General features: G+C 68.7%; 49 protein-coding genes and 1 pseudogene (2 of these 50 running past the window's edge). 25 read left to right on the top strand and 25 right to left on the bottom strand.

Annotated elements, in window-relative coordinates; genetic code table 11:
- On the bottom strand, window positions 1-16 hold the beginning of the coding sequence (locus tag FG323_RS02230) for a hypothetical protein (protein WP_141452800.1). Its footprint begins 272 nt before the window's first position; the window shows 16 of its 288 coding nt (coding positions 1-16); it begins with the start codon at window positions 14-16; its stop codon lies beyond the left edge, outside the window.
- A gap of 233 nt (window positions 17-249) precedes the next feature.
- On the opposite strand from FG323_RS02230, the gene FG323_RS02225 reads away from it, so the two are divergent.
- Genes FG323_RS02225 through FG323_RS02215 form a run of 3 tightly spaced genes read left to right on the top strand, consistent with a single transcriptional unit; the run spans window position 250 to window position 2341 of the window.
- On the top strand, window positions 250-1434 hold the full coding sequence (locus FG323_RS02225; protein ID WP_181444056.1) for a BON domain-containing protein: 1185 nt from the start codon (window positions 250-252) through the stop codon (window positions 1432-1434).
- 60 nt (window positions 1435-1494) lie between these two features.
- Window positions 1495-2046 (top strand): hypothetical protein, encoded by a 552-nt coding sequence (locus tag FG323_RS02220; RefSeq protein WP_141452798.1) that lies wholly within the window; start codon window positions 1495-1497, stop codon window positions 2044-2046.
- Between the two features lie 58 nt (window positions 2047-2104).
- Window positions 2105-2341, top strand: a complete 237-nt coding sequence (locus FG323_RS02215; RefSeq protein WP_141452797.1) for a hypothetical protein — start codon at window positions 2105-2107, stop codon at window positions 2339-2341.
- 28 nt (window positions 2342-2369) lie between these two features.
- On the opposite strand, the gene FG323_RS02210 is transcribed toward FG323_RS02215, so the two are convergent.
- The gene (locus FG323_RS02210; RefSeq protein ID WP_141452796.1) at window positions 2370-3413 is read right to left on the bottom strand and encodes an SDR family oxidoreductase; all 1044 of its coding nucleotides are present in this window, start codon (window positions 3411-3413) and stop codon (window positions 2370-2372) included.
- 257 nt (window positions 3414-3670) lie between these two features.
- Between FG323_RS02210 and FG323_RS02205 the strand changes: the two genes are divergently transcribed.
- From FG323_RS02205 to FG323_RS02190, 4 genes are all read left to right on the top strand, one after another.
- Window positions 3671-4048 carry a hypothetical protein gene (locus tag FG323_RS02205; protein ID WP_141452795.1) on the top strand — a complete coding sequence of 126 codons (378 nt, stop codon included), beginning with the start codon at window positions 3671-3673 and terminating at the stop codon, window positions 4046-4048.
- A gap of 30 nt (window positions 4049-4078) precedes the next feature.
- Window positions 4079-4738, top strand: a complete 660-nt coding sequence (locus FG323_RS02200; RefSeq protein WP_141452794.1) for a UdgX family uracil-DNA binding protein — start codon at window positions 4079-4081, stop codon at window positions 4736-4738.
- Window positions 4739-4784: 46 nt separating this feature from the next.
- Window positions 4785-4985 (top strand): hypothetical protein, encoded by a 201-nt coding sequence (locus FG323_RS02195; protein ID WP_141452793.1) that lies wholly within the window; start codon window positions 4785-4787, stop codon window positions 4983-4985.
- A 96-nt stretch (window positions 4986-5081) separates the two neighbouring features.
- Window positions 5082-5261: a hypothetical protein gene (locus tag FG323_RS02190; RefSeq protein WP_141452792.1), complete on the top strand. Its 180-nt coding sequence runs from the start codon at window positions 5082-5084 to the stop codon at window positions 5259-5261.
- A gap of 2 nt (window positions 5262-5263) precedes the next feature.
- Here FG323_RS02190 and FG323_RS02185 read toward each other — a convergent pair whose 3' ends face one another.
- The 4 genes from FG323_RS02185 to FG323_RS02170 all read right to left on the bottom strand — a co-directional run bounded on the left by FG323_RS02185 (window position 5264) and on the right by FG323_RS02170 (window position 10765).
- Window positions 5264-5830, bottom strand: coding sequence for a GIY-YIG nuclease family protein (locus FG323_RS02185; protein ID WP_141452791.1), 567 nt, complete (start codon window positions 5828-5830; stop codon window positions 5264-5266).
- Window positions 5831-5837: 7 nt separating this feature from the next.
- Window positions 5838-7520, bottom strand: a complete 1683-nt coding sequence (locus tag FG323_RS02180; RefSeq protein ID WP_255469974.1) for an AarF/UbiB family protein — start codon at window positions 7518-7520, stop codon at window positions 5838-5840.
- A 109-nt stretch (window positions 7521-7629) separates the two neighbouring features.
- The gene (locus FG323_RS02175) at window positions 7630-10431 is read right to left on the bottom strand and encodes a PAS domain S-box protein (RefSeq protein ID WP_141452789.1); all 2802 of its coding nucleotides are present in this window, start codon (window positions 10429-10431) and stop codon (window positions 7630-7632) included.
- Between the two features lie 91 nt (window positions 10432-10522).
- Window positions 10523-10765 carry a hypothetical protein gene (locus tag FG323_RS02170; RefSeq protein WP_141452788.1) on the bottom strand — a complete coding sequence of 81 codons (243 nt, stop codon included), beginning with the start codon at window positions 10763-10765 and terminating at the stop codon, window positions 10523-10525.
- Between the two features lie 158 nt (window positions 10766-10923).
- Between FG323_RS02170 and FG323_RS02165 the strand changes: the two genes are divergently transcribed.
- Window positions 10924-11073, top strand: a complete 150-nt coding sequence (locus FG323_RS02165) for a DUF3149 domain-containing protein (protein WP_141452787.1) — start codon at window positions 10924-10926, stop codon at window positions 11071-11073.
- Between the two features lie 93 nt (window positions 11074-11166).
- On the opposite strand, the gene FG323_RS02160 is transcribed toward FG323_RS02165, so the two are convergent.
- The 8 genes from FG323_RS02160 to glp form a co-directional block, all read right to left on the bottom strand.
- On the bottom strand, window positions 11167-11766 hold the full coding sequence (locus FG323_RS02160; RefSeq protein ID WP_141452786.1) for a NapC/NirT family cytochrome c: 600 nt from the start codon (window positions 11764-11766) through the stop codon (window positions 11167-11169).
- Between the two features lie 3 nt (window positions 11767-11769).
- The gene (locus FG323_RS02155; RefSeq protein ID WP_141452785.1) at window positions 11770-12354 is read right to left on the bottom strand and encodes a nitrate reductase cytochrome c-type subunit; all 585 of its coding nucleotides are present in this window, start codon (window positions 12352-12354) and stop codon (window positions 11770-11772) included.
- Between the two features lie 10 nt (window positions 12355-12364).
- Window positions 12365-14857: a periplasmic nitrate reductase subunit alpha gene (gene napA / locus FG323_RS02150; protein ID WP_141452784.1), complete on the bottom strand. Its 2493-nt coding sequence runs from the start codon at window positions 14855-14857 to the stop codon at window positions 12365-12367.
- Window positions 14854-15168, bottom strand: coding sequence for a chaperone NapD (locus FG323_RS02145; protein ID WP_141452783.1), 315 nt, complete (start codon window positions 15166-15168; stop codon window positions 14854-14856). Before FG323_RS02145 ends, napA begins: the two co-directional genes overlap by 4 nt.
- Window positions 15165-15704, bottom strand: a complete 540-nt coding sequence (locus FG323_RS02140; RefSeq protein WP_141452782.1) for a ferredoxin-type protein NapF — start codon at window positions 15702-15704, stop codon at window positions 15165-15167. Before FG323_RS02140 ends, FG323_RS02145 begins: the two co-directional genes overlap by 4 nt.
- Before the next feature lie 3 nt (window positions 15705-15707).
- Window positions 15708-15872: a periplasmic nitrate reductase, NapE protein gene (gene napE / locus FG323_RS02135; protein ID WP_141452781.1), complete on the bottom strand. Its 165-nt coding sequence runs from the start codon at window positions 15870-15872 to the stop codon at window positions 15708-15710.
- 131 nt (window positions 15873-16003) lie between these two features.
- A complete protein-coding gene (locus FG323_RS02130) occupies window positions 16004-16564 on the bottom strand; it encodes a molybdenum cofactor guanylyltransferase (RefSeq protein ID WP_141452780.1) in 561 nt (186 codons plus the stop codon).
- A gap of 9 nt (window positions 16565-16573) precedes the next feature.
- Window positions 16574-17848 (bottom strand): gephyrin-like molybdotransferase Glp, encoded by a 1275-nt coding sequence (gene glp / locus FG323_RS02125; protein ID WP_181444055.1) that lies wholly within the window; start codon window positions 17846-17848, stop codon window positions 16574-16576.
- Window positions 17849-18030: 182 nt separating this feature from the next.
- Between glp and hemN the strand changes: the two genes are divergently transcribed.
- The 3 genes from hemN to FG323_RS02110 all read left to right on the top strand — a co-directional run bounded on the left by hemN (window position 18031) and on the right by FG323_RS02110 (window position 22596).
- The gene (hemN, locus tag FG323_RS02120; protein WP_141452778.1) at window positions 18031-19431 is read left to right on the top strand and encodes an oxygen-independent coproporphyrinogen III oxidase; all 1401 of its coding nucleotides are present in this window, start codon (window positions 18031-18033) and stop codon (window positions 19429-19431) included.
- A gap of 19 nt (window positions 19432-19450) precedes the next feature.
- Entirely contained in the window at window positions 19451-20206 is a 756-nt protein-coding gene (locus FG323_RS02115) for a helix-turn-helix domain-containing protein (protein ID WP_141452777.1), read from the top strand.
- Window positions 20207-20322: 116 nt separating this feature from the next.
- On the top strand, window positions 20323-22596 hold the full coding sequence (locus FG323_RS02110; RefSeq protein ID WP_141452776.1) for a nitric-oxide reductase large subunit: 2274 nt from the start codon (window positions 20323-20325) through the stop codon (window positions 22594-22596).
- Between the two features lie 108 nt (window positions 22597-22704).
- On the opposite strand, the gene FG323_RS02105 is transcribed toward FG323_RS02110, so the two are convergent.
- Window positions 22705-22959 carry a hypothetical protein gene (locus FG323_RS02105; RefSeq protein ID WP_141452775.1) on the bottom strand — a complete coding sequence of 85 codons (255 nt, stop codon included), beginning with the start codon at window positions 22957-22959 and terminating at the stop codon, window positions 22705-22707.
- Window positions 22960-23384: 425 nt separating this feature from the next.
- On the opposite strand from FG323_RS02105, the gene FG323_RS02100 reads away from it, so the two are divergent.
- From FG323_RS02100 to FG323_RS02070, 8 genes are all read left to right on the top strand, one after another.
- Window positions 23385-24629, top strand: coding sequence for an NnrS family protein (locus FG323_RS02100; RefSeq protein WP_141452774.1), 1245 nt, complete (start codon window positions 23385-23387; stop codon window positions 24627-24629).
- A 4-nt stretch (window positions 24630-24633) separates the two neighbouring features.
- Complete coding sequence (locus FG323_RS02095) at window positions 24634-25032, top strand: SirB2 family protein (protein ID WP_141452773.1); 399 nt, start codon at window positions 24634-24636, stop codon at window positions 25030-25032.
- Between the two features lie 4 nt (window positions 25033-25036).
- Window positions 25037-25177 (top strand): hypothetical protein, encoded by a 141-nt coding sequence (locus FG323_RS19600; RefSeq protein WP_181444054.1) that lies wholly within the window; start codon window positions 25037-25039, stop codon window positions 25175-25177.
- Complete coding sequence (locus FG323_RS02090) at window positions 25168-25422, top strand: DUF2249 domain-containing protein (RefSeq protein WP_141452772.1); 255 nt, start codon at window positions 25168-25170, stop codon at window positions 25420-25422. Before FG323_RS19600 ends, FG323_RS02090 begins: the two co-directional genes overlap by 10 nt.
- A complete protein-coding gene (locus FG323_RS02085; RefSeq protein WP_141452771.1) occupies window positions 25419-26657 on the top strand; it encodes a hypothetical protein in 1239 nt (412 codons plus the stop codon). Before FG323_RS02090 ends, FG323_RS02085 begins: the two co-directional genes overlap by 4 nt.
- A 154-nt stretch (window positions 26658-26811) precedes the next feature.
- Window positions 26812-27657: an SCP2 sterol-binding domain-containing protein gene (locus tag FG323_RS02080; RefSeq protein WP_141452770.1), complete on the top strand. Its 846-nt coding sequence runs from the start codon at window positions 26812-26814 to the stop codon at window positions 27655-27657.
- Window positions 27654-28670 carry a quinolinate synthase NadA gene (nadA, locus tag FG323_RS02075; RefSeq protein WP_141452769.1) on the top strand — a complete coding sequence of 339 codons (1017 nt, stop codon included), beginning with the start codon at window positions 27654-27656 and terminating at the stop codon, window positions 28668-28670. The genes FG323_RS02080 and nadA overlap by 4 nt, the downstream gene beginning before the upstream one ends.
- On the top strand, window positions 28667-30115 hold the full coding sequence (locus FG323_RS02070; protein ID WP_141452768.1) for an FAD-binding protein: 1449 nt from the start codon (window positions 28667-28669) through the stop codon (window positions 30113-30115). The genes nadA and FG323_RS02070 overlap by 4 nt, the downstream gene beginning before the upstream one ends.
- An 80-nt stretch (window positions 30116-30195) precedes the next feature.
- On the opposite strand, the gene FG323_RS02065 is transcribed toward FG323_RS02070, so the two are convergent.
- The 5 genes and pseudogenes from FG323_RS02065 to FG323_RS02045 form a co-directional block, all read right to left on the bottom strand.
- Window positions 30196-31083, bottom strand: coding sequence for a U32 family peptidase (locus FG323_RS02065; protein ID WP_141452767.1), 888 nt, complete (start codon window positions 31081-31083; stop codon window positions 30196-30198).
- 2 nt (window positions 31084-31085) lie between these two features.
- Complete coding sequence (locus tag FG323_RS02060; RefSeq protein WP_141452766.1) at window positions 31086-32084, bottom strand: peptidase U32 family protein; 999 nt, start codon at window positions 32082-32084, stop codon at window positions 31086-31088.
- 119 nt (window positions 32085-32203) lie between these two features.
- A pseudogene (locus tag FG323_RS02055) lies at window positions 32204-33658 on the bottom strand (UbiD family decarboxylase); the annotation flags it as partial.
- Between the two features lie 84 nt (window positions 33659-33742).
- On the bottom strand, window positions 33743-34981 hold the full coding sequence (locus FG323_RS02050; protein WP_141452764.1) for an alginate export family protein: 1239 nt from the start codon (window positions 34979-34981) through the stop codon (window positions 33743-33745).
- A 54-nt stretch (window positions 34982-35035) separates the two neighbouring features.
- Complete coding sequence (locus FG323_RS02045; protein WP_141452763.1) at window positions 35036-37123, bottom strand: TonB-dependent copper receptor; 2088 nt, start codon at window positions 37121-37123, stop codon at window positions 35036-35038.
- 225 nt (window positions 37124-37348) lie between these two features.
- Between FG323_RS02045 and nirK the strand changes: the two genes are divergently transcribed.
- From nirK to FG323_RS02015, 6 genes are all read left to right on the top strand, one after another.
- On the top strand, window positions 37349-38407 hold the full coding sequence (gene nirK / locus FG323_RS02040) for a copper-containing nitrite reductase (RefSeq protein WP_249887895.1): 1059 nt from the start codon (window positions 37349-37351) through the stop codon (window positions 38405-38407).
- A gap of 46 nt (window positions 38408-38453) precedes the next feature.
- Window positions 38454-39194: a formylglycine-generating enzyme family protein gene (locus FG323_RS02035; protein WP_255469973.1), complete on the top strand. Its 741-nt coding sequence runs from the start codon at window positions 38454-38456 to the stop codon at window positions 39192-39194.
- Window positions 39191-39781, top strand: coding sequence for an SCO family protein (locus FG323_RS02030; protein WP_141452762.1), 591 nt, complete (start codon window positions 39191-39193; stop codon window positions 39779-39781). Before FG323_RS02035 ends, FG323_RS02030 begins: the two co-directional genes overlap by 4 nt.
- A gap of 43 nt (window positions 39782-39824) precedes the next feature.
- Window positions 39825-40283: an azurin gene (azu, locus tag FG323_RS02025; protein WP_141452761.1), complete on the top strand. Its 459-nt coding sequence runs from the start codon at window positions 39825-39827 to the stop codon at window positions 40281-40283.
- Window positions 40284-40374: 91 nt separating this feature from the next.
- A complete protein-coding gene (locus tag FG323_RS02020; protein ID WP_141452760.1) occupies window positions 40375-40614 on the top strand; it encodes a hypothetical protein in 240 nt (79 codons plus the stop codon).
- A 166-nt stretch (window positions 40615-40780) separates the two neighbouring features.
- A complete protein-coding gene (locus FG323_RS02015) occupies window positions 40781-41212 on the top strand; it encodes a group III truncated hemoglobin (protein WP_141452759.1) in 432 nt (143 codons plus the stop codon).
- 81 nt (window positions 41213-41293) lie between these two features.
- Here the strand turns inward: FG323_RS02015 and FG323_RS02010 are convergent, their stop codons facing one another.
- The 5 genes from FG323_RS02010 to FG323_RS01990 all read right to left on the bottom strand — a co-directional run.
- Window positions 41294-45640, bottom strand: coding sequence for a DEAD/DEAH box helicase (locus FG323_RS02010; protein WP_141452758.1), 4347 nt, complete (start codon window positions 45638-45640; stop codon window positions 41294-41296).
- A gap of 639 nt (window positions 45641-46279) precedes the next feature.
- Window positions 46280-47668 (bottom strand): ATP-binding protein, encoded by a 1389-nt coding sequence (locus FG323_RS02005; protein ID WP_141452757.1) that lies wholly within the window; start codon window positions 47666-47668, stop codon window positions 46280-46282.
- Window positions 47669-47758: 90 nt separating this feature from the next.
- The gene (locus FG323_RS02000; RefSeq protein ID WP_141452756.1) at window positions 47759-48775 is read right to left on the bottom strand and encodes an OmpA family protein; all 1017 of its coding nucleotides are present in this window, start codon (window positions 48773-48775) and stop codon (window positions 47759-47761) included.
- Window positions 48776-48785: 10 nt separating this feature from the next.
- Window positions 48786-52148 carry a hypothetical protein gene (locus FG323_RS01995; RefSeq protein ID WP_141452755.1) on the bottom strand — a complete coding sequence of 1121 codons (3363 nt, stop codon included), beginning with the start codon at window positions 52146-52148 and terminating at the stop codon, window positions 48786-48788.
- Window positions 52149-52192: 44 nt separating this feature from the next.
- On the bottom strand, window positions 52193-56775 hold the 3' portion of the coding sequence (locus tag FG323_RS01990) for an SdrD B-like domain-containing protein (RefSeq protein ID WP_141452754.1). 4873 nt of this gene lie beyond the right edge of the window; 4583 of the gene's 9456 nt are visible here — the last part of the coding sequence; its start codon lies beyond the right edge, outside the window — the gene reads right to left on this strand; its stop codon occupies window positions 52193-52195.

Genomic DNA, 56775 nt, shown 5'->3' with positions numbered 1-56775 from the left:
TCATCCAGCGTTTCATGTTCACCTCCGCGCGCGTTGCGCTTCATTCGCCTACCGCTACCCACGCAAACCGCGTGCCGATCCGCTCCGCGCACAAACTTCCTTTCGGCGCAAAAGCTGCCTGCCGAGGCCGCCCGGCGCTGGCGGCGCCCGCGCCTGCCGGACTGCGGCGATGGCATGCCGTTTGCGTGCCGTCCACGGACGGAGTGGCGCACCGCGCTCCCTTCCACTCCTTTCTTCCAGGAGCAGGCAATGGACGAGAACAGACACGACGAGAGCAGACACGACGACGGCAGGCACGTGGGCGTCGAACTGAAGGCCGCGATAGGCGAACTGCGGCAACTGGCAACGCAGCTGGCAGACGCCAGCCGCGAATGGTGGCAGAACCGGAGACAGGACATGAACCAGTACAACCGGCAATACGGCAGGCAACACGAAGGCATGCGTCCGGAGAACAGGCATCCCGACGACGAGCGTTCCTCGCGTGGCTATGGCGAAGGCTATGGCACCGCCGGTATCCAGTCATCGCGAACGCGCGCACAGGCCCGGGAAGAAGGCCGCTTCGGCGAAGACGAGTACGAGCGCTGGGGACGCGGCCGCGAGTCCGACGAGGATGTGCGCGGGCAATACGGCGGCGGTCGCGGGCGTTCCGGATTCAGCGGCCGCGGCGATGCCGGCCAGCGTGAATACGGACGGGGCTTCGACGACAGCGACTTCGCCGGTGGTTATCGTCCGGCCGGGCGCGCGGACGACCGCGAAAGCGGCTATTACGACCCGCCGGGCGAATACAGCCAGGGCTGGGGACGCGAGCGTGATCCGGGCCGGATCTACGGGCCCGAGGATTTCAGCCAGCGCTACGCGCAGGGCGACGTGTTCGCCGGAAGCGGCTATGGGCGCAGCGGGCGCTATCCACGCGAACCCGGCGTCGGCTACGGCAGCAGTTCCGGCTACGGTTACGGCCAGTCCTCCGGCGGGATGGGTCGCAGCCCGTCCGACTGGCGCGACGACACCCGCGCCGGGGCCTCCGGGTATGGCCAGGAATCCGGCCAACGGAATTTCCGCGGACGCGGGCCGCGCGGCTACACCCGTTCCGACGAACGCATCACCGAGGATCTCAATGAACGCTTCACCGACGACCCCTACCTGGACGCGGACGATCTGCAGATCAGCGTAAGTGGCGGCGTCGCCACCCTGAGCGGCATGGTGGAACAACGCTGGATGAAGCACCGCGCCGAGGACATCGCCGATGCATGCGGCGGCGTGCGCGAGGTCCACAACGAGATCCGGGTGACGCCGGGCATGGGGCGGACCGGCGACACCGGGCTTGAAACCTCGAGCGCATCCGAAGCCGGCGGCCGCAATCGCGGCGCCACGAACCGTCCCGCCACCCCCTCCACCACGGGCAGCACCACGCCCGCCGGGGGCAGCACCCACTGAGCGCTCCACGCCAACCACGATCACGGCCACCCCGCTGGCGGCCGTGAGGAGGCAATCCGCATGAAGCACCGGACATCCCTGATCGCGTGGCTGGCACTGGCAACCGGCGCGATCGTGCTGCTCCGCCATCTGGCCGCACGACCGCGCGAGGACAGTTCCAGCTCGGATTTCGACGAGGACGCATTCATCGAATCGGCGCTCGCGCTGGGATTGCGCGAACGCCGCCTGGCCAACGGCATCCTGGAACATGCCGGGGATGAATCGTTGCGCACCCTCGCCCGCATGATCCTGGCCCAGCACCAGGCCGAGGACGGGGTATGGGCGGGCCTCGACACATCGGCCGCGGGCGAGGATGCGTCGATCCGCCTGCCCGGATTCAAGCCCGCCGAGTACGAGCATCATGCCGCGCTCGCGATGCAGTCCATGCTGGATGAGGCCTGGCCGCTGTTCGACCTGGCCTCGCAGCGGTGCACCCGTGATGACCTGCGCGACTGGGCGCTGCGCATGCTGGCGTGGCTGGAGGAATCCGAACAGGTCCTCGCGCCAATCCTGGAACGCGTCGCGCCGGATGTTCCCGGTCGCCCCCAGCCCAGCCCCGAAGGGGTCTACTAGTGGCGTCCGTCCGCCAGAGGCGCGTCTCCATCACTCCACGACCGACAGGAGCCTTCCCATGGCCCGATGCGATGTATGCGGCAACGACTACGACAAGAGCTTCACCCTGACCCAGCAGGGACGCACCGGCACTTTCGACGCCTTCGAGTGCGCGATCCATGCCTTCGCGCCGCGCTGCGCGCATTGCGGCTGCGCGGTCATCGGCCATGGGATGGAAAGTGACGGCACCATCTACTGCTGTGCGCATTGCGCCAAGCAGTCCGGCGAAACCGGGCTGCGCGACCGTACCGACTGAACGGCGGCCAGCCGCGCCCCCGGGCCGACTAGCCGTAAGGTCCGCCCATCACCGGCAGCACCGCGCCGTTGATGTAGGAGGCGGTGACCGGTGAAGCCAGGAACACGTAGGCCGGCGAAAGCTCTTCCGGCTGCGCGGGACGGCCCATGTCGCTGTCCTTGCCGAAGGTGGCGACTTTCTCCGCCTCGCGATCCGCCGGATTCAGTGGCGTCCATACCGGCCCCGGCGCCACCGCGTTGACCCGGATGCCGCGTGGCAGCAGGTTGCTCGCCAGCGATTTGGTGAATGCGTGGATGGCGCCCTTGGTCGCCGCATAGTCGAGCAGTTCCTTGCTGCCGAAAAGTCCGGTTTCCGATCCGCTGTTGATGATGCTCGCCCCCTCCCCCAGGTGCGGCAGCGCGGCGCGGGTCATGTTGAAGTAGCCACCGATGTTGGTCTGCAGGGTCTCGGCCAACTGGGCGTCGCTGATGTCCTCCAGCCGCTTGGCGTGTTGCTGGAACGCGGCGTTGTTGACCAGCACGTCAAGGCCGCCGAAGGCCGCCACCACGTCCGCCACCGCGCGCTCGCAGAACCGGCCATCGCGTACGTCCCCGCTGACCAGCAGGCAGCGGCGTCCTTCGGCTTCCACATGGCGCGCGGTCTCGCGTGCATCCTCGTGCTCGTCCAGGTACACGATCGCCACGTCGGCCCCTTCGCGCGCGAACAGCACCGCCACCGCGCGCCCGATGCCGGAGTCCCCCCCGGTGACGATTGCCCGCAGGCCCTGGAGCTTGCCGCTGCCGCGATAGTCGGGAGCCAGGAAGCGCGGCTCCAGCTCGAGATCGGCTTCGTTGCCCGGCTTGCGCAGATGCTGCCGGCTCAACGGCGGTTCGGGTTGCCGGCGACTGCCGGCCTGCACCGGCTGCTTCTTCGCCGACGGTGCCCGTGCGTTCCTGGCCATGGCTTCTTCCTGCAGGCGCCGCTGCCTTTGCGCGGTCTTCGCCGCGGCGCCCGCGCCGGCCGCTGACGATGGCTTCTTGGCGGGACTGCGCGGCGTAGCCTGCTTCGCCGCCTTCTTTTCATCGCGTTTCATGTTCACTCCCGGTTATGCAAAAACAGGAACGGTTTTGGCCTTGCAACTGAACAAGCACGCTAGAACCGTCGCCGTGAGCGCAATGAAAACGCGTGCTCTTCACGCGCTCTGCACTTCAGGTGAAATTTTTTCGCGCGCCCGGAAACGAGTGCTTCCATGCGCACGCGCACGCGCGTTCGCGTTGCCGTTTCCAGTCATTTTCGAGTGGCATGCAATCTGCTAAGTAACCGCATCCCCCACAGATCAGGATGCATCCCATGACCAAAGCCGTGCCGATGAAGCTTCCCGCCGACTTCACCTGGGTGGAAGCGACCGCCGACGATACATGGGCCGGGGCAAGGCTCATGATCGAGGGTTGCAGGGTGCTGGAAATCCATCCCTGCCGCGACGGCTGGCTGGTGAGCGTGCGACTGCACGATCCGCTCAATCCGCAGGCCAATGTCGCCGTGCGTTCGGTGGCGGCGGGCATGCGCTGGGCCGCGCGTTGGGCCCGCAGCCGCATCGCCCGCCTGCGCGTGCTCGCGGCCGGCGAACGCCGGCACGCCGTCGCGGTCGCGCCAATGCCGCTGCCGATCCCGGCGAGCGCGACCGTCGCGCCGCGCAGCCCTTCGATCCAGGAGCTGGCCGATGCCTGATTCGCGCACGCGCCCCGGCGCCTGAGCGCGATGCCGCGCGTACCGCCCGCGCGGGTACCGCTGGCCAAACCGGTCGAGACCGTTCCCGCCGGTTCGCTACGGCGGTTGCGGCTGCGCGCCGCGGACTGCAGGGCGTGTCCGCTCTGGCGCGACGCCACCCAGACCGTCTTCGGCCGCGGTCCGGCCCGGGCGGCGGTGATGTTCATCGGCGAACAGCCCGGCGATCAGGAGGATCGCCAGGGCGAGCCGTTCGTGGGACCGGCCGGGCGTCTGCTGCGCGAACTGCTGGAACAAAGCGGACTTGCGGTGGACGAGGTGTACCTGACCAACACCGTCAAGCACTTCAAGTTCCGTCAGCGCGGCAAGGTGCGCCTGCACCAGCGCGCAAACGCCGGCGAACAGGCCGCATGCCGGCCGTGGCTGGCCGCAGAACTGCTGCGGCTGCGCCCGCGCTGGGTGGTGGCGCTGGGCGCGATGGCTTCGCAGACGCTGTTTGGCAATGCGTTCCGGCTGACTCGCGAGCGCGGTCGCTGGCGTGCGTTGGATGAACGCACCGAGGCCATCGCCAGTTGGCATCCGTCCGCCATCTTGCGCATGCAGGGCCAGGCGCGTGAGCAGGCGTTGCGCGAACTGCGCCGTGATCTCCGCCAGGTCGCCGCGCGCGTGGCTGGCGCGACGCCCCCTCCCTAGTAACCCCTTCCCCGCATCCCTGCCCCGACGACGAGGAGCGCATGCCATGAAGAACAGACCCGAGGCCCCATCCCGCAACAACCCGCACAGCGACGAGCAAAAGGCGCATACCGCCGATCGCCTGCGCAACGACAAGGCGCGCTGGAAGGAACACGACCAGCCGGACGTGCCACGCGGCACCGGCCGGCGCGATCCGGAGCACGACTATCCGGATCCGCTCGGCACCGGCGACCGCAACCGCCGCTGAATTCCAGCCCGCTCCCCTCTGGATTCGACGGATCGTTCACGCCGGTACCACTGGCGCGCTTCCAGACTGGAGCCGTTCCTCCCAATGGAGCACGCCATGAACCGCGACCGCAAGGATCCGCCCGCACCGGACGAGCATCGGGACGCACCCGAGACACCGCACGAACGGCAGAAACGCAAGCAACGCGAAAGCGAGAACCAGGACGAATCACTGGAGGAAACCTTCCCCGCCAGTGATCCGGTTTCGCCGTTCGTCCCCGCCAAGGCGCCGGATTGACCTCAGGCGCGATGCCGGCGGTGCCACGCCGCGATCGCCGGCGGGACGCGCGCGTCGAGCGCCAGGTCCAGCGCGATCTGTTCGTCGCAGAGGTCCCGCAACGCCTGCGCGAACGGATGGCGCGCGGAGGATTCCGGTTCGACGCCCGCGTCGAACATCGCCTGCCAGATCGCTTCGGCCCGGCCATAGGGGTCATCACCGCCGCGAAGCACGGCGTCGCGCAGCCATGGCCGCGCCGGATGCAGTCGAAAACCTTGCGCCGCCATCGCGTCCATGTGGGTGCGGATGTCCTGCTGGGCGCCCCGGAACCACTCGGTATGGCCGCCCGCGGCCGCCACCGACAACAGCGGTGCGGGTGCGTTGCATGCGCGCAACGAGCGTTTCAGCGCGGTTTCCCACGCCTGCGCCTCGGCCAATGCGTCGGCCTGCAACAACAGGGCGTGGTCGAGGTCGAAGAACTCGAACCAGCGTGGCGCCAGGCCGCGGATGCGGCCCAGTGGATCCCGCGAGATGCCGAGCTTGGCCAGATCCTCGCCGGCACAGGGAAACAGATACAGGAACGCGCTCATGCCCGGCTCAGCGCGGCGCCCGCTCCTCGCGCGAGCGCGCGGTCCGATCGCGACGCAGGGCGCTGATCACGATGCCCACGCCCAGGCCGGCGCCGAGCAGGAACAGCAACAGCGCGACGGTCGGATAGCCCCACAGGGTGCTGCGGGTCTCCACCCGCATCATCAGCGAGGACGCCACGATCAGCGCGGCGGTGACCAGTCCGGCGGCGATCCGGTTGGCGATCTTCTGCAGGTTTTCCATCAACCGCGACTCCTCCAGCCCGGCCACCCGCAGCTGCAGCTTGTTTTCCGCCACCAGCGACAGCGCGTCGGACAACTTGCGCGGGCCTTCCCGCAGCAGGGTCTGGATCTCGATCAGTTCGCTGGCGACGTTGGATGAGGAGAACGACTGGCGCAGGCGCGCGCGCATCACATGCTGCAGGTGGCGCTCGACCACGGCCTTCAAATCCATGTCCGGAGCGAGGTGGCGGCAAACCGCATCCAGGTTGAGCAGCGCCTTGCCGAGCAGGCTCAGCTCCGGTGGCGTGCGCAGGCCGCTGGTGGTGGCGACCCGAACCAGTTCCAGCACCACCCGGCCCGAAGACGCGGTGCCCGCATGGGCGTTGTAATGGCTGACCAGATGACCGACCTCGCGCACGAAACGCTCCTCGTCGTAGTCCTCCAGCCGCGTGCCCATCGCGATGGCCTCGTCGGCGGCCTGTTCACCGCGTCCATCCACCGCGGCGAACAGCAACTTGAGCAGGCAATCGCGCCGCTTGGGCGGCACGTTGACCACCATGCCCAAATCGAATACCGCCAGCCTGCCGTCCCGGGTTACCCGCAGATTTCCCGGATGCGGATCGGCGTGGATTTCGCCATGCACGAAGATCTGATCCAGATAGCCGCGCAACAGCGCCGATGCCAGCGCGTCCATCGGCTGCTCGGTGCGGCGCACGCCGGGAATCTGATCCACCCGGATGCCGTCGGCCAGTTCCATGGTCAGCACCCGCCGCCGGCTCAGGTCGGCGACGGGCGCGGGCACCCACAGTTCCGGGAACGGCGCCAGGTGCAGGCGGAACCGCACCAGATTCTCCGCCTCGGCTTGGTAATCCAGCTCGGCCAGCAGCGTGCGGCTGAATTCCTCCAGCCAATCGGCGAAGCGCACGCGCCGTCCCATCTCGGTGAAACGATCGGCATTGCGGGCGAAGCCGCGCAGCAATTCCAGATCCCCGAGCAGTTGCTGGGCGACGCCCGGCTTCTGCACCTTGACCGCCACCGGCGTGCCGTCGCGCAGCCGGGCGCGGTGCACCTGCGCCAGCGACGCCGAGCCCAGCGGTTTGGGCTCGAACTCGGAGAAGGCGTGGCTGACGCGCACGCCGAGTTCGGTTTCCACCACCTCGCGCACGGCCTCGAACGACACCGGTTCCACCCGCTCCTGCATGCGTTCGAAGGAGCTGGCGAACGCCGGCGGCACGATGTCCGGCCGAGTCGAGAGCATCTGGCCGATCTTCACGAAGGCCGGGCCGAGCGCCTCCAGATCCTGGGCCAGTTCCTGCGGCGTGCCTTCCGGCACCTGCAGCGCGGCGTCCTCCAGGCTGGTGTCCAGTCCCGAGAACAGGCCCGAGTTCCGATAGCGGAACAGGAAGCGCAGGATCTGCCCGCGCCGCCGGCCCGCGCCCTGCGACGCTTCGACATGTGGATGAGAGTCCATGCTCGGATTCCTGATCGGGAATCCCATTGTCGCGGCGCGGTGATCACGCCAGGTGAAAGCCGGTGCGACCGCAACGACGCGCGTGTCACCCGTCCCCACTTCTCCACGTTCAGTCGTGGCCCAGATGCTCCTCGATCAGCCTGCGCAGGGTCGCCACTTCCACCGGCTTGGCCAGGTGCGCGTCGAATCCGGCTTCGCGCGATCGCCGCTTGTCCTCCTCGTGGGTCCAGCCGCTCAGCGCCACCAGGGTCAGCGCCGCGCCGCTGTTCAGGGCGCGCATGCGGGTGGCGGTGTCGTAGCCGCTGATGCCGGGCATGCCCAGATCCATCAGGACCATCTCCGGCGCGAAACCGGCGAAACGCGCCAGCGCCGCTTCGCCATCGTAGGCCACCGCGACATCGTGGCCGGCAAACTCCAGGTACTCGGCGATGGCGTCGGCGGCGTCGCGGTTGTCGTCCACCACCATGACCCGATGGCGGTGGCTGGACGTGGGGTATTCGGTGGCCATGTCGTCTTCTCCGGGATGGGATGTGTTGACCAGCGGCAATTCGACTTCGAAGCGGCTGCCCTGGCCGATGCCGTCGCTGTGCGCGGACACGCGGCCGCCGTGCAGTTCGACGATGCTGCGCACCAGGGTCAGGCCGATACCCAGTCCGCTCCGCATCTGCTGCTTTTCCTGCCGGATCTGGGCAAACAGGTTGAAAATCTCGCCAATCCGCCCGGGCGGCATGCCCACGCCGTTGTCGACGACGCTGATCCGCAGCCAGCCAGCCTCCCGCGACGAGGCCAGCGCGATGCGGCCCGGCGCGTGGGTGAACTTGGCGGCATTGTTCAGGAGATTGGAAAAAACCTGCGCCAGTCGCACCGGGTCGCCATCGACAATGCAGGCGGTCGGCGCCAGCGCTACCTCCAGTTGATGCCCGGCCTGTTCGATCCACGGCCGGCTGGTGTCGATGGCGACCTGCAGCACCTCGTTGACATCCAACTGCTCGCGGCGGAGATCGATGGTGCCGTGGGTGATCCGCGAGACCTCCAGCAGATCCTCGACCAGCCGCACCATGTGATCGACCTGCCGCTGCATCCGCGCGAGCGCGGGCGCGAACGGCGCGTCGCCGGCCTCCACCAGCAGTTCCAGGGTGGTCCGCAGCGGTGCCAGCGGATTGCGCAGTTCGTGGGCGAGGATCGCCAGGAACTCGTCCTTGCGCCGGCTCTGGTCCGCCTGCAGTTCCAGCAGCTCGCGCTGGCGCGCGTGCAGGTTCTTGAACTGCTGGATGTCGGTGGTCGTGCCCAGCCATTCGACGATGCGTCCGCGCGGGTCCTTCAACGCGCGCGAGCGGGTGGAATGCCAGACAAAGATGCCGGTATCTGCCTGGCGGACGCGATGTTCGACCATCATCTCCTCGCGTTCGCCCGCGCGCGCCCACGCCTGCAGGGTGGCGTCCCGGTCCTCGGGATGGATCGCCGCCAGCCAGCCCAGACCGATGGCGTCCTGCTGGGATTGCCCGGTGAATTGCTCCCATTGCGGGCTGGCCCAGGTCCAGTAGCCGCGGTCGGAGGAGCGCCACACCAGCTGCGGGATGCCCTCGATCAGCGTGGACAACCGCCATTCGCTCTCGCGCAGCGCGCTTTCCACCCGTCGGCGCTCGGTGATGTCCTGGGCCACCGAGATGCCGCCGGCCACCTTGCCGTCGCGCCACAGCGGCACCGCGCCGAACACGATCCAGCGCTCCTCGCCATCCAGGTACAGGTGGAAATCCACGGTGGGCGGCACCGTTTCCCCGCGCAGCGCCCGCGAACTCGGATACTCGCTCGGCAACAGCAGGTTGCCTTCGGCGTCATAGGCGCGCCAGCGGGGCCGCGGCTCGCGCGAGGGGAGCATGTTGCCGACCAGTTCCTGCAGGCGGGGGTTGGCCATCAGGTAACGGCCTTCGGTATCGAACAGGCCGATGCCCACCGGCACGTGTTCGATGACCGCGGCCAGTTGCACCTGGCTTTCGCGCACGGCGTCGTTGATCCGGCGCCGCTCGCTTATGTCGCTGAAGAGGATGCCGAGCTGGTGGCCAATCCCTTCCAGCGGAAAGGCGTAGACCTCGAACCAGCGTCCGCCCATGCCCAGGGTCTGTTTCTCGAACCGCCGTGGCTGCCCGGTGAGCGCGACCTCGCCGTACAACTCGTACCAGGAGCCTTCCAGATCGGCGACGACCTCGCGCGCGGTGCGCCCGACCACATCGGCGAGTCCGGTATGGCGCGCGAACGCACCATTGATCTCGATGAAGCGGTAATCCCAGGCATGGCCATCGGCGTCGAACAGCACGTCGATGATGCAGAAGCCTTGATCGATGGACTCGAACAACTGGCGGAACCGCGCCTCGCTGCGACGCAGTTCCACCGCCACCCGCGTGCGCAGCACCGATGCCGAGGTGCGCTCGCCCACATCCCGCACCAGCGCCTGCTCGGCGGCGGTCCAGATCCTTGGCTCGGCATGATGCACCGCGAGGATCGCCGGAGCGTCCGTGTCCCCCACAAGCGATACGCTGATGTGCGCGCGGATGCCGCTGTCGCGATAGGCGCGCCGCTGCTGCGGCGACAGGCCCTGGATTGACTGGGTATCGTCACAGGAAAGCGTGCCGCCTCCCCGCATCGATTCGCCCACGAAGTCGCCGAATTCGTCCAGCCGCCGCAGCCCTTCCAGCGGTGGCAGGCGGCCATTGCCGGATTCGACCTGCAGCGTGAACCTCTCGCCCGCCTTGTCCATTTCGGCGTAGCAGACGCGATCGACGCGCAGGTGGCGGGCCAGGTGCGCGGCGGCGAATGCCATCACCTCGCGCGCATCGCGGATCCGCCGGATGCCATCCTCCAACGCCAGCAGGACGGACTGGCTGCCTGTGTCGGGACTGCGCACTTCCAGCATGGGACCGGTCCCTGGATGACCCCGCCACGCTGTGACAAGGCCGGTGAAGGCAATGTCGAGGACGCTGGCGCGCCGGCGTGCTCAGGCGTGCTCAGGCGTGCTCGGCCAGTCCCGGCCAGTCCGGATGTCCGCTGGAGTCGTACCACTGCTGGGCGCGGCGCAGCGCCTCGGGCTTGCTCAGGGAACGCTCGGCGTAGAAGTACCAGCGCGATCCGGTGGTCTTCTGCAACTGCTCGTGGACCAGGCGGAATCCCCGCCCCAGATCCGCACCGACGTCACCCTGCACCAGTTCGGCGTGCTCGGGGGAAATCAGCAGGGAATAGGTTCCGCTCATGGATGCAGTCCTCCAGCTCCCTTATCGCATATCGACCGGTGGAATCCGTGCACGCGCTCTTCGCATCCGACCCGCCGCGGGCCGCCATTGATTCAGGTCAATGCCGCCGACCGCCAGCGCGCTAACCTGCCCGCAGTCCATCCGGGGAACCGCCGCACATGCATCCAATCCTTCGCGAAATCCTGCTGGAGCCGGTCGGCTGGCTCGCCATCGGCGGCAGCCTGGTGATGTTCGGCATCGGCATCTGGGTCAGCCTGTTCCTGCGCAAGAAAATGCGCGAGGAAGAACGACGTCGCGGCGGCAAATAGCCGCTGGAACGCGTATCGCGGGAAACCCGCCGTGCGGACCGCGCCGGGCGGTCCGGCTGGTCTTTTTTGGGGAAGCCGCAGCGGCTGGGGAGTTCAGCCCTGCGGCACTCCCGTCATGTCCGGCAGGTGGTGGGCCACGCCCTTGTGGCAATCGATGCAGGTCTTTTTCCGGGTGCCCAGCCACAGCTTGTGGGTCTGGGCCGCGCGCGATCCCTGCCGGGTCAGGTCCATCGACGAATAGTCGTGGCAGTTGCGGCACTCCAGCGAGTCATTGGCCTTCAACCGCTCCCACTCGTGCATCGCCAGTTCCAGCCGGTGATCGAGGAACTTCTCGCGGGTATCAATCGTGCCGAACACCTTGCCCCAGACTTCCTTGGACGCCTGCATCTTGCGGGCGATCTTGTTGGTCCAGTTGTGCGGCACATGGCAGTCCGGGCAGGTCGCGCGCACGCCGGAACGGTTGGTGTAGTGGATGGTCGTCTTCAGTTCCTGGAAGACGTTGTCGCGCATTTCATGGCAACCGGTGCAGAACGTCTCGGTGTTGGTGGCCTCCAGCGCGGTGTTGAACCCGCCCCAGAACACGATGCCGGCGACGAAACCGGCCACCGTCAGGAAACCCAGGCTGTAGTGCCGGCTGGGTGCTCGCAGGGTGCGCCAGATGGGCAGCAGGCGTTGCTTGATCCGTTCCCACATGGCTCATTCGCTCCCCTGCTTGGCCGGTGTCGTCGGCGCGGCCGGCGTCGTCGCGATGACACTGTCGATGTCCTGGAAGTTGTTCGCCACCAGCGGCTTGGCGTCGGTCTGGACCACGTGGCACTGGTTGCAGAAGTAGCGGCGCGGCGAAATCGTGGCAAGGAACTGATCGTCCCGGTCCATGTAGTGGGTCACGCTGACCGGCGGCGCCTGGAAGGTGGCGGCATTGGCGCGCGCATGGCACAGCATGCAGCGGTTGCTGTTCTTGTCGACCTGGTAGCCGTCGATGGCGTGCGGAATGGTCGGCGGTTGCATCGGATAGGCACGCACCCGCTTGATGTCGGTGTTCTCGACCCGCGCCATCGGTGGCGGCGCGCCTTCCTGGTCGATCGGCACGCCGCGGCGGATGGCGTCGATCTGGGCGCCGGGCGGCGGCGCGTCGACCGCGGGTGCGGCGACGCCGGCGGCTTCGGGCGGCGCCACCGCTTCCGGTGAGCGGTGGCTGCCGAACATCCAGCCGGCGGCGAACACCAGTATCCCCAGCACCACCGTCAGGCCCACGGCGATCAGCAATGGCTTGTTGCGCATGGCGAAGCTCCTAGACGGCCAGCACCTTGACGGCGCACTTCTTGTAGTCGGTCTGCTTGGAAATCGGGTCGGTCGCGTCCAGGGTGACCTTGTTGATCAGCTGGCCGGCATCGAACCACGGCACGAAGATGACGCCGGGCGGCATCCGGTTGCGGCCGCGCGTCTCCACCCGCGACAGCATCTCGCCGCGCCGCGACACCACCTTGACCTCGTCGCCGCGCTTGAGCCCGCGCTCGCGCGCGTCGTCGGGATTCATGAACACCACCGCGGCCGGGAAGCTGCGGTACAACTCCGGCACGCGCATGGTCATCGACCCGGAATGCCAGTGCTCCAGCACGCGGCCGGTGACCAACCACAGGTTGTAATCCTCGTCCGGCGACTCGGCCGGCGGCTCGTACGGCAAGGCCCAGATCACCGCCTTGCCGTCGGGGTTGCCGTAGAACTGGAAGCCGGTGCCGGCCTTGACGTAGGGATCCGCGCCTTCGCGATAGCGCCAGCGGGTTTCCTTGCCGTCGACCACCGGCCAGCGCAGGCCGCGCGCCTTGTGGTAGGCGTCGAACGGCGCCAGGTCGTGGCCGTGGCCGCGGCCAAACGCGGCGTATTCCTCGAACAGGCCCTTCTGCACGTAGAACTCGAAGGCCGCCGATTCGTCGTTGGCGTAGCCCGCTTCGATATCGCTGACCGGAAAGCGATCGACATTGCCGTTGCGGTACAGCACGTCGAACAGGGTCTTGCCCTTGAACTGCGGATTGGCCGCCAGCAACTCGGCCGACCAGCATTCGTCGGTGGTGAAGCGCTTGGCGAACTCCATCAGCTGCCACAGGTCCGAGCGCGCCTGTCCCGGCGCCTTGACCAACTGGTGCCAGAATTGGGTGCGCCGCTCGGCGTTGCCGTACGCACCCTCCTTCTCCACCCACATCGCCGCCGGCAGGATCAGGTCCGCGGCCTGCGCGGTGACGGTGGGATAGGCATCGGACACGACGATGAAGTTGTCCGGGTTGCGGTAGCCGGGCCAGGTTTCCTCGCGCAGGTTGGCCGCCGCCTGCATGTTGTTGTTGACCATTACCCAGTAGGCGTTGAGCTTGCCGTCCTTCAACGCCCGGTTCTGCTCGACCGCGTGATAGCCCGGCTTGGGCTTGATGGTGCCGTGCGGGACCTTCCAGATTTCCTCGGCGTGCCTGCGGTGCTCGGGGTTGGTCACCACCATGTCCGCCGGCAGGCGATGGCTGAAGGTGCCGACCTCGCGCGCGGTGCCGCAGGCCGAGGGCTGGCCGGTCAGCGAGAACGGGCTGTTGCCCGGGGTGGCGATCTTGCCGGTCAGCAGGTGCAGGTTGTAGACCATGTTGTTGGCCCACACGCCGCGGGTGTGCTGGTTGAAGCCCATGGTCCAGAACGAGGTGACCTTGATCTTCGGATCCGCGTACAGCTCGGCGAGTTTCTCCAGCCAGCCACGCTCGACCCCGGTCATCTCCACCGCCTTGTCCAGCGTGTACGGGGCGACGAAACGGGCGAAGGCCTCGAAGTCGATGGGCTCGCCGCCATTGGGATCCTTGGCGTTCTTCGCCTTCATCTCCAGCGGATTGTCCGGGCGCAGGCCATAGCCGATGTCGTCGTTGCCGCGCTTGAAGGTGGTGTGCTTGTTGACGAAGTCCTGGTTGACCTTGCCGGTGCGGATGATGTGGTTGGCGATGTAGTTGAGGATGACCAGATCGGTCTGCGGCTTGAACACGATCGGGATGTCGGCCAGCTCGAAGCTGCGATGCTCGAAGGTCGACATCACCGCCACCTTCACGTGCGGATGCGAGAGCCGTCGATCGGTCACCCGGGTCCACAGGATCGGATGCATCTCGGCCATGTTCGAGCCCCACAGCACGAACGCGTCGGCCGCCTCGATGTCGTCATAGCAGCCCATCGGCTCGTCCATGCCGAAGGTGCGCATGAAGCCCATCACCGCCGAGGCCATGCAATGGCGGGCATTGGGGTCGATGTGGTTGCTGCGGAAGCCGGCCTTCATCAGCTTGTTGGCGGCATAGCCCTCGAAGATGGTCCACTGGCCGGAGCCGAACATGCCGATGGCATCGCTGCCCTTCTCCTTCAGCACCCGCTTGAACTGCGCGGCCATCACGTCGAAGGCCTCGTCCCAGCCGACCTGCTCGAACTCGCCGTCTTTCGCGTAGGCGCCGTTCTTCTTGCGCAGCAGCGGCATGGTCAGGCGATCCGTGCCGTACAGGATCTTGGACAGGAAATAGCCCTTGACGCAGTTGATGCCGCGGTTGACCTCCGCGTGCACGTCGCCGTGGGTGGCCACCACCCGGCCGTTCTTGACCGCCACGTTGACCCCGCAGCCGGTGCCGCAGTAACGGCATGGCGCCTTGTCCCACTTGAGCGTGGTCAGGTCGCCTTCGGTCACCAGGTTGCTGCCGTCGCCCGCCAGCGGCAGGCCGGCCGCCGCCGCCGCGGTGGCGACGGCGCTGTTGCGGATGAATTCCCGGCGTGTGCTCATGGATGGACTCCGGCAAGGTTTGATTCGGGATGCGCCTCCACCTCCGCCTCCAGCGCGTCACGCGGCTCGGCATGGTGGTAGACCAGCAGTACGTTGAGCACGCCGGGCACGGCGCGCAGTTGTTCGATCCGATCCATCACTGCGTAGCGGTCGGCGGATTCGCACAGCACCACGCTGCGGGTCTCCCCGGGGATCGCCAGTTCCAGTTCGGGCGAGGCGGCAATGGCCGCGGCCAGGCCCTCCGTCGCGTCGGTCCGGTGCTGGATCACGAAGCTGGCGATGTGCAGTTCGTCGTCGCCGGGCTGGCTCATGCGGCGGTCTCCACGGATGCGTGCAGGTGGATGGCGGTGGCCGGGCAGACCGACACGCAGGCGCCGCACCCGTTGCAGCCGTCGCTGTCGATATGGGCGGCGCCGCGCCCGGCGGGCGGAATCCGGATGGCCGACTGCGGGCAGATCTCGCGGCAGCTGGCGCAGACCACGCCCTGCGCGCCAAGACAGGCTTCGTCCACGCTCGCGCGATAGGTCCAGGGCGGCTGCACGCCGTCGTCGCGCAGCGCGCCCGGCGCGCAGGCATCGACGCAGGCATGGCAGAAGGTGCATTCACCGCGTTCCGGTTCGAACACGGCCTTGCCCTTGCGCAGCACCAGCACCCGCTCGGGACAGGCGTCCACGCAGGCGACACAGCCGGTGCAGGCATTCGCGAACGCGGTGCCGCGCAATGCCCAGGGGGGACGCAAGGTCGACGGGGAAGTGGCCGGCCGGGCGCGCCCTGGCGACACCGGCGATTCGCCGTCGCTGCGGCCGAACAGCAATGCGCGTCGCGAAATCGGGCGTGCCTGGCTCATCGCTCAACCCGTCGGCGGACCGGCGAACATCTGGTAGATCCAGACCAGGAAACCATAGCCGGCGACGATCAGCACCGCGCTCAACGGAAAGACGACGACGGTGAGCAACAGGAACGCGAGGCGCTCCCGGGCCTTGCTCGCGACGTCCTGGCGGGGTGGATGCTCCATGATGCTCACCTGGCATTGAATGGCTGGGCGAACCGCGGAGCGAGCCTAGCACAAACTTTCCAACATGAACGTGTCGCGGGTCGGCAGGACGTTGCCGCGGACGATGCAGAGCGCTCGGACGTGATCGCGATCTACTGGCGTTCGCGCAATGCGGCCCATTCCTCCGGTGTGTTGCAACCGACCAGGGTGGCATTCCACGCGCCCGCCGCGAGCATCTCGCCCGCGAGCGCATGGTGGATCGCGCGCAACGAACGCTGGTCCGGCGGCAGATCGACGATGCCGGCCAGGATCGCGCGGGTGCGCGCATCCAGGGTGATGCGCATCGGCAACGGGTGGCCTTCGAACATCGCGCAATCCACGGATGCGGCGACCAGCGCGTGCAATGCCGGGGCTTCCAGCAGCGGCATGTCCACCGGTACCACCAGCCAGACGCCGTCCGGCAGCCGCTGCACCAGTTGCGCGAGCGCCGCCGCCGGTCCGGCGTCGCCGATGTCGTCGGGAATGGCGTCTGCCCCCGGACGCACGCCGCTGATCACCACCCGCGTGGCGCCGGCATCGGACAGCAGCGCGCGCATGTGCTCCAGCAGCGGGCGGCCCCGCCATTCGAGCAGCGCCTTGTCACGGCCCATGCGCGAGGAACGTCCGCCGGCGAGCACGATGCCTTGCCAGGCGGGAAGCACGGCGTCATTCATGGCCTGCCATCACGGGTGTCCCTGCCGCCACGCCAGCGGTTCCAGATGCCCGGGCGGATACACGTCGACGACCTGGCCCGGTTCCATCACGGTACTGCCATCGCCGGTTTCGGGCAGTACCAACCATGCCTGCGACGACAGGAACGGCGCGAGCCGGAAGGATTCCTGGCGTGGCAACGGATGCACCGCCAACCGCCCCTCTCCGTCGCTCTCCAGCATCGCGTGCAGGTGCGTGCGCAGGTTGGCGCGCGCATGCACCGGCGCGGCCAGCGGCAGGCGCGTGGGCCGTTCGCGTGGCAGCCCCAGCATCGCGCGCAGCAGCGGTTCCACGAAGAAGCGCAGACCGACCGCGCAGGAAGCCGGATTGCCGGGCAGGCCGACGTGCAGCGGCCCTTCGCGCAGGCGCGCGCACAGCAGCGGCTTGCCGGGTCGGATCGCCACGCCGTGGAAGCGCAGTTCCGCGCCACGCGCGCGCAGGCTGTCGGGGACGAAATCGAAACGTCCCCTGGACACCGCGCCGGTGCTGATCACCAGATCCGGCTGGTGCGCCAATACACGGTCCAGCGCGGCAGCGAACCCGGCGGGATCATCGCCGACCCGTTCGCATGCCACCATCTCGGCGCCGGCCGCATGCAGGCGCAGCCGCAGGAACGGCGTGTTGCTGTCGTGGATCCAGGCGCCCTCGCCCGCCTCGCCGCCCTCGGCCAGTTCGCGGCCGGTGGCGATCAACGCCACCCGTGGTCGCCGCACCAGCGGCACGCGTTCGATGCCGAGCGCGGCCAGCAGCATGATCCGCGCGGGGTCCAGCCGTTCGGACTTCGCCAGCACACGTGCGCCCTCGGCGATGTCCTCGCCGCGTCGGCGCACGTTGGCGCCCGCCCGCACCGGTTCGCGCAGGCGAATGCGCGCAGGCGGCGCGCCCTCGTCGCCGCCGAGCGCATCGACGCGTTCGACCGGCACCACCGAGTCCAGGCCGTCCGGCATCACCGCGCCGGTCATGATTTCCCACGCGCCCTGTCGTGCCGTTCCATCCGGCCGGGCTGCGGCATCGCCGGCGGCCGTCGAGCCAAGTACCGGCCATTCCGTCCCGGCTTCCCCCGTCGCATCGCCCAACGCCAGCGCGAAGCCGTCCATCGCCGCGTTGTCGAAGCGCGGCAAGGGCGCGGGACTGTGGACGTCCGCCGCCAGCACCCGGCCGGCGCCATCGAAGGCCGCCAGCGATTCGGCGTCCAGCGGCGCGGCATCGCGCAGCAACAGGGCCAGGGCTTCCTCGTATCCGATCACGCGTACTCCTTCAGAACATTCCCGCCTCGCGGGCACGCAGGCCGCGCGTGCCCCGATCGTGTCGGTCCCCGGCGACGGTCCGGGATGGCCGGCATCCTCACATAGCTGAAGGTTTCCGGCCAACCCGCGCGGGGTTGATTCAGGTCAAGGCGCCGGTGGCCGGCATTGCCTAGCCTTTGTCCATGCCCGCCCTTTCCGCCCTCTTCGACCCCGAACTGCTCCGGCGTTACGACAAGCCGGGGCCGCGCTACACCTCCTACCCGACCGCGCCGCAGTTCTCGGCCCAGTTCCAGGAGGCGGAACTGCGCGAAGTGGCCGCGATCACCAACGGCGATCCGATCCCGCGCCCGCTCTCGCTGTACCTGCACATCCCGTTCTGCACCAGCCCCTGCTTCTACTGCGGTTGCAACCGCATCATCACCCGCGAGAAGGCGCGCGGCGACGCCTACCTGACCCGTCTGTACCGGGAAATCGCGCTGGTCTCGCCGCTGTTCGATCGCGACCGCGACGTCAACCAGGTGCACTTCGGTGGCGGCACGCCCAACTTCCTGTCGCCGGACCAGATCGCCGAGGTCGTCGACGTACTGCGCCGGCACTTCTCGTTCGCCTCCGGCGCCGGTTTCGACTGCTCGATCGAGCTGGATCCGCGCTTCATCAGCCCGGACGAAGTGGGCCAACTGGCCCGCGCCGGCTTCAACCGCGCCAGCCTGGGCGTGCAGGACTTCGACCCCGACGTGCAGCAGGCGGTCAACCGCGTGCAGGGCGTCGAGGACACCCTGGCGATCATCGACGCCTGCCGTACCCATGGCATGCGCTCGGTGAATGTCGACCTGATCTACGGCCTGCCCCGGCAGACCCTCGCCGGTTTCTCGCGCACGCTCGACATCACCCTGAAGGCGCGCCCGGACCGGCTGGCGATCTACAGCTACGCGCACCTGCCGGCGCTGTTCCGCCCGCAGCAGCGCATCCATGCCGAGGAGCTGCCCTCCCCCGAACAGAAACTCGACCTGCTGCGCTGCGCCATCGACAAGCTGGGCGAAGCCGGCTACGTCTACATCGGCATGGATCACTTCGCCCTGCCCGAGGATGACCTGGCGCGGGCGCAGCAGCGCGGCGACCTGCACCGCAACTTCATGGGCTACTCCACCCACGCCGAAAGCGATTTGATCGGCCTGGGCGTCAGCGCGATCAGCCATGTCGGCGCCAGCTTCAGCCAGAACCCGCGCGACATCGGCAGCTGGGAGCAGATGATCGACAGCGGCCGCCTGCCGGTGTGGCGCGGCATGCGTCTGGACGAGGACGACCTGCTGCGTGCCGATGTCATCCAGCAGCTGATGTGCCACGGCCGCATCGACTTCGACGCGATCGAGCGCCGTCACGTGATCGACTTCCGCGACTACTTCGCCGACGCGCTGGCGCGGCTGGAGCCGCTGCAGGCCGACGGGCTGGTCGAGGTGGGGCCTCGGGAGGTATGCGCGACCTCGCGCGGACGCCTGCTGTTGCGTATCATCGCCATGTGCTTCGACCGATACCTGCCCGCCTCCGCGGAGGCCGCGACCACGCGGTTCTCGCGAACCATCTGACCTCATCCGGGACGTCCGCATGAGCTCGCCGGTCGTTTTCCCGCGTACCGACGCCACCATTCTCTCGGACGACGGCGATTCGCTGACGTTCTGCTCGACCTGCGCGTTCTCCCAGGCCTGCCTGAGCGAGGGCATGGACAAGCGCGCGCTGATGGACCTGCACGTGCTGGTCGAACACGTCGGCCCGCTGCAACCGGGCGAGCACGTGTTCCGCGAGGGGGATTCCTTCAGCGCCATCGCCGCGGTGCGCGCCGGCACGGTCAAGACCTACCAGGTCGATCGCGACGGCCACGAGCAGGTGCTGGGCTTCCATCTGCCCGGCGAGGTGATTGGCCTCAACGCGATCCACGGCGACCGCTATCCCTGCAACGCGATCGCGCTGGATACGGTGATGCTGTGCCGGTTCTCGTTCCCCAAGATCGCCCTGCTCGCCACCCGCCTGCCGAACCTGCAGCAGCATCTGTTCCGGCTGATGAGCCACGACATCGGCGTGGCCTCGCTGTTCGCCCGCGACAACAGCGCCGACGAGCGGATGGCGGCGTTCCTGATCGGACTGTCGCGGCGGCTGGCCGCGCGCGGCTATTCCTCTCGCCGGTTCCAGCTGACCATGTCGCGCACCGACATCGCCAACTACCTGCGCCAGGCGCCGGAAACGGTGAGCCGGGTGCTGCGCCGGTTCGAGCGCGAGGGCCTGGTCCACATCAAGCAGCGCGATGTGGAGGTCCTGGACATGGATCGTCTGCACGAACTCGCCGCCACGGTGCTGCGCGACTGAGGTCGCCCCGGCGCCACGCGCCCGCTTGCACGCGAATGCCATCGGCTTGACGTAGGTCATGGAGGGGATCCAGACGCGGGCGGAACATGCCTGCGGTTCCCACGGAGTCCCGCATCATGAATTCCACACGCAAGCTGTGGGCAGGGTTGGCCGCCCTGCTCATCGCCTCGTTCGCCGTCCTGCTCTGGGTCGGCAGCGAGGTCCATCGACAGGCGCCGCCCCTGCCCGAACAGGTGGTCGACGCCAATGGCCAGGTGCTTTACACCCGCAAGGACATCGAGACCGGCCGCCAGGTCTGGCAGTCGATCGGTGGCCAGCAACTGGGCTCCATCTGGGGCCACGGCGGCTACGTGGCCCCTGACTGGGGCGCGGACTGGCTGCACCGGGAGGCCGAGGCCATCCTCGACATCTGGGCCAAGCGCGAAGCCGGCGCCGCCAGCTACAAGGAACTGGATGCTCCCACCCAGGCCGCGTACGCCACCCGCGTGCAGGCGCTGATGCGTCCCAACACCTACGATGCCGCCACCGGCACGGTGACCGTGGACGCCGACCGCGCCGCCGCCATCCGCACGGTCGCCGCGCACTACGAGCAGCTGTTCGGCAAGGATCCGGCGATGGTGGAACTGCGCGAGGCCTACGCCATGCGCAACGACACCGTGCCCGACGCCGAGCACCGCCGCCAGCTCACCGGGTTCTACTGGTGGGCCGCGTGGTCGTCGGTGACCCAGCGTCCCGGCGCCGAGATCAGCTACACCGCCAACTGGCCGGCCGACGAACTGGTCGGCAACACTCCGCCGCCGAGCGCGTTCCTGTGGACGGTCTTCAGCGTGCTGTTCCTGATCGCCGGCGTCGGCCTGCTCGGCTGGCACTACGCGGTCAACCATGGTGACGAGCTGGCGCCGGTGCTGCCCAAGCGGGATCCGCTGGCCGACATCAAGGTCACCCCGTCGATGCGCGCCACCGCCAAGTACTTCTGGGTGGTCATCGCGCTGTTCCTGGTGCAGATCCTGCTCGGCGCGATCACCGCCCATTACCAGGTCGAAGGCCAGGAAGCCTACGGCTTCGCCCTGTCCGACGTGCTGCCGTATGCGCTGACGCGCACCTGGCACACGCAACTGGCAGTGCTGTGGATCGCCACCGCCTGGCTGGGCATGGGCCTGTACATCGGTCCGGCGATTTCCGGACACGAGCCGAAGTTCCAGCGCCTGGGCGTGAACCTGCTGTGGGTCTGCCTGCTGATCATCGTGGTCGGTGCGTTCGCCGGACAGTGGTTCGCGGTGATGCAGAAGCTCGGCCTGAAGCACAACTTCTGGTTCGGCCACCAGGGCTGGGAATACGTCGACCTCGGCCGCTTCTGGCAGTGGTTCCTGTTCATCGGCCTGACCCTGTGGCTGGTGCTGGTCGGCCGCGCCCTGTGGCCGGCGATGCGCAACGGCGGCGATTCGCGTTCCATCGTCTCCCTGCTGTTCCTGTCCACCGTCGCCATCGGCGTGTTCTACGCCGCCGGCCTGATGTGGGGCGAGCATACGCACCTGTCGATGGTCGAATACTGGCGCTGGTGGGTGGTGCACCTGTGGGTGGAAGGCTTCTTCGAGGTCTTCGCGGTGGCGGTCATCGCCTTCCTGTTCACCCGCCTGGGCATGCTGCAGGTCAAGTCGGCCACGGTGGCGGTGCTGTTCGCGACCATCGTGTTCATGGCCGGCGGCGTGCTGGGCACCCTGCACCACCTGTACTTCACCGGCACCCCGACCGCGGTCATCGCCATCGGCGCGAGCTTCTCGGCGCTGGAAGTGGTGCCGCTGGCCTACGTCGGCTTCGAGGCCTACCACAGCTACAGGATGGGCAAGGCCACGCCGTGGATGCAACGCTACCGCTGGCCGATCCTGTTCTTCATCGCGGTCGCGTTCTGGAACCTGGTGGGCGCCGGCCTGTTCGGCTTCCTGATCAATCCGCCGCTGCCGCTGTACTACATGCAGGGCCTGAACCTGACCCCGACCCACGGCCACACCGCGCTGTTCGGCGTGTACGGCATGCTCGGCATCGGCCTGATGCTGTTCTGCCTGCGTGGCCTCAAGCCGGACGTGCAGTGGAACGAAAAGCTGCTGAAGACCGCGTTCTGGTCGCTCAACATCGGCCTGGCCGGCATGGCCCTGTTCACCCTGCTGCCGCTGGGCATCCTCCAGCTCAACGCCGCGCTGAAGCACGGCTACTGGTACGCGCGCTCGGCCGAGTTCATGCAGCAGCCGATCGTGGACATGCTGGTGTGGATGCGGGTTCCCTCGGACACGCTGTTCAGCGTCGGCGCGGTCGCCCTGGCCTGGTTCGTGTTCCGCCTGTGGGTGGCGCCACGCCGGGAAGCGCTGCCTGCAGCGGTGCCGCAGGAAGGTTGATTCCCGTTCCCGAGGTTCCAACCGCAACGAAAAAGAGCCGCGCAAGCGGCTCTTTTTTTATCGGCGATTCGAAAACTCGCGCGATGTCGCCGGCGCGGGACGTTCCGGTCAGCCGGAACAGCCGCAGCCACCGCAGCCGCAACCGCCGCCTCGCTGCCCCTCCTCCGGCACGTCCTCGACATGTTCGCCGACGGTGGCGAGGATTTCGCGCACCCGCGCCGGCGCCAGCGTGGTCAGGATCGACAGACGACCGTTGGCGGATTCGAACTGGACCTCCGCGTCGGGATCCCATTCGCGCAGGGCATGGGTCATGGCGCGGGTGCGTTGCTGGAGTGGTTCGTCGGTGAGTTCGGGAGCGGACATCGGGTTTCCTTGCTGAGTGTGGGCCGGGGCCATCGCCCCGGTGCCGGGCAAGGTAAGCAGCTCCGGTGGCGCCGGCATTGACCCGCATCAAGTGGTCGTCCGGATGTCGCGACTGACGTCGCTCCCACAGGAAGTGATTCGGCGAGCCTTTGTGGGAGCGACGCAAGTCGCGACCGTCTCTCCAACACATCCGACCTCCATCAACCGCCCGAATCCCTCCCCCGTCATTCCAGCGCAAGCTGGAATCCATCGAGATCCCTGGCTGCCGGGAACGCTGGCCGGAACCCGGATAGGCCCGACGTTCGCCGGAACGACGATGCGGGGAATCGGCAGGACAACGCGGGCGGGACTCCCCCCGGCAGGGATCCGCATCCCGCCTGATCCAGGTCAAGGAAGGCACCGGCGCCGCGGCGCAGACTGCGGCCATGCGACCGATTCCCGTTTCCAACCCGCCCTCGCCCCCCGCCGGCATGTCCGCGCGCCAGTTGCTGCAGGCACCGCACCGGCTGATGTTCTTCATCGGCGCCGGCAACGTGCTGCTGGCGATGCTGTGGTGGACGGCCTGGCTGGCCGCGCAGTACACCGGCGCCTGGCGCATGCCGGACATCGCGGTACCGCCGGGTTGGCTGCATGCCTTCCTGATGCAGTACCTGGTGCTGCCGAGTTTCATCTTCGGCTTCCTGCTGACGGTATTCCCGCGCTGGATGGGCTTGCCGGATCTGCCGCGCTGGCGCTACGCGCCGGTGGGCGCCGGCCTGATGGGCGGACAACTGGCCATCCTGCTGTCCACGCTGGGTTGGGACGCCGGTTTCACGGTCGGCCTGTGGATGGCGCTGGCCGGCTGGCTGGCCGGCGTCGCCACCCTGGGGCGCCTGCTGCTGCGCGACACCGCGCGTTCCTGGCACGCACGTTCCTGTTTCGCCGCGCTGCTGCTCGGCTGCACCGGACTGGTGTGCTTCCTGGTGTTCGTGCTGACCGGCGACGCGTGGTACGCCTTCGCCAGCATCAAGCTCGGCGGCGTGGTGATGCTGCTGCCCATCTATCTGACCGTGGCGCACCGCATGTTTCCGTTCTTCGCCGCCAACGCGGTGCCGGGCTACCAGCCCTGGCGGCCGATGGCCTGGCTGGGCGCGATGTGGGGCTTCCTGCTGCTGCACCTGCTGCTGGAGCTGCGCCACGCCTACGCGTGGCTGTGGCTGCCGGACGCGGCGCTGCTGATCGCCAGCGGCGTGGCGTTGTGGCGCTGGTGGCCGCGCGGACGCATGCCTGGATTGCTGGCGGTGCTGTTCGTCGGCACGGCGTGGCTGCCGATCACCTTCGCGCTGTATACCACGCAGAGCGTCATCTACCTGCTCACGGGTGAATTCGTGCTGGGACGCGCGCCGATGCACGCGATGTTCATCGGCTTCTTCGGCAGCGTGCTGGTGGCGATGGTCACCCGGGTCACCCAGGGTCATTCCGGGCGGCCGTTGAAGATGCCGGCGCCGGCCTGGTTCGCCTTCGCCGCGCTGCAGATCGTGGCGGTGACGCGGGTGGTCGCCGAAATCGCCCCCGACGCCCTGTTCTGGCAGGTCGCCTCGGCGATCGGCTGGCTGCTGGCGCTGCTGCCGTGGGTGACCCGCATCGGCCGCATCTACCTGAGCCCGCGCGCCGACGGGCGGCCGGGCTGACGCCATGATCACCTTCTATCCCGACATCAAGCAGGTCCACATCGCCGCCGCGCTCACCAGCGGCACGCTGTTCGCACTGCGTGGACTGGGGCTGTCGCTGGGCATGCGCTGGCCGCGCGTGGCGCCGCTGCGCTATCTCAGCTACACGATCGACACCGTGCTGCTGACCGCGGCGATGATGCTGCTGACGATCCTGCCCGCCGGGCTGTTCGCCAACGGCTGGCTGGTCGTGAAGGTCGCTCTCATCCTCGCGTACGTGGTGCTGGGCGTTCTCGCCTTTCAGCCGACGCGGGGAAGACTGTCCCGCATCGTGCTGTATGCGGTCGCGTTGCTGTGCTTCCTGCAGGTTTACGGCATCGCGCGCGCGCACCATCCGATGGGCCTGCTGGCCCTGCTGGGGTAACCCCATGAACGAAGCGCTGCTGCCGCCGGATCCGTGCTCGCCCTGTGCCGGCTGGATACGCGAATCCTTCGATGCGGCCGGCGCCACGCTGGCCTGTCCCGAATCGGACGATGCCGCGATGGACGGCGAAACCCCATGTCCCTGATGCGATTGGATCTGCGCGAACTCGCGCCACCGGAACCGATGCAGCGGATCCTCGCCAGCCTCGACACCCTGCCGCGCGGTGGGCGGCTGGTCGCGCTCACGCCGTTCCGCCCGTTGCCGCTGATGTCGCTGCTCGACGCCTGGGGCTACGCCTATCGGGTGCACGACCTGCCCGCCGGCGATGCCTGCATCGCGATCTGCCACGCCGACGATCGCGCTGCGCTGGAACCGCCGCGAATCGCATGAGCGGACTGGCGTTCGCCCAGGCACCACCGCCCGGGCAGCCGCTGCGCTTCCTGCTGGCGTCGCTGGCCTGGGGCGTCCTCGCTGGCGCCTGGTTGCTGTGGAGCGGTGAAACCGCGCTGCTGACGCGCTGGGCGCCGCATACGCTGGTGCTGGTGCACCTGTTCACCCTGGGCGTGCTCGGCAATGCGATGCTCGGCAGCCTGATCCAGTTTCTGCCGGTCGCCGCCGGCAGTCCGTTGCCCCGCCCCGTACTCGCGCCATGGTGGCATGCGGCATTCAATGGCGGATTGCTCCTGCTGGTGCCGGCGCTGATGTTTCCGCACCCGCTGCTCACCGGCGCGGCCTCGCTGCTGCTGGCGCCACCGTTGCTGCTATTCGCAGTCGGCGGCCTGATCGCGGTGGCACGTGGAACCGGTGCGCGCGTGGCGCGCTTCGGTATCGGCGTCGCGCTGGCGTCACTGCTGATCACCGCCTCGCTCGGACTGGCGGGGCTGGCGATTCTCTCGGGCAGGATGGCGCTTCCGCTGGATCGAATCGCCAACCTGCACGCCGCGTTTGGGCTCGCGGGCTGGGCGCTCGCCCTGCTCGGCGCGGTTGCCAGCATCACCCTGCCGATGCTGCAGGGAACGCGGCGCATTCCCGCTGGCTGGCTGCTGATCTGGCTGGGGCTGCTGGTCGCCGGCCTCGGCGCGGCGGGTTGGCGCGCGCTGGCCGATGTGCCCATTCATCCGGCGCGCGTCCTCGCCCTGCCCGCGCTGGTGTTCTGCCTGGCGGTTCCGATCCTGCAATCGCGTGCGCCACATCCGCGCAATCCGGTGCTGCGCCGGTTCTGGCTGGCCGGCTGCACCGCGCTGGCGGCGGCTTGCCTGGCCATCATGGCGCCAGACCTGTCCCCGCGCGCCATGCTGGCGATTGGCGTGCTGGTGATCGCGGTCGGCCTGCCACTGCTGGTGCTGGGCATGCTGCTGGAGATCATCGGCTTCCTGGCCTGGATCGAACTGCGCCGGCGTCACCCGCGCGGCGTGCGCGTGCCGGGGGTGGACCGGCTGCTCGAGGACAGCCACAAGCAGTGGCTGCTGTACGCCCACCTGGCGGCGGGCGGGCTGCTGCTGGCCGCGACCGCGGATCCCGCGCTGGCGCGGCTGGCCGGCACCGCGCTGATGCTCGCGTGGGGCGCCAGCGGAGCGGTGATCCTGCGCTGCTGGCGCGGGGCGCTGCGCTTCCGGCCCGCTTGATCTGGGTCAATGGCAGCCCGGCCGGCGCTGCCTAGGATGTGCCCACCATACCGGTGATCGCCATGCCGCCGTTCGAATCGCCCATCGCGCCGGACCCGTCCGGCCATCGTCCCGTTGCCGTTTCCGCGCCGGCATCCGTCGTGGGGGCGGTTCCATGCTGAGCCGCCTGGCCCTGGGCGGCACGCGCGCGGCGATCGATCGGGTCGACGACGCGATGGTGATCCTGCTGGGCGGACGCCAGCGGCTGGCTGGATTGGCCGGCCGGATCAAGCGCGACGCGGGCCTGGCGCAGACCGACGCACGGCGCGAACACCGGGTCCGGGAGCGCGCGCGCCGGCTCGCGAACCGCGCCGGCATTTCTCCATCCAGCGCCGAGCGACTGATGCGGCTGCTGATCGCCGAAGCCCATCGCCGCCAGTCGCGGGCTTCTTCCTCCCTTTCCGAACCGACCCCTCCCATGGCCCATTCCGGTCCTTCATCGAACCGCTCCGCTTCCGCGCCTTCCGCCTTGCTCCGCTGGCTGCCCCCACCACGTCGCCTGCGGCCCTGGCTGGCACGGATTCCGGAACCGCTGCGCCAACGCGCGGCGTTGCGCCTGATCGCGCCCGCGTTGGCCTCGCCGCAGGTGCGGCGCGTCCTGGAGCCGGTTGCCAGCCGCCGGCTCGGTATAGAAGTCACCGACCTCGATCAGCGCTGGGTGTTCGAACTGCACGCCGACGGCCTGCACATCGCACAGGGCGACGCGGAAGCCACGGTGAGCGGCAGCGCCACCGATCTGCTGCTGCTGGCCAGCCGGCTGGAGGACGCCGATACCCTGTTTTTCCAGCGCCGCCTGATGCTGACCGGCGACACCGAACTCGGGTTGTTCCTGCGTAACCTGCTCGACCGGTTGCCGTGGGAGTCGTTTCCACTCGGTTCGCGCATCCTGCTTCAGCGCAGCGCCCGGCTGGCCCGCGACGCTCGCGCCGTGCATCGCCGCCACCACGGACAAGCCGCATGAACGCGGCCTTCCGTCCGCGCTGGCGTCCGGAACTCGAGGACCGCTACGCGGATCTGACCGCGCGCGTCGGTGATACCGTGCCGTGCCTGGAATGGCCGCTGCACCTGCCCTGGATTGACGCCATCCGTGAACTCAAGCGCGAACGCGGCGCGGTGATCATGGCGCACAGCTACCAGTCGCCGGAGATCTTCCACGGCGTGGCCGATGTCACCGGCGACTCGCTGGCGCTGGCCCAGGCCGCCGCCGACTGCGATGCGGAAATCATCGTGCTGTGCGGCGTCCACTTCATGGCCGAGACCGCCAAGATCCTGGCGCCGACGCGCACCGTGCTGATTCCGGATCCCGACGCCGGCTGTTCGCTGGCGGCCTCCATCACCGCCGACGACGTGCGCGCGTTGCGCGCGCGCCATCCCGGCGCGCCGGTGGTCAGCTACGTCAACACAAGCGCGGCGGTGAAGGCCGAATCCGATGCCTGCTGCACCTCCGCCAACGCGGTGCAGGTGGTCGAGGCGATGGGCGCGGACAAGGTCATCTTCCTGCCCGACGCCTTCCTGGGCCATCACGTCGCCGCCCAGACCGGCGTTGAACTGGTGCTGTGGGACGGCCGCTGCGAAGTGCACGAGCAGTTCACCGCGCAGCAGGCGAGGCATACCCGCGAGACCTTCGACGCGCGCCTGGTCGCGCATCCGGAGTGCCCGCCGGAAGTGCAGCGCGAGGCCGATTTCGTCGGTTCGACCACCGCGATGGGCGCGTGGCTGGAACGCGAGCGTCCGCGCCGGGTCGCCCTGATCACCGAATGCTCGATGGCCGACAACCTGCGCCATCGCTTTCCCGATGTCGAGTTCATCAAGCCCTGCAACCTGTGCCCGCACATGAAGCGGATCACCCTGCCGAACATCCATGCCTGCCTGCGCGAGCTGCGCCACGTGGTGGAAGTGCCGGAACAGGTGGCCGCCGGCGCGCGCGCCGCGCTGGCGCGGATGCTCGCGGTGGGCCGGGGCGAACGCCCGTGAGCGGCGCGCCGCCACTGGTGGTGGTGGGTTGCGGCGTCGCCGGACTCGCGACCGCACTGTCGGCCGCGCCGCGCAGGGTGCTGTTGCTGGGCCGCGCGCCGGCGGGTATCGACTGTTGCACCGCGCTGGCCCAGGGCGGCATCGCCGCGGCGCTGGACAGCGGCGACAGCGCCGACGCCCATGCGCACGACACCCTGGCCGCCGGCGCCGATCACAACGACTACGACGCGGTCCGCTACCTGGTCGACAACGCGGTAATGGCCGTGCGCTGGCTGCAGGCGCAGGGGGTTCCCTTCGACCTGGAAGGCACGCGCTTCCTGCTGGGTCGCGAGGGCGGGCATCGGCGCAACCGCATCGTCCACGCCGGCGGCGATGCCAGCGGTGCCTCGCTGCTGCTGGCGCTGATCCGCGCGGCGCAGAACGCGCCGCACATCGACTGGCGTCCGCCGGCGACGCTGGATGCGCTGCGGGTCGGCGACCATGGCGTCAGCGGACTGCGCATCGTCTGGCCGGGCGAAGGCCGCAGCGAGGACATCGACTGCGCCGATCTGGTGCTCGCCACCGGTGGCTGCGGCGCGCTGTTCGCCGCCAGCACCAATCCCTCCGGCGCCGATGGCAACGGCCTGGCGCTGGCGCTCGCCGCGGGCGCGCAGGCGCGCGATCTGGAATTCGTCCAGTTCCACCCCACCGCGCTGTCGGTCAGGGTCGACGGCGCGCTGCCACTGATTACCGAAGCGCTGCGCGGCGCCGGCGCGCGCCTGTACGACGACGACGGCGCTCCGATCATGCTCGGCCACCATCCGCTGGGCGATCTCGCGCCACGCGACGTGGTGGCCCGGCAGGTATGGCAGGCGCAACAGGCGGGCCAGCGCATCTGGCTGGATGCCACCCATCTGCACGAGACCTGGCTGCTGCAGTTCCCCACCGTATACGCGCTGTGCCGCGCGCACGGCATCGACCCGCGGGTGCAGCGCATCCCGGTCACCCCCGCCGCGCACTTCCACATGGGTGGCATCGCCGTGGATCTGGACGGGCGCAGCGCGGTGGAAGGGTTGTACGCGGTCGGCGAGGCCGCGTGCAACGGCGTGCACGGCGCCAATCGACTGGCCAGCAATTCGCTGCTGGAAGGCGTGGTCTACGGCCGCCGTCTGGGCCAGTCGCTGGCCGGCATCCATCGCCATCTGCCCGCCGAACACGGCCGCTGGGTGATGCGCGGACGCGACGCCGGCCCGTCCGCGTCGCTGGATCTGCGCACACTGACCTGGCGCGCATTGGGACCGGTGCGCGACGGAGCGGTCATGCGCGAGGCGCGTGAGGAACTGGCGCGCGACGCCGGCCTTGCCGGCAGCTGGCAGGGCGAACTGGTCACGCGGATCCTGGACGCGGCGCTGGCGCGGACCCGCAGCCTGGGCGCGCATTACCGGAGCGACGCGCCAGTCGACTGAACCGCGCCGCACCTGTCATTCGAACTCGTGGGATGCGAAAGCGGCGGAATGACTCGCGCCGCTTCGTTCGACATCCGTCTTCAGGCCGGTCCTGGCGCCGCCAGCGACGCGCGTCCCGGCTTGCCGTGCCAGTAGCCATTGCGCGCGCCCAGTCGCGGCGGTGGCAGCGGCGCGCGCAGCATCCGGTGGAAATGATCCACCACCGCCGCCATGTCGTCCTGCGCGGGTGACAGCCGCAGGATGTCCACGCCACAGGCAATCAGCTCGTCGCGCTCGGGCGCCATGTCAACAATCTCCATGCCCTGCACCTGGATGCCGTTGATCACCATGAACGCCTCGCCTTCGCGGGTACCCAGCGGCAGTCCGTCGGGATGCTCGATGCAGCGGAAACCGCAGTCGTCCTTGGGCACGTCGTAGGCGCGAGCGGTGAAGCAGCGCGCCGACCAGGCCAGCGGCAGGCGTCCCCAGGCCATGATTTCCAGTTCCGGCATCGGCGTGCCCTGCTCCACCATCGCCGCGCGCAGTTCTTCCAGCAACCGGCGCCCTTGCTCCACGCCGGGCACCCAGCGCACCAGCCCGTCCTCGATCAGCAGGCCCAGGGCGACGTGGTTGTAGACATTCAGCGTGGGCCCGGCCACGAACGGCAGGCCGCGCTCGCGGCAGACCTGCACGGCCGACAGATCGTTGGCTTCCAGCAGGAACGCGCCGTTCTCCGCCAGTCGCACCACCGTCGACAGTTCGGACTCGGCTTCGATCAACGCCAGCGACGACAGCACGATCTGCTTGCCGCTGCCGGCCAGTTCCTCCGCCAGCGCCAGCCAGTCGCGGGTGCGCAGTTCACGGCGCTTGCTGCACACGGTCTCGCCGAGATAGAGGATGTCCAGTGGCCACTGCGCGGCCTCGCGATAGAAGGCCAGCACGCGCTCGCGCGGCCAGAAATACTGCAAGGGTCCAAGACTGAGTTTCATCGTCAATGCCAGGCGCGGTGATAGGGGCCGAGGGTGGTCTGCTGGCCCTCGGCGTGGGCGGAAAGATCGGCCTGCCAGTCCTCGCGCAGGCGCCAGCTGGCCGGGGCGCGCGCCTGCGCGTCGATGGCTTCGCGCCAGACCCGGGTCACGGTGCGCACGTACGCCGCGCCGCGCTGCCGGCCCTCGATCTTCAGCGCCGCCACGCCGGCCTCGGCCAGGCGCGGCAGCAATTCCAGGGTGTTGAGGCTGGTGGGTTCCTCCAGTGCATGGAAGATCTCGCCGCCGACGGCGTAGCGCCCCTTGCACACGGTGGGATAGCCGGCCGGCTCGGTCGCGCCGAAACGGTCGATGAGCATGCCGTTCAGGCGCACGCTGCGGCCCTGGTCCGGATGTTCCTCCCAGCGCACGAAGCTGGCGGGCGAGCACACGCCGTGGCGATTCGGCGACACCCCGGTGACGTAGCTGGACAGCTGGCAGCGTCCCTCCACCATGATGCACAGGCTGCCGAACGCGAACACCTCCAGCGGCACCGGCGAGGACTGGCACAGTCGCTCGACCTGCTGCACCGAGAGCACGCGCGGCAATACCGCGCGGGCGATGCCGAAACGCTCGTGCGCATAGCGCAACGCCGCTGCGGTGGTCGCCGAGCCCTGCACCGACAGATGCCTCGCCAGCCCGGGGTGTTGCCGCGACGCGTAGTGCAGCACCGCCATCTCGGCGGCGATGATGGCGTCGGCGCCGAACGCGGCCGCCTGATCCACCGCGTGCCGCCATTGCGGCAGCCGCGCGCTGTCCGGGTACGTGTTCAGCGCCAGGTACACCTGGCGTCCGCGTGCATGCGCATAGGCGATGCCTTCCCGCATTTCGGCGTCGTCGAAGTTCAGGCCGGGAAACGCGCGCGCGTTGGTCTGGTCGCGGAAGCCCGCGTAGACCGCATCGGCGCCGGCGTCGATGGCGGCCTTCAGCGCCGGCAGGTTGCCGGCGGGACATACCAGTTGCATCAGGGGGTTCTCCAGTCGGCGGAATGCACGGGGCGCGGCGCCCAGGCGGCGACCGCTTCAATGCCGGCTTCGGCCGGGTTCGCGTCGAGACCGCCGGCCTCGGCGGCGGCGGTCCGGCATACCTGCCGCCACAATGCATCCACGCGTTGCTCGACCTGCGGATCCAGGGTGATCGGGCGTCCCCATTCGCGCGCGCTCTCGCCGGCCCATTTACGGGTCGCGTCCAGGCCGAGCTTGGAGCCCACGCCCGAGACCGGGGTGGCGAAATCCAGGTAGTCGATCGGCGTGTTCTCCACCAGCATGCTGTCCCGTGCCGGATCCACCCGGGTGGACACCGCCCAGATCACCTGTGCCCAATCGCGCACGTCGATGTCCTCGTCGGTGACGATGACGAACTTGGTGTAGGTGAACTGGCGAAGATAGGACCAGATGCCCATCATCACCCGCCGTGCGTGCCCGGCGTACTGCTTGCGGATGCTGACCACCGCGACCCGGTACGAGCACGCTTCCGGCGGAAGGTAGAAGTCCACGATCTCCGGAAACACCTTGCGCAGGATCGGCACGAAGATGTCATTCAGCGCCATCGACAGCACCGAGGGTTCGTCGAACGGCGCCCGACCCATGTAACTGCCGTGGTAGATGGCGCGACGACGCAGGCGCATGCGCTCGATGGTGAATACCGGGAAGTGCGCCTGCGCATTGTAGTAGCCGGTGTGATCTCCGAACGGGCCTTCCAGCGCGGTGTCGCCGGGATGGATGAAACCCTCCAGCAGGATTTCCGCGCCCGCCGGCGCATCCAGACCGGTCAAGGCGCTGCGCCAGACCCGCGTGCGCGCGGCCCGCAGCAGGCCGGCGAATTCGTATTCCGACAGCGTGTCCGGCACCGGCGCCACCGCCGCCAGCAGCGTGGCCGGATCGGCGCCGATCGCGACCAGCACCGGAAAGGGTTTCTCCGGATGCGCGGCCTGCCAGCTGGCGTAATCGAGCGCGCCGCCGCGATGTGGCAGCCAGCGCATGATCACCCGGTTGCGGCCGATCACCTGTTGCCGGTAAATCGCCACGTTCTGCCGCTGCTGGTGGATGCCACGGGTGATCACCAGGCCGAAAGTGATCAGGCGATCGACGTCTTCCGGCCAGCAACGCTGGATCGGCAGGCGTCCCAGATCGACATCCTCGCCTTCCAGCACCTCTTCGTTGAAGGCCGCGTCGTCAACCACGCGCGGCGCCACGTAGGCCAGTTGCGCCAATCCCGGCCAATCGGACAGCGCGCTGCGCAGATTGCCGGGCCAGCGCGGTTCTTTGATGCTGGCCAGCAGTTCGCCCAGTTCGCGCAGCGAGGCCAGCGGCCTGCCGGCCAGCGCCAGTTCGATGCGGCGGCGATGGCCGAACAGATTGCCCAGCAACGCATGGTGCGAGCCGGCGTTGTGCATCAGCAGCGCCGGCCCGGATTCGCGCAGGGCCCGCAGGCTCAACGCGGTGCTTTCCAGCTCCGGACTGACCGGCGCGTCGATGTCCAGCAACTGTCCGTGCCCGGAAAGATGTTCCAGGAATTCGCGCAGATCGTGGAAGGCCATGCCGCGTCCTGTGGCGGGAAGGGAGGCGGCATTGTCCTCACGCCCCGCCACGGGACACATTGATCCACGTCAAGCCGGAACGGCTCAGTACGTGTACTGCACCTGCACCCAGAACTTGTCGGTATCCACCGTGCGGGCGGTGTCACTGCTGCGGTAACTCGCCAGCTTGAGCAGGCCTTCCAGTCCCTTCACCCCGGGAATCGCGTGGCGCCAGGACAGATCCAGCTCGCGGCCGAAACGGTCGCCGCCGCGATCGCTGCGGAAGTCGTGATACCAGGTTTGCCATTCGCCACCGCCCAGCGGCAGGCTGAAGCCGGCGTAGGCATCGCGCAGCCCGTCGGCCGGCGTGGTCAGGAACTGATCGGCCCAACCCTGGAACGCGTGCTTGGTCGCCAGCGGTGTCTGGAACGCGCGGTTGCCCGTGCCGCCGCCTGCGCCCAGCACTTCGTAGCCGGCCTTCCACTGGATGTCCTGCCAGCGGTAGCCGGCTTCGGCCAGCCAGTAGCGACTGTCCAGCCGCCACGGGTTTCCCGCCAGCTCGCGCTGCCGCGCGTGTTCCAGCACGTAGGAGAACCCGCCAGCCTTGCCCTGCACGCGCAGGCCGCTGGTGCGGCTGGACAGCGTGCCCGGCGGCGCACCGGGTGCCACCGCGAGGTTGTCCAGGCCCAGCCGGTAGTGGTAGCCGATGGCGCTCAGGTTCGACGAGAACGCGTACTGCGCCTGCAGCAGGTGGCTGTGGCCCTCGATGTCGGCCGGCGCGGTGCGGCTGACCGGACGGGTGTCGTCCGGGCCGAACACGCTGTTGATGTTGTCCAGATAGGCGTAGGTCAGTTTCCAGCCGGCGCCCGGCGCCAGTTCGATCATCGCGCCGTCGTAGGTCTGCTCGTTCTGCCGCCAGCCCACGCCGCCGACGAAGCGCTGGTTGCCCAGGTTGATGCGCTGGCGGCCGACCTGCGCGCTGCCCCAGTCCGCCGCGTAGCGGATCAGCGCCTGGTTGACCTCGGTGCCTTCCGGATCGCCGACCGTGGCGTAACCGGCGCGGCCGTTGCGGGTGTCGTTGAAATGTTCCGCGCCCAGATGGCGGACATCGTCGATTTCCACCAGCCCGGACAGGCCGTGCCAGCGCGGTGTGCGATAGCCGATGCGAGTGCGCAGGCTATGCGCCTTGGCGGTGTCGAGCGCATTGTCCTGATCGACCTGTTCGAAGCGGTAGCGGGCGTCCAGGATCAGCTTGCCGCCGGTGTCGACCGGCGAGGCGGCGATGGCCGGGAGTGCGAGGACCAGGCAAGGCAGGCCCGGCAATACGCGGATGAGGTGTTTCATGTGTGTATTCCCCTTTCTCTTTTTTGTGCTTGGATGGCGCGTGTCGATGCGCGCTCAGTAGCTGTAGTTGAGCTTCAGCCAGGCGGTGCGGCCGGGCTCGTTGATCCGCACCGGATCGGCCGGATAGCCGAACGCGCTGTTGCCGCCGAGGTTGAGGTGTTCGCTGTAGGCGCGGTCGAACAGGTTGTCGATGCCGGCGGTGAGTTGCAGCCGGTCGCTGAAGCGGTAGCCCCCGTTCACCGAGAACACCGCGAAGCCCGCGCTCGGGCCAAGATCGCGCCCGACCACGTTGCCCTGCCCCGTGCTCACCCGATCCTGGTCGTCGACGACGCGCAGCAGCGTGCCCCACGACCAGCGCCGGTATTCGCGACTGGCCGACAGGCGCAGCTCCAGCGGCGTCATCTGCGGCAGCGGCTTGCCACTGGCGCGGTCCTCGCCCCAGGCATAGGCCAGCGCGCCGCCGAGCTTCCAGCCATCGGCCGGCCGCCATTCCACGCCCGCCTCGCCGCCGCGGATATCGGCATCGATGTTGCGCGCGCGGGTGGTCGCGCCCATGCCCATCATTCCGGGCAGGTAGTCGAACAGGATGTAGTCCTGCATGCGACCGGCATAGACCGACACCCATGCCTCGACGCGTTCGCCACGATATTGCAGGCCCATGTCCAGCTGGGTGGTGCGCTCGGGCTGGATGCCGGCGAAGGCGTTGACCGCGCCGGCCGGCCCGCGCTTGGGCGAGAACAATTCCCAGTAGTCGGGCATGCGCTGGGTGTGGCCCAGGCCCACATAGGCGCCAAGCCGTCCGGACATGTCGTATTCGTAGCGGACGAACGCACTGGGCAGGGTTTCGTTGCGTTCCTGCCCAGCGGTCGGATTGGGCATCGGCATCATCCCGCCGGTGCTGCGGCGCAGATCCCGCACCTGCGCGCGGTCCAGGCGCAACCCGCTCATCAGGTGGTGCTTGTCGGTGATGTGCCAGTGCGATTCGGCGAACGCGCCGAAACTGCGGAAGCGTGCATCCACCGTCCACGGCTGCGACTGGTAGGTGCCGCGCCCCATGCCGCTGCGCTGGCGGTGGCGGCTGTCGCGCAGATCCACGCCGGCGGTGATTTCCCATTCGCCCTGTTGCCAGGTCGCGGCCGCGCGCCCGCCCCAGGTCCGGTGGCCCACGTTGCTGGCCATCGGCATCGGCATGCTGCTGGATGGATCCGGCCGCCGCAGCGTGTAGTTGTCCATCACGTGGTCGACATCGTTGAGATACAGGTTGGCCTTGAAGGCATCCAGCACGCCGTCGATGTCGCTCTTCTCGAAACGCAGGCCGAGGCTGTCGCGGCGGAAGCGCGAACCGTCCATGCCGCGGCCGGCGTAGCGCGCCTGCGCGTCGCCGGTGCCGGCACTCAGCTCCAGCACGGTGTTCGGGTCCGGCGTCCAGCCCAGCGCGGCGTCCGCGTTCCACTTGCGCCATGCCGACGGTACTTCGGCGCCGTTGCCGTCCTGGTAGTCGTCCGCTTCCGAACGGTTGCCGCCCAGCCGCACGTACCCGGTGGGGTTGCCGAGCGTGGCGTCCACCACCTGGTCGTTGCGGTTGCGGCTGCCGGCCAGCGCGCTGGCGTTGACGCGCACGCCAGGGCGATCGAAGTACGGAATCTCGCGCTCGAAGCGCACCGTGCCGGCCGACGCGCCACCGCCCCACAGCACCGTCTGCGGTCCCTTGATGACCACCAGGCGATCGTAGGTTTCCGGCGCGATGTAGGACATCGCGTTGTCCATGCGCGAGGGACAAGCGCCGCTCAGCGCGCCGTCGTTGGTCATCAGGTTCAGGCGTGAACCGAACATGCCGCGCAGCACCGGATCACCGTTGGTGCCACCGCTGCGCAACAGGGCGAAGCCGGGAATCGTCTTCAGATAGTCGGCGCCGTCGCTGGCCGGCACCGGCTGGCGCGGCAGTTTGGGATCGGTGACGAAGGTGGTCGCCATCGCAGGCGCCACGCCGACCACCACCACGCCATTGAGTTCGGTGGGCGAAGCGGGTCCCGTGTCATGCACATGCTGCCCGGCATCGTTGGGGGGTGCCTCACCGGCGATCACGGCCGAAGCCGGCAGCAGCGCGAGGGACAGGGCGACGGCAAGACAATCTCTACGCATGACATGACACTCCGTTTAGGTCGATGCCATTGTCTGGAGTCGCTCCAACGTTGGGATGCGTCAGGTTGTCGCAGGCGGGGGCAATCTTGATCCATGTCAAGCCGGTCGCATTTGCCTGCCTTTTTCACCGAATCGGGGGCGGCGATTGATGCAAATCAAGGCGACCGCGAAGGTCGGACAACTAACGTTCCTCCATCGGCCCAAGGCCATGACAAGGAACGCGCCATGAAGCGCAAGAGCAACTCCCTGCTTTATTACGCCCTCGCCTGCGCGATGGGCGCCACCCTCGCCGGCAACGCCTTCGCCGCCGACAACGGCGCCGCCCAGGGCGATCCGATCAAGGCGGTCCTGACCGCCCCGCCGATGGTGCCGCCGCCGATCACGCGCAGCACGCCGGCCAAGGTCATCGTGGATCTGGAAGTGGTCGAGAAGGAGATGAAGATCTCCGACGGCGTGACCTACAACTTCTGGACTTTCGGCGGTTCGGTGCCCGGCAGCTTCATCCGCGTGCGCCAGGGCGACACGGTGGAATTCCACCTGAAGAACCACCACAGCTCGCACATGCCGCACAACATCGACCTGCACGCCGTGACCGGCACGGGCGGTGGCGCCGAGGCGACGTTCACCCTGCCTGGCCACGAAACGCAGTTCACGTTCAAGGCGCTGAATCCGGGCCTGTACGTCTACCACTGCGCGATGCCGCCGGTCGGCATGCACATCGCCAACGGCATGTACGGCCTGATCCTGGTCGAACCGCCGGAAGGCCTGCCGAAGGTGGACAAGGAGTTCTACGTGATGCAGGGCGACTTCTATACCGAGGGCAAGTACGGCGAACCCGGCCTGCAGCCCTTCAGCCTGGAAAAGGCCATCGACGAGCATCCGACCTACGTGGTGTTCAACGGCGCCGAAGGCTCGCTCACGGGCGACAACGCACTGCAGGCCAAGGCCGGCGAGACCATCCGCATGTTCGTCGGCAACGGCGGCCCCAACCTGGTGTCGAGCTTCCACGTCATCGGCGAGATCTTCGACAAGGTGTACATGGAAGGCGGCAGCAAGTACCAGGAAAACGTGCAGACCACGCTGGTGCCGGCGGGTGGCGCGACCATCGTCGAATTCAAGGCCGATGTGCCGGGCAATTTCGTGCTGGTCGATCACAGCATCTTCCGTACCTTCCACAAGGGTTCGCTCGGCATCCTGAAGGTCGGCGGTGAACCCAAGCACGACATCTACACCGGCCAGCAGTCCAGCAAGGAGTACCCGCAGGGCGAGCCTGCCGGCAAGTAAGCGAAGAAACCACGTGAGGATGCCCATGCACCGGAGACTGCCCGCCTTGTTGCTTGCATGCCTCGTCGCACCGGCGATGGCGGGTGGTCCCGGCTACGTGGGCGTGCCGGGTGGAAGCTTTCGCTCGGCCATCCGCTACGAGGAAAGCAGCGAGGCGCGTTCCGTCCCGGCCTTCGCCCTGATGGAACGCGCGGTCAGCAACGCCGACTTCGCCCGCTTCGTCGAGCGGCAGCCGCAATGGCGGCGGGATCGGGTACCGGCGCTGTTCGCCGGTCCCGGTTACCTCGGACACTGGCAAACGGCCACCGGGCCGGGTGCGGCGGTCGATGCCGACGCACCGGTGGTGCAGGTGAGCTGGTATGCCGCCGACGCCTACTGCCGTGCGCAGGACGCGCGCCTGCCGACGTTCCTGGAATGGGAGTACGTGGCAGCCGCCGACGCATACCGCCGCGACGCCCGCGGCGATCAGGGCTGGCAGGCCCGGCTGCTCAACGATGCTACCGCCCGCGCCCTCGATGCCGGCGACGCGCCGCCCAACGCCTACGGCATCCACGGCCTGCATGGCGTGGCGTGGGAATGGGTGGACGACTTCGCCACCCTGATGGGCGACAGCGACAAGCGCGGCGCCGACGATGGCGACAAGCTCAAGTACTGCGGCGCCACCTCGCTGGCCTTCAACGACCGCCAGCACTACGGCGTGATGAAACGCTTCGCCCTGCTGTCCGCCCTGCAACCGGTCAACACCCTCGGCAACCTCGGATTCCGCTGCGCAAGGAGCCAGCCATGAAGATGCCCTTTTCCTTCCTCCTGCTCGGGCTGGCGCTTCTGCAGCCCGGCCTCCCGGTCGCTGCGCAGGCGCTGCCGGGCGATTCCCTCTACCAACTGGATGCGCAGGTCACCGACCAGGACGGCAACACCGGCCAATGGCGGGATCTGCGCGGCAAGCCGCGCATCGTGTCGATGTTCTACACCAACTGCCACCTCATGTGCCCCCTCATCATCGAGAACGGCAAGGCGGTGCAGAAACAGCTGACGCCCGCCGAACGCGCGCGCGTGGAGCTGGTGATGATCAGCCTGGATCCCGCCCGCGATACCCCGCAGGCCCTGCGCGACACCGCGCAGCGGCACCGCGTGCCCGCGCAATGGCGGTTCCTGCAACCCGGCGCCAACGATGCCCGCGCGATCGCCAGCGTGCTCGACGTGCGCTACCGCCCGCGCGAGGACGGCAGCATCAACCACACCAGCGTGCTGGTGCTGGTGGATGCGGATGGCCGCGTCCTCGCCCGCTCCGAGGTGGCCAGCGCGATGCCGGATCCGGCCTTCGTCGCCGCCGTCCGCACCGCCCTGTCCGTCTCCGCCTCCCCCGTCCACTGAATTCTCTTTCCATTACCCCCGAAACCACACCAAGGAGTTTCTAATGAAAGTCGTTTCCGCTTCCCTGCTCGCCCTGGGCCTGATGGCCGCCGCCGGCATGGCCCAGGCCGCCAACAACTGCACCGTCAGCCTGAAGGGCGACGACGCGATGAAGTTCGATCTGAAGACGGCCACCGTCTCGGCCAGTTGCCCGACGATCACCATCGAGCTGACCCATACCGGCAAGATGCCGGCCGCCGCGATGGGCCACAACGTGGTCATCTCGGCCGCCAAGGACATGGACGGCATCGCCCGCGACGCCATCAAGGCCGGCGTGGGCAACCACTACGTGCCCAAGGGCGACGCCCGCGTGCTCGCCGCCACCACCCTGATCGGCGGTGGCCAGAAGACCAAGATCACCCTGCCCGGCAAGAAGCTGACCGCCGGCGGCGACTACAACTTCTTCTGCAGCTTCCCCGGCCACTCCACCTTGATGAAGGGCAAGTTGGTAGTGACGAAGTAACTCGTCGGGGACAGGGGCGCCGGGGCCGGTTTTCCGGCGCTCCTGCTTTCACCGTCGCATTTCCCTTCCCACACTGACCGCTGGTGCCGCCATGGAATACCACATCCCCCTCCCCGGCCCGTCCGTGGATCCGATCACCATCGAACGGGTGCTGCAGGAATTCGACCCCGCCGGCCTGGTCGATCTGGACGCCAAGGCGGGCAAGCTGCGCATCTCCACCGTGGTGATGGACATCGAACTGGTGTTCATCATGGAACAGGCCGGACATCCGGTGCGCCTGACCCAGATCGAACGCATTCCCTCGGTGTGCTGCGGGGGCTGCAGCGGCTGAACCGCTGCATGCGCACATCGCAGGCACGCTCCGTTGTTTGGGCGCTCCGCCGCGCCCATGGAATGAGCCGTGCTGTCAGCAACGCGGCGCCAGGGCTTGATCGCGATCAATTTGTACCCGTTCGCGATGCGATACCGTGCCCGGGTCGAAGTTCCGGAAAGCCGCCATGCGCATCCATCCTTCTGAAGACGGCGGCCCGGGGCTCGGGCTGTGCAGCGAGGCCGACGTCGTCACGCTGGTGGAGACGTTCTACCTGCGCGTGCGCCAGGACGACCTGCTGGGTCCCTTCTTCGAAGCGCGCGTGCGGGACTGGGCCGCGCACCATTCACTGCTGGTCGCATTCTGGTCGTCGTTGCTGCGCGGCACGCGCCGCTTCCACGGCGCACCGGTGAGCTGTCATCTGGGGATGGCGGGACTGACCGAAGCCATGTTCCTGCGCTGGCTGGCCCTGTTCCGCCAGACCACCGCCGACTGCGGCAACCAAGCGATGCGTCGCGAAGCCGACGCCGCCGCCCTGCGCATGGCCAACCATTTCTGGCAGCGCTACCAGGCCAGGCGGATGCCGGCCTGCGCACCCGCGCCGCTTCCGGTGGATTGAAACACCGGCACATCCGGCGAGACCCGATAGTCCGGCGCATCGTGGAAGGCACGGATACACCCTGCCGGGGGGACGATGGGCCTATCCCGCTCGCGCCGGCACCGGCGGCGATTCCATCTCGATGGGGACCATCCGCAGCAGGACGCGGCTGGCCTCCTGCTGCTCGGGCAGGGACAGCAGTTCCAGGAAACGCGTCTCGCCGGTGGTCAGCACCGCCACCGCCAGGCCATCGCGGTAAAGCACGCGCGAGCCAGGCACGCGCGCGACCTTCTCGCCGGGCAGCAGCGTGCCGAGCAGGTTGGCCGGATCGGTGGCGGCGATCGCCAGCCACTTGCCATCGGCCGGACGACGGCGCACCTGGCGCAGCGCGGCGACGGCTTCCGGCAGGGCGAACTGTTCGCCCGGAATGCCGCTGATGAAGCGGCCGCCGCGGATTTCACCGCGCGCTTCGAGGCGCTGGTAGATCCGTGCGAGCTCGCGCCAGGGCGGCAGCCATGCGGCCTCGCGTTCGAGCAGTCGCCAGCAGACCACGCCGTAGCGCCGCAGCAGCATACGCGCGACGTGTTCGACCGCCTCGGCCCGCGCCTCGCCACTGGCCGATGGCGCGCCGGCGCGGATCAGCGCCCAGCGGCCGGCGTCCTGGATGCCGAACATCGGCTTGCGGCGGCGATGGCGGGATCCACCATCGCGCTTGGACGCGGGGACCAGCAATGCGCGCAAGCCGCCGAAACTGTCGCAGTGGACGCGTCCCCGCACCACCAGTTCGGCCAACGCGTCTTCCAGCTCGGTGCGCAACAGATGCGCGCCGTCACTGATTTCATCGAAGAACGAGGCACCGTGCGCGCCGAGATAATCCACCACGCGACGCGCCCGCGAACCCAGATCGTCATCGTCCACCGGCGCCGGGGCCAGGCGCGTCCACAGCGGCGCCTGCCGGCGCGGCAACAGCAGGATCGGCGTGCCGCGCAACGAAACATTGCCACGCCCGCCGCCCTCGCTGGCGGGCGGACGCAGTCGTGTCCACAGCGTGCGTCCCGCGGTGCACAGATCGTCCAGCCAATGAATCGCGTAACCACGCACGCGCGCCGGCAGCAGGTCCGCTTCCCAACTGGCGGCGGGCGCCTCGAATCCTTCCAGTTGCCCCAGCACGCCGGCCAGCGCTTCCGGTCCACTGACCCGCTCCGCCTCGCTCAGGTGCTGCCAGTCGAACAGGAAGCGCTGGAAATCGCGCGGTTCGACCGGTTCTATTTCGCGCCGCAGTTGCTTGAGCGTGTAGCGATGGATGCGCGCCAGCAGGTGTCGTTCGCACCACTCCTCTTCGCGCGCGCCGGGCGTGAAATGGCCCTGCATCACGTAGCCTTCGCTCTGCAGGGCCAGCAACGCCGGATCCACCTCGTTCACCGGCAATGCCAGCGAATGCGCGACCGCCGTGGCGGGCACCGGCCCCAGCGCGGTCAGGCGCGCGCGCAACAACTCGCGCAACGCGGTCTCGCGCGGCCAGTCGGCCTGCGCGTATTCGTCGGGCGCCTCGACCACCGGCTCGATCGGCGCGGCGGGGAACAGGGCACGCAGCATCGGCAATTGCTCGGTCGCCAGCCACAGCGCCTGCGTGCCGTCATCGCCCACCTGCATGCGGGTCGCGCGTCCGTCCGCCGCCAGTGCTCGCAGCCATTCCTGCCAGCCGGCGTTGCCGGCGGCTTCATCGGCGGTGATGGCGCCCACGCCGGTCAGTGCTTCATGCATCTCGTCGGGATTGCGCGGCTGCGGCCAGGCTTCCTCGCGCACCGCCTGGATCGCCCCGACATCCAGCTTGCCGAGTTCGTCGGCCGATTCGGCCTCGCGATAGAGCCGGCCCTGCACCGCCTGGGTGCGGCGTTCCTCCAGCGGCGCGTCGTCGAGGAAGGCATAGGGACGCGCGTTGATCACTTCGGCCGCCAGCGGCGACGGCAACGGCAGATCCCGCGCGACGACTTCGATCTCCCCGGCTTCCAGCCAGCGCAGCAATTGTAGCCAGCCGTCGGCGTCCATCGCCTCGTGCAGGCAATCGTCCAGGGTCTGCGCGACCAGCGGGTGATCCGGAATCTCGCGCTCGCCGACGATGTTTTCCAGACACGCGACCTGATCCGGGAACACCGTCGCCAGCAAATCCTCCGACTTCATCCGCTGCAACTGCGTCGGCACCTTGCGGCCGCCGACGAAGCGCGGCAGCGCCAGCGCGGTGGTCGCGTTCCAGCGCCAGCGCACGCCGAACAGCGGCGCGTCCAGCAGCGCCTGCACCAGCACGTCCAGCGCCGACGACGAATGCAGGTAGCGCGAGACCTCGATCAAGGGGAAGCTGTGGCTGGTCGACAGCGACAGGATGATCGCGTCCTCGGTCGCGGCGGCCTGCAGCTCGAAATTGAACTGGCGGCAGAAGCGCTTGCGCAGGGCCAGGCCCCAGGCGCGGTTGAGCCGGCTGCCGAACGGCGAATGCAGGATCAGCTGGGTGCCGCCGGATTCGTCGAAGAAACGCTCCAGCACGATCCGCGACTGGCTGGGCACCTGGCCCAGCGCGGCCAGGGTCTTGTCCAGGTAATCGGCGATCTGGCGCGCGGCTTCCTCGTCCAGCGCAACGTCCCGCATCAGCCAGCGCATGCCGGCGTCCACGCCGTCCGCGGCGATCGCGGCGGCCACCGCTTCGCGTAGTCGAGACACGCCGAACGACAGTTCATCGCTGCGTCCGGGGGCCTCGCCCAGCCAGAACGGAATGTTGGGCGGCGCGCCGCGCGCGTCTTCCACCCGCACCCGGCCCGGTTCCACCCGCAGGATGCGGTAGCTGGCGTTGCCCAGCTGGAACACATCGCCGGACAGGCTTTCGACCGCGAAGTCCTCGTTGACCGTACCGATGGTGTGGGCTTCCGGTTCCAGGATCACCGCGTAGTCGCCAGTGTCGGGAATGGTGCCCCCGGACATCAGCGCGGTCATCCGCGCGCCCTTGCGCTCGCGCAACCGGTGGTGCACGGCGTCGCGGTGCAGGTAGCCCGCGCGCGGCCCGCGCCGGGTGCTGAACCCGTCCGCCAGCATCCGCACCACCGCCGCGTAGTCCTCGCGCGTCAGCGTGGCGTACGGCGCCGCCCGCCGGACCAGCGCGTACAACGCATCCTCATCCCATTCCTGGCTGGCGGTCTCGGCGACCAGTTGCTGGGCGAGCACGTCCAGCGGCGCGACCGGGATGCGCAAGGCATCGAGTTCACCGCGCCGGACGCAATCGAGTAGCGCGGCGCATTCGATCAGTTCGTCGCGCGACTGCGGGAACAGGCGCGCCTTCGGTACCCCGCCCACCGCATGGCCGGAACGGCCCGCGCGTTGCAGGAAGGTGGCGATCGATCGTGGCGAGCCCAACTGGCACACCAGATCTACGTCGCCGATGTCCAGGCCCAGTTCCAGCGAGGCGGTCGCCACCAGCACGTTGAGATCGCCGCGCTTGAGCCGCTGTTCGGCGTCCAGGCGCGCCTCTTTCGCCAGGCTGCCGTGATGCGCCGCCACGCCCTCCTTGCCCAGCCGCTCGCCGAGGTGGCGGGCGGCGCGTTCGGCCATGCGCCGGGTGTTGACGAACACCAGCGTGGTGCGGTGTTCGCGCACCAGCGCCGCGACCCGGTCGTAGACCTGTTCCCACTGGTCGTTGGACATCACCGCGCCCAGCGGCGTCGGCGGCAGCTCCAGCGCCAGATCGCGCTGCTTGCCGTAACCGATATCGACGATTTCGCAGGCCGGTGGTTCGGCTCCGTCACCCGCGCCGACCAGGAACCGCGCCACCGCGTCGATGGGTTTCTGGGTCGCCGACAGGCCGACCCGCACCGGCGGCCGCGCGCACAGCGCCTGCAGGCGTTCCAGCGACAGCGCCAGGTGGCTGCCGCGCTTGCTGGCGGCGACCGCGTGGATCTCGTCGACGATCACCGTGCGCACGCCGGACAGCATCGTCCGGCCGGAAGCCGAACCCAACAGCACGTACAGCGATTCGGGCGTGGTCACCAGCACGTGCGGCGGCTTGCGGAACACCTTCTGGCGCTCGCCCGCGGGTGTGTCGCCGGTGCGCACCGCCGTGCGGATCTCGACGTCGGGCAGGCCCATGTCCGCGAGTTCGGCGCGAATGCCGGCCAGCGGCGCGTCGAGATTGAGGTGGATGTCGTTGGACAGCGCCTTCAGCGGCGAGACGTAGACCACGGCGGTCTCGTCCGGCAACCCGCCCTCGTCCAGCCCGCGCCGGACCAGGTCGTCGAGCGCGGCGAGGAAGGCCGTCAGGGTCTTGCCCGAACCAGTCGGGGCCGCCACCAGCGTATGGCGGCCCGCGCGGATCGCCGGCCACGCCGCCCGCTGCGCGGGGGTGGGACCGGGAAACGCACGCGCGAACCAGCGGGCGACGGCGGGATGGAACGAATCCAGCGGCATGGCGGCGACGATACCGGGAAATGGCCCGGAAAACGGTGAAAACCTGCGATCGAGATGGTGTCGTTCGCGGGCGGATCCAAGCGCGCAGGGTGAATGGACGCCGTTCCGTTGGCTCCATTTTTCGTTTGGAAAACGGTCAGATCACGGCATGCTTCCCGCGTCCCCCGCGACGTGGGGGAAGGTGCCGAAGGCGGATGGGGGCAAAGGGGGCCACGCGAAGAGCGCCCCCATCCGGCGCTGGCGCGCCCCCTTCCCCCGCGTTGCGGGGGAAGGAACATGTCCGGGCGTGCGGGATGAACGGATACCGTTCGTCGATTCCGTTCTTCCGCTTGAGGAAACGGTCAGTTCACAGTTCGCTTTCCCTCTCCCTTCCCCCGCGACGCGGGGGAAGGTGCCGAAGGCGGATGGGGGCAAAGGGTCCACGCGAAGAGCGCCCCCATCCGGTGCTGGCGCGCCACCTTCCCCCGCGTTGCGGGGGAAGGAACAGGTCCGGGCGTGCAGGATGAACGGATGCCGTTCGTTGATTCCGTTCTTCCGCTTGAGGAAAACGGTCAGTTCACAGTCCGCTTTCCCCTCCCTTCCCCCGCAACGCGGGGGAAGGGACCATTCGATTTGGAAACTGCGACCTGCGCTTGCTTCCTAGCCCGCCGCAGGCAACTCAATCCGGATCACGGTGCCCGCGCCGACGGCGCTGTCCACGCCGATGCGGCCGCCGGCGCGCTGGATCAGATCGCGCGCCACCGACAGGCCAAGGCCGGTGCCCTCGCCGGCCGGTTTGGTGGTGAAGAACGGATCGAATGCGCGCGCCTGCACCTCCGGCGTCATGCCGGTGCCGGTGTCGCGAAAGCCGATGACCACACCGCCTTCGCCGGTGCCGGCGGTGACCTCGAACACCCCGCCGCCCGGCATCGCGTGGTTGGCGTTGGCGGCGATGTTCAGCACCATCAGTTCGAACTGGGTGCGATCGAAGCGGATCGGCGGCAGTCCTTCCGCCGCGTCCAGGCGGACATCGACCGTCGGGTCGAACAGCTGGCGCAGCATCGGCCGCAACTCGCGCAGGCTTTCGCCCGCGTCGAACGTCTGCAGGTGGGTCTCGTCCTGTCGGGCGAACGCCAGCAGCTTGTGGGTCACCAGGGTCGCGCGGCGCGCCGCCGATTCCACCCCGGCCAGGGCTTCCTTGAGTGCGGCCGGATCCTCCTGGCGCTTGCCGCGCCCGGCGTAGCCGAGGATCAGCGACAGCAGGTTGCCGAAATCGTGGGCGACGCCGCTGGCGAGGCGGCCCACCGCCTCGACCTTCTGTGCGTGGATCAACTGTTCCTGCGCGCGTTCGCGCTCGCGCGCCTCCTGCTCCAGCAGGCGGTTGCTCTCGGCCAGCGCGTTGCCACGCTGGTTGGCCTCGCGCAGGCTTTCGCGCAGCGCCACGGAACTGCGATCCAGCACCACCGCGATCATCAGGAACATCGCGAAGCGCGCGGCCAGATCGACCAGCCGGTTGTACACCTCGCCGTCGCGCGCGATCTCCAGCCACATGCCGCCGCAGAACGCCACGGCGATGCAGGCGAACATCACCCACAAGGCGCGCCGGCCGACCACCAGGCCCGCGATGGCCATCCAGATCACCAGGATCGGCTGCTCGTAGACCTGCGCGTCGAATCCGGTGGACAGATAGCTGGGCACCACGGTGACGGCGAACACCACCAGCAGCAGAGAGGAGGCCGCACCGAACCGGCCACGCCGGATCAGCCAGAAGCTGGCGCCGGCCGCGGCACTCACCGCAAGGCTGAACACCATGCTGGCGATCTCACCCGGCCGCCAGGGAATGTCCACCGACGCGCGGTAGATCCAGGCCAGCGGCGGCAGCACCGCCAACAGCAGCGAGATCACCTGGATCATCGGTGCGTTGCGGCGATCCACCGGATCGGCGATCGGCACGTCGCGGAACCAGTCCCGCACGCCTCGCAGGAGCGGTCCGATCAGCGGAATGCGCGCGCCGCGCGCGGGAACGACCGATGGAGAGGGTTCGATCATGGGGGGTCCTCAGGGATGCCTAGCCGCTGGCCGGGCGACTGCGGACGGCCGCCCTCCCCGGCGCCGTCCGAACATCCCCGGACCTGCGGATTATAGGCCCGGCGCCGGCTTTTCCCCGGTCGTGCCCGCCTGCAACCTGACTTCGACCCGGCGGTTCGGGATCAGGCATTCGCGCAGTGCCTCGCGCGGCTTCACGCCGTCGCAGGCCTGCACCTGTTCGGTATCGCCCCGGAAGGTATAGCGGATGGCGTCGGCGGGCACCCCTCGCTCGACCAGCCATTCCCGCACGGTGCGCGCGCGGCGCTCGGACAGGCCCTGGTTGTAGTCGTAGCCCCTGCCCTGCAGGCGATCGGCGTGCCCCACCAGTTCCACCGCCTCCAGGGTCCGGCCTTCCTCGCGCAACCGTGCCAGCTCCCGCTCCAGGCTCTGCAGCGAGTAGGCGCGGATGTCGCCGCGGCCATCGCGATCGAACTCGAACAGCACGTTGGCGGTCAGCACCGCCGGTGCGGCCGGCATGGCGGCTACACCACACTGGCGCGCCAGTGCCTCGGCGTCGCTGACGAGATCCTCGGCAATCTGGATATAGGGCTTGGAATGCCGCCACTGCTGCTGGTTGAACTCGTTGCCGGCATGCACCAGTTCCACCTCGCCGCAAGCCACCGCCTGCTGCGCGCAGACGAAACCCGGGGTGCCGTGGATGGCGCCCAGGCGCTTCCACAGGTCCTCGCGCACGCGTGCCGCGCCGTTGACCAGCGGGGTGTCGGTCGGCAGCGGCGAAACGCCCTGCTCCATCCCCACGATCAGCTTCTCCGATTCGGTCAGCGCTTCCTGCGGAAACGCGCTGCGATCATTGCGGGTGTATTCGTGGAAGGACACGTCCAGCCAGCACTGGGCCTTGGACAGGTGGTAGTCGCGTACCGGGCGACCGCCGTCGTTGAGCGCCTGGATGCGCCCCTGGGTGGCCTCGTAGCCGGACAGATCGGCGTGGATGGCCTCGTCGGTAACGCGATCGCGTGGCGGGACGAGCTGCGTCTGCTGCGCGGCGGCCGTGCCGGCCAGGGCGGCCAGGATGGCGGCGGTGATGAGCGTGGACTTGGTGATGGTCATATGGGGTTCCTCAGCGCACCGGATCGCGGTAGCGGGCGTCTTCCCTGCGGAAGAGGTCTTCGTCGAACTTGAAGCGCAGGCGGATGAACGCGCCCTGCTGGGTGTACTCGTAGCCGGTCAGGTCCTCGTCGCCGCGGAAACCGGTGGCGTTGTAGCCGACCGACAGCCACAGGTTCTGCCGCAGCAGGCGCCCGACTTCCACGCCGAACGCGTACTGGTTGGCGCCGTACTGGCCACGGAAGGTCGAGGCCAGCACGCCGATGTCCCAGTTCTCGGTGATGTCGTAGACCACGCGGCCCGACAGCAGCACCGCGCGGAAGTCGTCGTTGACCCGGCCGGTGTCGGCATAGAAGAAGCTGTCCTGCTGCCACTTCGCCGCGACCCGGCCGGTCAGCCACCACGGCCGCGATGGATGCCAGTCGGCGTGCGCGGACACGATGTGCGCGCTGGTGCGGATGTCCTGGCCGGTATCGGAACCGAAACCGGAACCGTCCATGCCGCTCTCGTCCTTCTCCAGCTTGTACTCGTAGCGCGCCAGCGCGTTGATCCGGTTGGTATCGGTGTCGCGGTAGGCCACGCCGACCTGGAAGCGATCCTGCAGCACGTCGCCGCGGGACGCGTAGGCGGTGCGCAGCAGGTAGTTGCGCGCCAGCACGGTCCAGTCGCGGTTGAGCTTGCGCGCCGCGAGGAACTGCAACAGGGTGGTGTTGTAGGCCTCGTCCGTCGGGGTTTCGGCGACGTCGTCGGAAATCCGGTGTTCCAGCCGGATGTTGCCCCGCCACAGCGGATTGGCGCTGTAGTCCAGGGCGATGCCTATCCCGGTCGAATCGCCGACGTTGCCGGAGATCACGTTGGTATGCTCCAGCGAGGTGTCCAGGCGCAGTCCCTCGCGCAGGTCCCAGCGGTTGCGCATGCCCGAGGCCGCCTGGATGTCGCGGCCGGCGATGGCGTCGCGCAGCCGATATTCCGAGAACAGCTGGGTATCGCGCAGGAAGCTGGTATCCACGCCCAGCGCCACGGTGTCGGCCTCGCGGCCGTCCTGGGTCAGGCCGTTGACGCCGCTGATGCCGGTCTGTTTCTCGTAACGGCCATACAGGCGGCTGCGCTCCCGCAACTGGAAGTCCACGCCGAGGGCGATGCGGTTGCGATCCTCGCCATGGATGTCCTGCTCCACCTCGCCGCCCAGGTTCAGGCGATCGCTGGCGCGGTAGCCGACGCCGAAGCGCAGCATGTCCGAGGACAGCTCGGTGCCGACCGGCAGGCCGCTGGCGACATCGTTGGGGTTGCCATTGCTGATGATCGGCAGGCCGGTCAACGGGTCCAGCGGCTGCTGGCCGTAACCGAGCGCACCGCCGCCGGCGCCGGTGGCGTAGCCGCCGGACAGTCCGCCCAGGTTGCCGTAGCCGCTGTTGGTCGCCCAGGTGTAATAGGCGCCGACGGTTTCGCGGATGGCGCGGTAGCCGAAATCCAGGGTCAGCTTGTCGGTCACCTTGACGCGCGTGCCGACGCTGCCGGCATTGCGCTCGCCGCCGTCGGGATTGCGGTCTTCGCTGCGCAACCCCTCCGCGTACAGCTCGAAGCGCTCGTTCAAGCGGTAACGCGTGGTCAGGCTGTACTCGCCCCGCCCGCCGTACAACGGCGACGCCTGGTTGTTGAACTCCGGATCCGACTGTCCGGCGAACAGTTTCAGGTCCGCCCTCTTGCCGGCATGCCCCAGCTCCACGCGCCAGGCGTTGCCTTCCACCAGCCCGCTCAGCCCCTGCAACGCAGGCGTGCCGTATTGGTTGATGGAGTTGGTGTTGACCTCGCTGCGCGTGCGCGCCGCCTCGGCCACCAGCCAGGTGTTTTCACCCAGGCGGTAGCCGACGTTGGCGCTGCCCATCTCGAAGCTGGCGAACGGATTGCGGTCGTCCACGTAGGAGCCGCCGATCTCGCCGTTCTGGCCGACCCGCAGTTGCGCGTCGCCACCGACCACCCAGAACTTTTCGGTGCCCTGATCCAGTTCGTAGGTGATGCGCAGCGATACCGGATTCAGATCGCCATCGAACGAGGGCAGGAAGCTGTTGAGCAGGATGCGGCCGGAGAACGGCTCGAAGCTGTAGTCCACCAGCCGGGCCAGCGGACGCACCGAGACGATGCGCGAAGGCTGGTTGCGATCGCGCACCACGACCTCGACCCGCTCGCTGCCTTCCAGCACCGCGTTGTTGCGCAGGCCGTAGGGGCCGCTTCCCTGGCTGGGCAGTTCCTCGATGACCTGGCGCAGCGAGTCCTCGATGGCGAACACGTTGCCGCGCACGCGCGCGTTCTCGAAGTGCCAGCCCAGTCCGGTCGCGGTGCGGTTGTAGGTGCCCAGCACGCGCTGCGGCGCACGCTCGCCGAAGCCGACGCCGGTCTGGGTGGCGATGCTGTCGCCGGTCTGGAAATCGCCATACAGCAGGTAGTTGCGGCCATTGTCCACGCGCACGTACAGGCGCTCGGCCGAACGCGCGTCGAAACCGCGCAGCGACGCGTCGCCATACACCGGATAGAACTCCTCCGGCTGGATGTCGCGCAGCAGGCGGGCCCGCACTTCCTTGTCCGAGTCGTAGGCGGCGGTCAGCAGGTACTCGCCCTTGATCCGGCCCTTGACGAAGAACGCCGCGCGCGCCGCGCCGTTGGCCTTGCCGTTGTTGAACTGCTTTTCCCAGCGGCGGATTTCGCGTTCGAATCCGTCACCGCGGGTGCTGCCGTCGATCAGGTTGTCGCCCTTGCGGCGGAAGTTGATCACGCCCTCGATGAGGCCGGTCGCGATCATCTCGCGCATTTCCGGCACGAAGCCGACCACGCCCTCGGCGGTCTCGCCGCCGGAGGTCACCCGCAGCAGCACGTCCTGCGGGTCGTGCGGCGCCAGCAGGTCGAACTCGGCGCGGCCGTCGCGCACCGGCACCTGCACGCCGGGCGTGACCTTGTCCGCGTCCAGGTGGCCGGGGCCGAGTTCGTCGGTGCGGCCATCGGGCAGCTTGATGCGGCCGCCGGAGTTCTCGACGGTCGCGAAGGCCTCACCGGCCAGCGGCTTGCCATCGGCGCCGAACAACTGGATCACCACGTGCACCGGCGACTGGCCGTCGGCCGGAACGCCATCGCGATCCACCTCCACCACCACCCGCTGCACGCCGGCGTTGGCGCGGTAGTCGACATTGCCAGGTTGCGCATACAACGGTTGCGAGGTGGCCTGCTGGCTTTGCGGCGATTGCGGGAACAGCGGTGTCGCCTGCCCCAGCACCGGGGTGAAGCGCTGGTCGCCGGAAACGTTCTGGGCCATCGCCATGGCCGGCATCAGCACCAGCGACAACGCCAGGCTCAGCGGTTTGCGGGAGAAAGGTTGGGGACGCATGGTCTTCCTGGCCTGGCGGACGCGGGCGGGTCGCGGAATGCGGCTCATGGCTGCACCTCCGTGCCGGCGGCGGGACTCGGGGCGGTCGCCCTCGGATCCACGATCGGGCGCTGGTTCGCCGAGTCGGTGCCCTGCTGCGGGCTGCGCAGCGGCTTGCTCTCGAAGCGCAGCGGCGATTGCCCCGGTTCGGTCTCCGGCGCGCGGATCTCGCCCTGGGTGCGGCGTGCCTTGACCTGTTCGATCACCGGGTTGGAGCAACTGCCCTCGATGAAGTCGGCGCGATGCAGCTCGCCGTTCTTGAGGTCGATGAACAGGCTGTCGGCGTCACCCAGGTTGCGGTTGCTGCTGGTGGTCAGGCGCGAGCCGACCGGCAGCGTGGACGCGTCCACCTTCAGGGTGTGGCTCTTTGGCGGCAGGCCGCAGTAGCTGTACTTGCCCTCCGAATCGCTGATCAGCCAGGTGCCGTCCTCGAAGTACATGCGCACGCCGGGGATGCCCAGTTCTTCCTTGTCCTGCACGTGGTTGACGTTGCAGTCCACGAACACCTTGCCCAGCACGCAGCCCTCGTCGGCGAACACGCCGCCGCTGACGATCACGCGGTACTCGGCCGGATTGGACGGCACGGTGCCGCCGTTCGGATACGGCGCCAGCGTGTTCGGATCCACGCAACCTCCGGTGATCGAACAGCCCCAGGCGCGCGCGCGGTTGATGCCGTCGCCTTGCTGGCTGCCCACGCCCACGCGGACGCGGTAGCTCAGCACCTTCTGCGCGCCGACCGCCAGCGAACCGACGTCGAACACCAGGGTCGGTCCAGGCTTGCCGATCGGGTCGGCGATGCCGCTGCCATCCACCCGCGCGGTACCGGCGATGAAGGTGAAGCCATGTGGCAGGCGGTCGATGACGTTGACCGTGCCCAGCGCGGCGCCCGCGGTCTGGCGGATGGTGATCGTGTAGACCAGGCTGTCGCCCACTTCCACGGTCTTGCGGTCGCCGGTCTTGGTGATGACCAGGCCGGGCGCCACCTGCGGATCCAGCGGGATGTGGTTGTGCACCGGCGCGGCCACGCCCGAACCCAGGTTGACCTCCAGGTAATAGGTGGTCGCATTGCCGGCCGGACCGGTCGGCGCGGTCGCGTTCGTCTGCACCGGATAACCCAGGCCCGGCGTGGACGGCGGCGTCAGCGGCGAGTTTTCCGCCGGAATCATGCCGGACTCGAAGGTATAGCCAGCCGGCGGAGTCACCGCGATCTGGAACCGGCATGAGGCCGGCGCGCCCGGCGCCATCAGGAACTGGTAGAAACCGTCGGCGCCGACCGTCATCGAGATCGCGTTGCCCTGCACGGTGTAGCCGCCCATGGCCGCGTTGAGCACATGCTGTTCCGGCGCATAGGCCGGGCAGCTGCCGATCGGCGTCAGGGTCACCCGCGAGCCCGGGACTGGGCTGCGCGTCACCGCGTCGTAGATCACGCCGCCCGGATTCAGCGGCAGGCTCTGCTGCGGCAGGTTCGCACCGGGGGCAAGCACCACCGACAGACGGGTGACGCCGTCGGTGCTGCTCGGGCAGGAACTGGCGGTTCCCCCGCTGATCGCGCCGGTGGCATCGCATGGCGCGGGCGGGCCGCCGGCGGTTTCGCCGTTGACCGGCCAACCCCACACCACGCCGGTGGCGGGGTCGCGGAAGCGGATGTCCAGCGGCACGCCGGGAATCTGATCGGCAATCGAGTAGGAACCGTCGACGCCGGTGGCGGCCGTACCCACGACCTGTCCATTGGCGTCCACGACTTCCACGGTCCAGCCACCCAGACGGCGATCGCCACCGTCGATCAGGCCGAAGTCGCTGCCCTGGTCGAACCACACCGTGCCGGAGACCGACGCGGCCAATTGCACCGGCGTGGGCAGGCGGCAGGCGTTCTGGGTGATCGCCGGGTCGCAGACCGGCAGGTCGTCGACGTTGCCCTCGAAGTTGGCGCGTTCTTCCTGCGTCGGCGTGCGGAACTCGTTCTCCCCGCCGCCCTCGACCAGCACCGCGTTGTTCACCGGCGATGCCGCCGCCGCGGTGGCGGCCACGCGCACGCGTGCCACGATGGTGTCGGTCGCGGTCGCGCCGGCGGCGATGACCGTGCTGCTGGCGCAGCGGAAGCGGTTGTCGCCGATGGCGCCGGTGCAGTTCCAGCCGGACCCGGCCGGCGTGGCGTCCAGGGTCAAGCCGGCAGGCAGGCGATCCTCCACCACGTATTCGCCCGCGCTCGCCTGCTGACCGATGTTGCGCACGCGGATGGTGTAGGTGCCCACGTTGTTGACGGTAAAGGTCGCCGGGGTGGCAGTCTTGCTGACCACCAGGTCGGGCGAATCGCCGATCTCGCCGAAGTTGTTGTCGATCGACTGGCCGCCCGGCGGCAGCACGATGCCGTTGATGGCCGACGGCGTGGTCGTCACCGGCGTGGCGGTACCGGTCGACGTGCCATCGATGGTGCCCGGCGTGGTGATGCCATTGAGGGTCTCGGCCGGTTGGGTCGGTTCGGTCACCGTGTAGGTGCCCGGACGCAGGTCTTCGAAGCGGTACCGGCCCTCGCTGTCGGTGGTGACGGTGACGTTGACGGTTTCGCCGAGATCGTTGGTGCCGGTGAGCACCACCTGCACGTTCGGGAAGCCGCCCTCGCCCGTGTCGATGACGCCATTGTTGTTGCCGTCGTTGTAGACCCGGCCCGAGATGGTGCCGGCGGGAACCTCGCCGAAGTTGTTGTTGGCCGCTTCCTCGCCCACGCCCAGGGTGATGCCGTCGATCACCGACGGTGCGGTGGTCGGCGCGGTCGCGGTGCCGCCACCAGTGCCCGGTACGGTGATGCCGTTGAGCGTGCCGGTCGGTTGCTCGGGTTCAGTGACCGTGTAGGTGCCCGGCGGCAGTTCGGTGAACGCGTAGCCGCCATCCGGCTGGGTGGTGACTTCGCGGGTGATGGTGTTGCCGGCCAGATCGGTACCGGTCAGGCGCACGACCACCGAACCGATGCCCTGCTCCGACGGATCGATGACGCCATCGTTGTCCAGATCGCGCCAGACGCGGCCGCTGATTGCGCTGTTGAGCGGAATCTCGCCGAACAGGTTGTTCTCCGAGGCGGCGCCCGGCGTGGTCAGGTCGATCGTGCTGATCGCGCTCGGTACGGTGGTGATCGGCGTGGCGGTGCCGGACGGCGTGCCACCGACCGTGCCGGCCATCGTCTGGCCGTTGCTGGTGCCGGTCGGCTGCTGCGGTTCGGTCACGGTGTAGGTGCCCGGACGCAGGCCCTCGAAACGGAAATCGCCGTTGGCGTCCGTGGTCGTGGTCAGATCCACCGCCGCCCCGCTGTCGTCGGTACCGATGAGGCGGATGGTCACGCTCTCGATGCCGGTCTCGCTGGCACCGGCCTGCGCGCCGTCATTGTTGGCGTCGAAGAACACCCGGCCGGAGACCGACACGCCCAGGGTTTCGCCGAAGTCGTTGCGCACGGAGGACTCGCCCGCCCCCAGCGCGATGCCGGCGACGGCGCTGGGCACGGTCGCGATCGGCGTGGCGGTGCCGGCGGGCGTGCCGCCGATGTTGCCGGCCACGGTGATGCCGTTGATCGTCGTCGCCCCACCCACCACCGGCTGCGCGGCCTGCTCGGTCACGGTGTAGGTGCCGGCCAGCAGATCGCCGAAGCGGTAGTCGCCGTTGGCGTCGGTGATCGCCTCGGCCACCGGATTGCCGAGCGCGTCGCGCGTGCCCGCGGGCAGGCTGACCCGCACGCCGCCGATGCCGTTCTCGCCGGCCTCGCGCACGCCGTTGTTGTTGGCGTCCAGCCACACGCTGCCGGACAGCGCGCCGGCCAGTTCGCCGAAGTCGTTGTCGCGCGAACCGGCCACCGGCAGGTTGGTCACCGGGATCTGGTTGACGCCGTTTTCCTGCCCTTCGGCCAGGCCGGTCGGCTGGGTCTCGCTGATGAGGTAGTTCTGGCCGGCGACCGCGCCGCCGTAGCTGTAGTCGCCGTTGGCGTCGGTGGTCAGGGTGACCGGTGCCGGATCGTCCGCCGTGCCGAACTGGCCGTCCGGACCGGCGCCCTGGATCACGACGGTGACGCCGGGGATGCCGGCGTCGCCGCCGTTGTGGTCGCCATCGTCGTTGCGGTCCAGGTACACCCTGCCGCTGATGATGGCGTTGGCCAGCTCGCCAAACAGGTAGCCGGTGGCATCCTGGCCAGCGGACAGCACGATGCCGTCGATCACGTTGGTGGTGCTCGCAGTGCCCGGGGTAGTCGCGTTGCCCGGCGTATGCCGGCCATCCAGGTAGCCGGCCGGCTGCGTTTCGGTGACGGTGTAGCTGGTGCCTGCCTGCGGCGGCAGCAGATCGGCAAACCGGTAGGCGCCGGTGCCGTCGGTCTGCGCGGTCATGTTCACCGGCTGCCCCAGCACGTCGGTGCCGGTCAGGGTGAGCGTGACGTTGCCGATCGGATTCTCGCCGCTGTCGAAAGCGCCGTTGTTGTTGTTGCCGGCGGTGGCCGAGAAGTCCTCGAACACGCTGCCCGCCAGCGAACCCAGCACTTCGCCGAAATCGTTGCCGGACGAACCGGCGATGGTCAGATTGTTGATCTCGATGAGATTGGCCGGATGCTCGC

Source organism: Pseudoxanthomonas sp. z9 (genome assembly GCF_006542425.1).
In the GTDB taxonomy this organism is placed as follows: domain Bacteria; phylum Pseudomonadota; class Gammaproteobacteria; order Xanthomonadales; family Xanthomonadaceae; genus Pseudoxanthomonas_A.
The sequence above is the reverse complement of the archived record's forward strand: the minus strand, read 5'-3'. Positions and strand labels throughout refer to the sequence as shown.

What these genes read in the sequence shown, in the direction of transcription:
- FG323_RS02225 (WP_181444056.1), top strand. Translation starts at nt 250, where the DNA reads ATGGACGAGAACAGACACGACGAGAGCAGACACGACGACGGCAGGCAC.
- FG323_RS02220 (WP_141452798.1), top strand. Translation starts at nt 1,495, where the DNA reads ATGAAGCACCGGACATCCCTGATCGCGTGGCTGGCACTGGCAACCGGC.
- FG323_RS02215 (WP_141452797.1), top strand. Translation starts at nt 2,105, where the DNA reads ATGGCCCGATGCGATGTATGCGGCAACGACTACGACAAGAGCTTCACC.
- FG323_RS02210 (WP_141452796.1), bottom strand. Translation starts at nt 3,413, where the DNA reads ATGAAACGCGATGAAAAGAAGGCGGCGAAGCAGGCTACGCCGCGCAGT.
- FG323_RS02205 (WP_141452795.1), top strand. Translation starts at nt 3,671, where the DNA reads ATGACCAAAGCCGTGCCGATGAAGCTTCCCGCCGACTTCACCTGGGTG.
- FG323_RS02200 (WP_141452794.1), top strand. Translation starts at nt 4,079, where the DNA reads ATGCCGCGCGTACCGCCCGCGCGGGTACCGCTGGCCAAACCGGTCGAG.
- FG323_RS02195 (WP_141452793.1), top strand. Translation starts at nt 4,785, where the DNA reads ATGAAGAACAGACCCGAGGCCCCATCCCGCAACAACCCGCACAGCGAC.
- FG323_RS02190 (WP_141452792.1), top strand. Translation starts at nt 5,082, where the DNA reads ATGAACCGCGACCGCAAGGATCCGCCCGCACCGGACGAGCATCGGGAC.
- FG323_RS02185 (WP_141452791.1), bottom strand. Translation starts at nt 5,830, where the DNA reads ATGAGCGCGTTCCTGTATCTGTTTCCCTGTGCCGGCGAGGATCTGGCC.
- FG323_RS02180 (WP_255469974.1), bottom strand. Translation starts at nt 7,520, where the DNA reads ATGGACTCTCATCCACATGTCGAAGCGTCGCAGGGCGCGGGCCGGCGG.
- FG323_RS02175 (WP_141452789.1), bottom strand. Translation starts at nt 10,431, where the DNA reads ATGCTGGAAGTGCGCAGTCCCGACACAGGCAGCCAGTCCGTCCTGCTG.
- FG323_RS02170 (WP_141452788.1), bottom strand. Translation starts at nt 10,765, where the DNA reads ATGAGCGGAACCTATTCCCTGCTGATTTCCCCCGAGCACGCCGAACTG.
- FG323_RS02165 (WP_141452787.1), top strand. Translation starts at nt 10,924, where the DNA reads ATGCATCCAATCCTTCGCGAAATCCTGCTGGAGCCGGTCGGCTGGCTC.
- FG323_RS02160 (WP_141452786.1), bottom strand. Translation starts at nt 11,766, where the DNA reads ATGTGGGAACGGATCAAGCAACGCCTGCTGCCCATCTGGCGCACCCTG.
- FG323_RS02155 (WP_141452785.1), bottom strand. Translation starts at nt 12,354, where the DNA reads ATGCGCAACAAGCCATTGCTGATCGCCGTGGGCCTGACGGTGGTGCTG.
- napA (WP_141452784.1), bottom strand. Translation starts at nt 14,857, where the DNA reads ATGAGCACACGCCGGGAATTCATCCGCAACAGCGCCGTCGCCACCGCG.
- FG323_RS02145 (WP_141452783.1), bottom strand. Translation starts at nt 15,168, where the DNA reads ATGAGCCAGCCCGGCGACGACGAACTGCACATCGCCAGCTTCGTGATC.
- FG323_RS02140 (WP_141452782.1), bottom strand. Translation starts at nt 15,704, where the DNA reads ATGAGCCAGGCACGCCCGATTTCGCGACGCGCATTGCTGTTCGGCCGC.
- napE (WP_141452781.1), bottom strand. Translation starts at nt 15,872, where the DNA reads ATGGAGCATCCACCCCGCCAGGACGTCGCGAGCAAGGCCCGGGAGCGC.
- FG323_RS02130 (WP_141452780.1), bottom strand. Translation starts at nt 16,564, where the DNA reads ATGAATGACGCCGTGCTTCCCGCCTGGCAAGGCATCGTGCTCGCCGGC.
- hemN (WP_141452778.1), top strand. Translation starts at nt 18,031, where the DNA reads ATGCCCGCCCTTTCCGCCCTCTTCGACCCCGAACTGCTCCGGCGTTAC.
- FG323_RS02115 (WP_141452777.1), top strand. Translation starts at nt 19,451, where the DNA reads ATGAGCTCGCCGGTCGTTTTCCCGCGTACCGACGCCACCATTCTCTCG.
- FG323_RS02110 (WP_141452776.1), top strand. Translation starts at nt 20,323, where the DNA reads ATGAATTCCACACGCAAGCTGTGGGCAGGGTTGGCCGCCCTGCTCATC.
- FG323_RS02105 (WP_141452775.1), bottom strand. Translation starts at nt 22,959, where the DNA reads ATGTCCGCTCCCGAACTCACCGACGAACCACTCCAGCAACGCACCCGC.
- FG323_RS02100 (WP_141452774.1), top strand. Translation starts at nt 23,385, where the DNA reads ATGCGACCGATTCCCGTTTCCAACCCGCCCTCGCCCCCCGCCGGCATG.
- FG323_RS02095 (WP_141452773.1), top strand. Translation starts at nt 24,634, where the DNA reads ATGATCACCTTCTATCCCGACATCAAGCAGGTCCACATCGCCGCCGCG.
- FG323_RS19600 (WP_181444054.1), top strand. Translation starts at nt 25,037, where the DNA reads ATGAACGAAGCGCTGCTGCCGCCGGATCCGTGCTCGCCCTGTGCCGGC.
- FG323_RS02090 (WP_141452772.1), top strand. Translation starts at nt 25,168, where the DNA reads ATGTCCCTGATGCGATTGGATCTGCGCGAACTCGCGCCACCGGAACCG.
- FG323_RS02085 (WP_141452771.1), top strand. Translation starts at nt 25,419, where the DNA reads ATGAGCGGACTGGCGTTCGCCCAGGCACCACCGCCCGGGCAGCCGCTG.
- FG323_RS02080 (WP_141452770.1), top strand. Translation starts at nt 26,812, where the DNA reads ATGCTGAGCCGCCTGGCCCTGGGCGGCACGCGCGCGGCGATCGATCGG.
- nadA (WP_141452769.1), top strand. Translation starts at nt 27,654, where the DNA reads ATGAACGCGGCCTTCCGTCCGCGCTGGCGTCCGGAACTCGAGGACCGC.
- FG323_RS02065 (WP_141452767.1), bottom strand. Translation starts at nt 31,083, where the DNA reads ATGAAACTCAGTCTTGGACCCTTGCAGTATTTCTGGCCGCGCGAGCGC.
- FG323_RS02060 (WP_141452766.1), bottom strand. Translation starts at nt 32,084, where the DNA reads ATGCAACTGGTATGTCCCGCCGGCAACCTGCCGGCGCTGAAGGCCGCC.
- FG323_RS02050 (WP_141452764.1), bottom strand. Translation starts at nt 34,981, where the DNA reads ATGAAACACCTCATCCGCGTATTGCCGGGCCTGCCTTGCCTGGTCCTC.
- FG323_RS02045 (WP_141452763.1), bottom strand. Translation starts at nt 37,123, where the DNA reads ATGCGTAGAGATTGTCTTGCCGTCGCCCTGTCCCTCGCGCTGCTGCCG.
- nirK (WP_249887895.1), top strand. Translation starts at nt 37,349, where the DNA reads ATGAAGCGCAAGAGCAACTCCCTGCTTTATTACGCCCTCGCCTGCGCG.
- FG323_RS02030 (WP_141452762.1), top strand. Translation starts at nt 39,191, where the DNA reads ATGAAGATGCCCTTTTCCTTCCTCCTGCTCGGGCTGGCGCTTCTGCAG.
- azu (WP_141452761.1), top strand. Translation starts at nt 39,825, where the DNA reads ATGAAAGTCGTTTCCGCTTCCCTGCTCGCCCTGGGCCTGATGGCCGCC.
- FG323_RS02020 (WP_141452760.1), top strand. Translation starts at nt 40,375, where the DNA reads ATGGAATACCACATCCCCCTCCCCGGCCCGTCCGTGGATCCGATCACC.
- FG323_RS02015 (WP_141452759.1), top strand. Translation starts at nt 40,781, where the DNA reads ATGCGCATCCATCCTTCTGAAGACGGCGGCCCGGGGCTCGGGCTGTGC.
- FG323_RS02010 (WP_141452758.1), bottom strand. Translation starts at nt 45,640, where the DNA reads ATGCCGCTGGATTCGTTCCATCCCGCCGTCGCCCGCTGGTTCGCGCGT.
- FG323_RS02005 (WP_141452757.1), bottom strand. Translation starts at nt 47,668, where the DNA reads ATGATCGAACCCTCTCCATCGGTCGTTCCCGCGCGCGGCGCGCGCATT.
- FG323_RS02000 (WP_141452756.1), bottom strand. Translation starts at nt 48,775, where the DNA reads ATGACCATCACCAAGTCCACGCTCATCACCGCCGCCATCCTGGCCGCC.
- FG323_RS01995 (WP_141452755.1), bottom strand. Translation starts at nt 52,148, where the DNA reads ATGCGTCCCCAACCTTTCTCCCGCAAACCGCTGAGCCTGGCGTTGTCG.